The 57,671-nt window shown below is 51.0% G+C and carries 45 protein-coding genes (2 of these 45 running past the window's edge); 25 read left to right on the top strand and 20 right to left on the bottom strand.

Annotated features, from left to right (window positions below; translation table 11 throughout):
* Together ACX93W_RS11470 and ACX93W_RS11465 are read right to left on the bottom strand one after the other, a co-directional pair.
* A protein-coding gene (locus ACX93W_RS11470; protein ID WP_459392509.1) for a family 16 glycoside hydrolase crosses the window boundary here: on the bottom strand, positions 1 to 2,274 show its 5' portion. Its footprint begins 711 nt before the window's first position; 2,274 of the gene's 2,985 nt are visible here — the first part of the coding sequence; its start codon is at positions 2,272 to 2,274; the stop codon falls past the left edge of the window.
* A 510-nt stretch (positions 2,275 to 2,784) separates the two neighbouring features.
* A complete protein-coding gene (locus ACX93W_RS11465) occupies positions 2,785 to 3,597 on the bottom strand; it encodes a TrmH family RNA methyltransferase (protein ID WP_459392508.1) in 813 nt (270 codons plus the stop codon).
* Positions 3,598 to 3,736: 139 nt separating this feature from the next.
* Here ACX93W_RS11465 and sspI point away from each other — a divergent pair, with 139 nt between their 5' ends.
* Entirely contained in the window at positions 3,737 to 3,955 is a 219-nt protein-coding gene (sspI, locus tag ACX93W_RS11460; protein ID WP_459392507.1) for a small acid-soluble spore protein SspI, read from the top strand.
* Between the two features lie 88 nt (positions 3,956 to 4,043).
* Here sspI and ACX93W_RS11455 read toward each other — a convergent pair whose 3' ends face one another.
* Both ACX93W_RS11455 and ACX93W_RS11450 read right to left on the bottom strand, forming a co-directional pair.
* On the bottom strand, positions 4,044 to 4,571 hold the full coding sequence (locus ACX93W_RS11455) for an MgtC/SapB family protein (RefSeq protein WP_459392506.1): 528 nt from the start codon (positions 4,569 to 4,571) through the stop codon (positions 4,044 to 4,046).
* A gap of 36 nt (positions 4,572 to 4,607) precedes the next feature.
* Positions 4,608 to 5,822, bottom strand: coding sequence for an alpha-D-ribose 1-methylphosphonate 5-triphosphate diphosphatase (locus ACX93W_RS11450; RefSeq protein ID WP_459392505.1), 1,215 nt, complete (start codon positions 5,820 to 5,822; stop codon positions 4,608 to 4,610).
* A 360-nt stretch (positions 5,823 to 6,182) separates the two neighbouring features.
* Here ACX93W_RS11450 and ACX93W_RS11445 point away from each other — a divergent pair, with 360 nt between their 5' ends.
* The 11 genes from ACX93W_RS11445 to ACX93W_RS11395 all read left to right on the top strand — a co-directional run bounded on the left by ACX93W_RS11445 (position 6,183) and on the right by ACX93W_RS11395 (position 20,397).
* Positions 6,183 to 7,193 carry an ABC transporter ATP-binding protein gene (locus ACX93W_RS11445; protein WP_459392504.1) on the top strand — a complete coding sequence of 337 codons (1,011 nt, stop codon included), beginning with the start codon at positions 6,183 to 6,185 and terminating at the stop codon, positions 7,191 to 7,193.
* Complete coding sequence (locus tag ACX93W_RS11440; protein ID WP_459392503.1) at positions 7,180 to 8,121, top strand: ABC transporter ATP-binding protein; 942 nt, start codon at positions 7,180 to 7,182, stop codon at positions 8,119 to 8,121. Before ACX93W_RS11445 ends, ACX93W_RS11440 begins: the two co-directional genes overlap by 14 nt.
* The gene (opp4B, locus tag ACX93W_RS11435; protein WP_459392502.1) at positions 8,121 to 9,083 is read left to right on the top strand and encodes an oligopeptide ABC transporter permease; all 963 of its coding nucleotides are present in this window, start codon (positions 8,121 to 8,123) and stop codon (positions 9,081 to 9,083) included. Before ACX93W_RS11440 ends, opp4B begins: the two co-directional genes overlap by 1 nt.
* Positions 9,084 to 9,110: 27 nt before the next feature.
* Positions 9,111 to 10,028, top strand: coding sequence for an ABC transporter permease (locus ACX93W_RS11430; RefSeq protein WP_459392501.1), 918 nt, complete (start codon positions 9,111 to 9,113; stop codon positions 10,026 to 10,028).
* A 15-nt stretch (positions 10,029 to 10,043) separates the two neighbouring features.
* Positions 10,044 to 11,885: an oligopeptide ABC transporter substrate-binding protein gene (locus ACX93W_RS11425; protein ID WP_459392500.1), complete on the top strand. Its 1,842-nt coding sequence runs from the start codon at positions 10,044 to 10,046 to the stop codon at positions 11,883 to 11,885.
* A gap of 456 nt (positions 11,886 to 12,341) precedes the next feature.
* Entirely contained in the window at positions 12,342 to 13,436 is a 1,095-nt protein-coding gene (chvE, locus tag ACX93W_RS11420; RefSeq protein ID WP_459392499.1) for a multiple monosaccharide ABC transporter substrate-binding protein, read from the top strand.
* A 103-nt stretch (positions 13,437 to 13,539) separates the two neighbouring features.
* Positions 13,540 to 15,069: a multiple monosaccharide ABC transporter ATP-binding protein gene (mmsA, locus tag ACX93W_RS11415; protein WP_459392498.1), complete on the top strand. Its 1,530-nt coding sequence runs from the start codon at positions 13,540 to 13,542 to the stop codon at positions 15,067 to 15,069.
* A 3-nt stretch (positions 15,070 to 15,072) separates the two neighbouring features.
* Positions 15,073 to 16,236 (top strand): multiple monosaccharide ABC transporter permease, encoded by a 1,164-nt coding sequence (gene mmsB, locus ACX93W_RS11410; protein ID WP_459392497.1) that lies wholly within the window; start codon positions 15,073 to 15,075, stop codon positions 16,234 to 16,236.
* A 75-nt stretch (positions 16,237 to 16,311) separates the two neighbouring features.
* Complete coding sequence (locus ACX93W_RS11405) at positions 16,312 to 17,325, top strand: substrate-binding domain-containing protein (protein ID WP_459392496.1); 1,014 nt, start codon at positions 16,312 to 16,314, stop codon at positions 17,323 to 17,325.
* A 10-nt stretch (positions 17,326 to 17,335) separates the two neighbouring features.
* Positions 17,336 to 19,189, top strand: coding sequence for a cache domain-containing sensor histidine kinase (locus tag ACX93W_RS11400; RefSeq protein WP_459392495.1), 1,854 nt, complete (start codon positions 17,336 to 17,338; stop codon positions 19,187 to 19,189).
* A complete protein-coding gene (locus tag ACX93W_RS11395) occupies positions 19,186 to 20,397 on the top strand; it encodes a response regulator (protein ID WP_459392662.1) in 1,212 nt (403 codons plus the stop codon). The genes ACX93W_RS11400 and ACX93W_RS11395 overlap by 4 nt, the downstream gene beginning before the upstream one ends.
* Before the next feature lie 824 nt (positions 20,398 to 21,221).
* Here the strand turns inward: ACX93W_RS11395 and ACX93W_RS11390 are convergent.
* Entirely contained in the window at positions 21,222 to 21,785 is a 564-nt protein-coding gene (locus ACX93W_RS11390) for a GbsR/MarR family transcriptional regulator (protein ID WP_459392494.1), read from the bottom strand.
* Positions 21,786 to 22,041: 256 nt separating this feature from the next.
* On the opposite strand from ACX93W_RS11390, the gene ACX93W_RS11385 reads away from it, so the two are divergent.
* The 3 genes from ACX93W_RS11385 (at position 22,042) to ACX93W_RS11375 (ending at position 25,104) form a co-directional block, all read left to right on the top strand.
* Complete coding sequence (locus ACX93W_RS11385; RefSeq protein ID WP_459392493.1) at positions 22,042 to 23,265, top strand: quaternary amine ABC transporter ATP-binding protein; 1,224 nt, start codon at positions 22,042 to 22,044, stop codon at positions 23,263 to 23,265.
* A complete protein-coding gene (locus ACX93W_RS11380; RefSeq protein ID WP_459392492.1) occupies positions 23,252 to 24,091 on the top strand; it encodes an ABC transporter permease in 840 nt (279 codons plus the stop codon). The genes ACX93W_RS11385 and ACX93W_RS11380 overlap by 14 nt, the downstream gene beginning before the upstream one ends.
* A gap of 104 nt (positions 24,092 to 24,195) precedes the next feature.
* Positions 24,196 to 25,104, top strand: coding sequence for a glycine betaine ABC transporter substrate-binding protein (locus tag ACX93W_RS11375; protein WP_459392491.1), 909 nt, complete (start codon positions 24,196 to 24,198; stop codon positions 25,102 to 25,104).
* Between the two features lie 460 nt (positions 25,105 to 25,564).
* Here the strand turns inward: ACX93W_RS11375 and ACX93W_RS11370 are convergent, their stop codons facing one another.
* From ACX93W_RS11370 to ACX93W_RS11360, 3 genes are all read right to left on the bottom strand, one after another.
* A complete protein-coding gene (locus ACX93W_RS11370; RefSeq protein WP_459392490.1) occupies positions 25,565 to 26,437 on the bottom strand; it encodes an NAD(P)-dependent oxidoreductase in 873 nt (290 codons plus the stop codon).
* Positions 26,438 to 26,453: 16 nt separating this feature from the next.
* Entirely contained in the window at positions 26,454 to 28,475 is a 2,022-nt protein-coding gene (locus ACX93W_RS11365; RefSeq protein WP_459392489.1) for a beta-galactosidase, read from the bottom strand.
* 99 nt (positions 28,476 to 28,574) lie between these two features.
* On the bottom strand, positions 28,575 to 30,728 hold the full coding sequence (locus tag ACX93W_RS11360) for an alpha-amylase family protein (protein ID WP_459392488.1): 2,154 nt from the start codon (positions 30,726 to 30,728) through the stop codon (positions 28,575 to 28,577).
* A gap of 168 nt (positions 30,729 to 30,896) precedes the next feature.
* On the opposite strand from ACX93W_RS11360, the gene ACX93W_RS11355 reads away from it, so the two are divergent.
* Positions 30,897 to 31,412, top strand: a complete 516-nt coding sequence (locus tag ACX93W_RS11355; protein WP_459392487.1) for a GNAT family N-acetyltransferase — start codon at positions 30,897 to 30,899, stop codon at positions 31,410 to 31,412.
* 81 nt (positions 31,413 to 31,493) lie between these two features.
* On the opposite strand, the gene ACX93W_RS11350 is transcribed toward ACX93W_RS11355, so the two are convergent.
* The 5 genes from ACX93W_RS11350 to ACX93W_RS11330 form a co-directional block, all read right to left on the bottom strand.
* Positions 31,494 to 32,594 (bottom strand): Gfo/Idh/MocA family protein, encoded by a 1,101-nt coding sequence (locus ACX93W_RS11350; protein ID WP_459392486.1) that lies wholly within the window; start codon positions 32,592 to 32,594, stop codon positions 31,494 to 31,496.
* Between the two features lie 34 nt (positions 32,595 to 32,628).
* Positions 32,629 to 33,357, bottom strand: a complete 729-nt coding sequence (locus ACX93W_RS11345; protein ID WP_459392485.1) for a ThuA domain-containing protein — start codon at positions 33,355 to 33,357, stop codon at positions 32,629 to 32,631.
* A 205-nt stretch (positions 33,358 to 33,562) separates the two neighbouring features.
* Complete coding sequence (locus ACX93W_RS11340; protein ID WP_459392484.1) at positions 33,563 to 34,726, bottom strand: Gfo/Idh/MocA family protein; 1,164 nt, start codon at positions 34,724 to 34,726, stop codon at positions 33,563 to 33,565.
* A 101-nt stretch (positions 34,727 to 34,827) separates the two neighbouring features.
* Positions 34,828 to 35,880, bottom strand: coding sequence for a LacI family DNA-binding transcriptional regulator (locus ACX93W_RS11335; protein WP_459392483.1), 1,053 nt, complete (start codon positions 35,878 to 35,880; stop codon positions 34,828 to 34,830).
* A gap of 174 nt (positions 35,881 to 36,054) precedes the next feature.
* Positions 36,055 to 36,666 carry a TetR/AcrR family transcriptional regulator gene (locus tag ACX93W_RS11330; protein ID WP_459392482.1) on the bottom strand — a complete coding sequence of 204 codons (612 nt, stop codon included), beginning with the start codon at positions 36,664 to 36,666 and terminating at the stop codon, positions 36,055 to 36,057.
* Positions 36,667 to 36,877: 211 nt separating this feature from the next.
* Between ACX93W_RS11330 and ACX93W_RS11325 the strand changes: the two genes are divergently transcribed.
* Positions 36,878 to 37,450 (top strand): cysteine hydrolase family protein, encoded by a 573-nt coding sequence (locus tag ACX93W_RS11325; protein WP_459392481.1) that lies wholly within the window; start codon positions 36,878 to 36,880, stop codon positions 37,448 to 37,450.
* Positions 37,451 to 37,455: 5 nt separating this feature from the next.
* Here the strand turns inward: ACX93W_RS11325 and ACX93W_RS11320 are convergent, their stop codons facing one another.
* The 3 genes from ACX93W_RS11320 to ACX93W_RS11310 all read right to left on the bottom strand — a co-directional run bounded on the left by ACX93W_RS11320 (position 37,456) and on the right by ACX93W_RS11310 (position 43,064).
* On the bottom strand, positions 37,456 to 38,538 hold the full coding sequence (locus tag ACX93W_RS11320; protein ID WP_459392480.1) for an undecaprenyldiphospho-muramoylpentapeptide beta-N-acetylglucosaminyltransferase: 1,083 nt from the start codon (positions 38,536 to 38,538) through the stop codon (positions 37,456 to 37,458).
* Positions 38,539 to 38,696: 158 nt separating this feature from the next.
* Positions 38,697 to 41,315: a bifunctional acetaldehyde-CoA/alcohol dehydrogenase gene (gene adhE / locus ACX93W_RS11315; RefSeq protein WP_459392479.1), complete on the bottom strand. Its 2,619-nt coding sequence runs from the start codon at positions 41,313 to 41,315 to the stop codon at positions 38,697 to 38,699.
* A 1,080-nt stretch (positions 41,316 to 42,395) separates the two neighbouring features.
* Positions 42,396 to 43,064 carry a hypothetical protein gene (locus ACX93W_RS11310; protein ID WP_459392478.1) on the bottom strand — a complete coding sequence of 223 codons (669 nt, stop codon included), beginning with the start codon at positions 43,062 to 43,064 and terminating at the stop codon, positions 42,396 to 42,398.
* A gap of 394 nt (positions 43,065 to 43,458) precedes the next feature.
* Between ACX93W_RS11310 and cntA the strand changes: the two genes are divergently transcribed.
* The 6 genes from cntA to cntE all read left to right on the top strand — a co-directional run bounded on the left by cntA (position 43,459) and on the right by cntE (position 49,944).
* Complete coding sequence (gene cntA / locus ACX93W_RS11305; RefSeq protein ID WP_459392477.1) at positions 43,459 to 45,156, top strand: staphylopine-dependent metal ABC transporter substrate-binding lipoprotein; 1,698 nt, start codon at positions 43,459 to 43,461, stop codon at positions 45,154 to 45,156.
* Positions 45,157 to 45,170: 14 nt separating this feature from the next.
* The gene (gene opp1B / locus ACX93W_RS11300; protein ID WP_459392476.1) at positions 45,171 to 46,103 is read left to right on the top strand and encodes a nickel/cobalt ABC transporter permease; all 933 of its coding nucleotides are present in this window, start codon (positions 45,171 to 45,173) and stop codon (positions 46,101 to 46,103) included.
* Positions 46,104 to 46,997, top strand: a complete 894-nt coding sequence (gene cntC, locus ACX93W_RS11295) for a staphylopine uptake ABC transporter permease subunit CntC (protein ID WP_459392475.1) — start codon at positions 46,104 to 46,106, stop codon at positions 46,995 to 46,997. It begins immediately after the preceding gene.
* A 4-nt stretch (positions 46,998 to 47,001) separates the two neighbouring features.
* Entirely contained in the window at positions 47,002 to 47,823 is an 822-nt protein-coding gene (gene cntD, locus ACX93W_RS11290) for a staphylopine uptake ABC transporter ATP-binding protein CntD (protein ID WP_459392474.1), read from the top strand.
* On the top strand, positions 47,810 to 48,553 hold the full coding sequence (locus ACX93W_RS11285) for an ABC transporter ATP-binding protein (protein WP_459392473.1): 744 nt from the start codon (positions 47,810 to 47,812) through the stop codon (positions 48,551 to 48,553). The genes cntD and ACX93W_RS11285 overlap by 14 nt, the downstream gene beginning before the upstream one ends.
* A 113-nt stretch (positions 48,554 to 48,666) precedes the next feature.
* Positions 48,667 to 49,944 (top strand): staphylopine family metallophore export MFS transporter CntE, encoded by a 1,278-nt coding sequence (cntE, locus tag ACX93W_RS11280; RefSeq protein ID WP_459392472.1) that lies wholly within the window; start codon positions 48,667 to 48,669, stop codon positions 49,942 to 49,944.
* 95 nt (positions 49,945 to 50,039) lie between these two features.
* On the opposite strand, the gene ACX93W_RS11275 is transcribed toward cntE, so the two are convergent.
* The 4 genes from ACX93W_RS11275 to ACX93W_RS11260 all read right to left on the bottom strand — a co-directional run bounded on the left by ACX93W_RS11275 (position 50,040) and on the right by ACX93W_RS11260 (position 56,786).
* Entirely contained in the window at positions 50,040 to 51,962 is a 1,923-nt protein-coding gene (locus tag ACX93W_RS11275; RefSeq protein WP_459392471.1) for an FAD-dependent oxidoreductase, read from the bottom strand.
* 447 nt (positions 51,963 to 52,409) lie between these two features.
* Positions 52,410 to 53,996 carry a peptide chain release factor 3 gene (locus ACX93W_RS11270; protein ID WP_459392470.1) on the bottom strand — a complete coding sequence of 529 codons (1,587 nt, stop codon included), beginning with the start codon at positions 53,994 to 53,996 and terminating at the stop codon, positions 52,410 to 52,412.
* Between the two features lie 69 nt (positions 53,997 to 54,065).
* Positions 54,066 to 55,622, bottom strand: a complete 1,557-nt coding sequence (gene zwf / locus ACX93W_RS11265) for a glucose-6-phosphate dehydrogenase (protein WP_459392469.1) — start codon at positions 55,620 to 55,622, stop codon at positions 54,066 to 54,068.
* A 144-nt stretch (positions 55,623 to 55,766) separates the two neighbouring features.
* Positions 55,767 to 56,786 (bottom strand): hypothetical protein, encoded by a 1,020-nt coding sequence (locus ACX93W_RS11260; protein WP_459392468.1) that lies wholly within the window; start codon positions 56,784 to 56,786, stop codon positions 55,767 to 55,769.
* 90 nt (positions 56,787 to 56,876) lie between these two features.
* Between ACX93W_RS11260 and ACX93W_RS11255 the strand changes: the two genes are divergently transcribed.
* Both ACX93W_RS11255 and ACX93W_RS11250 read left to right on the top strand, forming a co-directional pair.
* Positions 56,877 to 57,329, top strand: coding sequence for a hypothetical protein (locus ACX93W_RS11255; RefSeq protein WP_459392467.1), 453 nt, complete (start codon positions 56,877 to 56,879; stop codon positions 57,327 to 57,329).
* A gap of 145 nt (positions 57,330 to 57,474) precedes the next feature.
* Positions 57,475 to 57,671, top strand: partial view of a hypothetical protein gene (locus ACX93W_RS11250; RefSeq protein ID WP_459392466.1) — the 5' portion only. Its footprint extends 478 nt past the window's final position; the window shows 197 of its 675 coding nt (coding positions 1–197); it begins with the start codon at positions 57,475 to 57,477; the stop codon falls past the right edge of the window.

The following is a 57,671-nucleotide window of genomic DNA, read 5'->3' as shown; positions in this document are numbered from 1 at the left end:
AGTTCCTGCTATCAGCTTGTAGGTAAAGGTTTCTCCCGCATCGGGGTCGGTGGTAGCGAAATGTCCCACCATGCCGCCAGCCGTTGTATTTTCAACTACGTTATTATTCGAAAGGCCAATATTGACAGGGTCATGATTAAGGAGAGAAACCGTGGCATCGTCAAAATGAACGCCAGCCGACGTGGTCCGGAATCCAATTCCGCCCGTAGTCAATTCCGATATGGGGTTACTCCATTGCGTTAACAATTGTCCATCCACATAACCCTTAATCGTGTTTCCTTCTACAACCACCTTAACCTTATACCGCTGCTTCTCCAGTGCCGGGAACGAATTGCTGGCCAGAAGCGTCATGACTCCATTAACCGATTTATACAACTCGAGCTGCTGATTCGAAGCATTGATTCGATACATGTAATAATTTGTTCCGTCTTGAGCCCGGAAAACTAAACCCGCATTGGCATTGGTGTAGGGCATTCTCATTTGAGCTTCGTACGCATAATCCGTCCATGCGTTGCCGGCATTGGCGGTTATTAAAGAGGTGTTGGTCTGACTGCCGCTGGACAACACGTTATTCGTGCCGACCGTCGGAACCGTCCAGTTGCCTGTTACGGATGTCCACCCCGCCGTATTGCCGTTTTCAAAATTTTCGCTGAACAACGGCGGCTTGGAGTTAGCGAAGTGAATGCCGTTTACATTGCTATTGGCGACCGTGATTTTCATGTCGCTTAAACTTGTCGCAAGCTGGCCCTTCACATACACATCCGAAAACATGACATCATTGACTTTGCCGCCTCTGGTCACATTTCCGGAAATTCTGGAGTTCTGCGATCCCAATTCGCGTATATTGATGTTTTTTAAGATTACGTTGCTTACGTCGCCGGATGTGCTGGTCGAAATCCCAAGCCAATAGTTCCCGAATTGATTAATGCCTACGCGCTCGATATCGATATTCTCGAACGTAATATCTTGAGCAAAGCCTTCCTTCGGAAGAGTGTTCAGCGTGTAGCCATGATCAATCAGCAATGCTCGGGCACTCTGATACACATATGAATTACGGACGGTAACCCCGATTTGACCCTGGGCCACTCCTTGGCCAATCTTGAACGCCACGCATCGCGTCCATGCAAAAGCATCATCGAATACGACATTCTCCAATTGCTCAAGCGCGCCCGGCCATCCGCTGGACATTCCCGTCTGCAGCCAGGTTTTGGTCGAGTACGTGTCATCATCCGAAATGGCGATCGAATGCTGGACGAGCACGTTTTGACTCTCGTTTATATCGATCACGTCGTTTTCGATTTTGTATAAGTCCTGAAAGCCCTTGAGGTTTTTAATGGTCACATTGTCGGAACGAACGACCATAAACGCCCAGAAGCCGGCATCCCGCAACGTTAAGCCGTCGAACGTAAAATTGGAGGTTGCGATCGGAACCAGCAGATTGTTGAGGAATCCTTCGTTTTTATTCGGCGCCGGCATCCTCCGCTCCCGCATCTCTATGCCCTTACCGTCAATGGTTCCCCTGCCGCGAATCGTAATATTGTTGGAATTGACGGCAGTCCGAATAAAATAGGTTCCATCGGCATTTCGAGAAGTTTTGCGAAAATCATTGGTGTAGTCCTCGCCTCTGCCCGTGCCAACAATAACGGCTCCTCCGGCAAGGTAGAAGGTTACGTTGCTTTTTAGCGTCAAATTCCCGCTTTTGTAGACGCCAGCCGGAACAAATACAACGCCGCCGCCAGCTTGATTGGCGGCATCGATAGCCGCCTGAATCGCGCCCGATGCCATTGTTGCCCCTGTACGATCGGCGTTGTATGGCGCATGGGTCACATTATAAATACCGGCGCCCGAGGATGGGGGAATATTGGTCTCTAAAGGATCCGCCGCGATGACTAGCCGCTTCCGCAAGCCATTGATTTCCACAATGACGTAGGTCGAGGAAGCCAGCGAAAAGGTGAGCTTGTTTCCGTTAACCGTACCCTCGATGCTTTTGGCCAATGGACTGATGGAATAGGCTGTAATCGGCGCATTGAAGGTCACTTCGATGCTTACCTTGCCGTCGAAAGAAAATTGCGCATAATCATAGTCGGGCAGATAGCTTACGACGGGCACCGATTGATTGTCCGCTTTTAATGAATATACGCTTGATGCGGTATAGATGGATGGCATCGGGTAATTTTGAATCGTGGCACTCCCGTTGGCATCAGCGGATAGCGGCAAGGCTCCTACAATCATGAAAACAAACATAACGAACAAACCGATCGCTTTTTTTGTCATGATAAGTTCCTCCTTTGATTTGTCTCTGCCCACCGATGGTTAGAAACGAGGAGCCGTTCTCAGGCAACATCCTTGCACATCAAAAAAAACTTGAAAGCGCTATCATATTTTCAAAGCAAACATTCTCTTAGCCTATAAATACTCCCCCTCATTCTACCTGTTTTCCTTTCAAAAAAATTATAGTCTCTGAGCAAAAAAAATAGAGTGAGGTAAGCTCACTCTAAAGGGATAAATTTTTACTGTCCTACTTCCCACATCCATAAAGCTCTCTATTTGGAATTACGTTTTGACCGTTCGTTTTCGTTAAAATAATTTCTGTGGCATCCCGGTACAAACAAATATGAGGCTCATTTGCATCCAAATACTGAACAGCTCTAAACCCCATTTTTTGTTCATAAAATTGGGCGGTTTTCACTATGTCCAAACTTGGGAATACACTATGGGATTCTATTAGCAGGTTCTTCATTTTGTTTTTTCTCGTTAACCTGGATTTCTACTTACTGAAATTTATTATTTGTTAAAACTCCGCTGACGCAAAGCTTCGTACAGCATGATGGTGCTGGCCATCGCTACGTTCAGCGATTCCGCCTGGCCCGGCATGGGGATAATTACCGCTTCGTCGAGAGCGGCTTCGATTTGCGGCGACAGACCTCGGGATTCGTTGCCCATCAGCAGCCACACCGGACGGCGCCAATCACAGTCGTATACGCCCTTTGCCGCTTGCAGGCTGGTGCCCGCCATTACGATCCCGCGCTCCTTGCCTTGAGGGATGAGCTCAGCCAGATCGCCTTCAATAATCGGCAGGTGGAACAACGACCCCATGCTGGAACGCACCGTTTTGGGATTGTATAAATCCACCGTGCCTTTGCCCAAAATAACAGCATCGGCACCAACGGCATCCGCGCTGCGAATGATCGTTCCAACATTGCCGGGATCGCTTAACCCGTCAAGCCCGATAACCAGACAATGCGGCCGAAACAGAGCAGAAAGTGCCGGTTTCGGCTTGCGTACAACCGCAAATATCGGCGGCGGGGTATCCGTATCGCTGCATTTGCTCATCACAACACGCGACGCCGATATCCATTCCTGCGTAGCTGCGGCCGATGCGTATGGCTCCGACTGAAGCTCGCGGGGAATGCCCCTGTCGACATCGTAAACAATAACGGCAATATCCGCTTTGCACACGATAGCCTCCATCACCAGGTGTACGCCTTCGATTAAAAATTCTCCCCGCTGATCGCGTTGTTTCTTCTCCAGCAGCGCTGCCCAGCCTTTAACCCGATCGTTGCTTTGGGAAGCAATATGCAGATGATTAGTTGTCATTTATGTCCATAACCCTTTCCCGGCCTATCGCCATCAAATCCAATAAATCCATTATAGCACAGCCGTCTAACACCGAATAATTTCAGTTCGGAAGGGCATCCTATTGGAGCAAGTCTGAACACAACAGGAGGTCATCCGGTTGGAAAACATCGATCTTCGCCAAGCCATTTTAAATCGCGTACAAGATAATTCCCGCGAGCAATTAAACGAAGTCATTGAAGGATCGGTTGGACATGACGAAAGGGCCCTTCCGGGGCTTGGCGTCTTGTTTGAAATGATCTGGAAGCAAACCGGCGAGTCCGACCACAATCACATGGTCGACACGCTGTACCAGCACCTCCACAAGAAGCAGTCCTAGCACAGCACACAAAGGAAACGGGCAAAGCTTAACTCTACACAAGAGTTAGCTTTGCCCGTTTTGCTAGAACTACCAGCCACTTGCCGGCCTAGTCCGACTCGACGCTGACTTCGCCGTCGTCATCTCGTTTGCTTTTTTCCTTCCCGCCTCTTTTTTCTTCCCGCTTCTCAATCCATTCGCCAATTTTGACAAAGATGGAAGTGACGATAAGGGCAAACACAACCAGAGTATAAAAACCAGCGCCAATGCCGATGCCAATGCCCCCGGAGAAAAAAATCATGGCAGCCGAGGTTAAACCAACGACCTTTACTCCGTTTTTGAGAATGACGCCAGCCCCGATAAAGCCCAGACCGGTAACGATTTGCGCCGCAAGACGCATCGGGTCCATCATCGTATGTTCTCTCATGCCCGCATACAATGTAACGCTTTGAATGGAAACGATCGTAATAAGTGCCGAAGCCGCCGTTACATACATATACGTTTTTACGCCTGCCGGCTTATGCTTGTGCGTCCGGTTGAGGCCGATCATAAAGCCTAGAAAAGAAGCCACCAATATCCGCAGCAGCCAATCGTATTCGCCGAGCAGGGATGAAAGAAATTGATCCGTGACTAACATAAAAAGCCTCCTGTTATCTTTCTCTGGTTGTAATACCTATCTTGTTCGGGAGCTGTAGACGCATTGGCCGTCTACGATCGTGCGGCTTACCCAGGGCATTCCGCGGTAAAAATGGACCACGATCATATCCGCCGCTTTGCCGGCTTTCAGCGACCCGAAGTCGTCATCCGTGCCCATCACTTTGGCGGGATTCAGGGTGGCCATTTTCACCGCTGCCGGCAAGTCTGAGTAATCCGCGCCAGCCAGCCTGAAAACAGAGGCTAGCAGCGACGACGGATGATAGTCCGAGCACAACAGGTCCGCAGTCCCGGCCTTCACGGCTTCTTCGGCGCTAAGATTATTATCATGGGAGCCGCCGCGCACCACATTGGGAGCGCCGACGCATACCGAAATCCCCTTCTCTGCCGCATAACGGGCTGTTTCCATATTGATCGGAAATTCGCTGACGCTCATGCCGCAAGCTTTCATCGCTCTCACCCGGCTAGGAGAATCGTCGTCATGAGAAGCAACGGGAATGCCTTTCGACACAGCCGCATTGCCCAGCCTGGCAAGCTTTCCCCAGTCGATCTGCGCCCTTCGCTCCATCAATTCTTCCACGATGGGCTCTACCTCATCCAAGGTAACGCCTTGATTTTTCATGACATAACGCTGGAACGAACCCGGCGCATAATATTGGCCTTGGCCCGGGGAATGGTCCATAAATGACAAATAATGAATCCTTCCGTCTTCCACATATTGCTCCACTATAGGCAAGCCTTCATGATGCGATACCTCAAAACGCAAATGAATCCGATTGCGAATCATAGCCCGTTCATTATTGTACTGATGAATGAGGTCCACCATGCCGGTCAATAAATGATTGCCGCGCAGACTAAGCCCGACCCCAAGCGATAAGGAGTGGTACATCGTCGTTATGCCATGCAATGGCAGCTTGCGCTCAAATTCCAGCAATGCCAGCTCTAGCGGAAACAGCGTTCCCGGCCTTGGCTGCACTTCCTTCTCAATGGCATCGCAGTGAATGTCGATCAAACCGGGCAAAATAAAGCCGCCGCCCGCATCCACAACCGCTGATTCCGGATGGGATGCCTTCCACATCCACTCATCCTCTTCCCTGTCCAGAACGGCGGAAATCCGGCTTCCTTGTACAACGACAGCCCCTCTAATAACGGCATTCTCCAACACGACCAGCCCGTTATTAATCAGATATGAATGCGATGAACGATCATCTCGTTCCACGATCAACGCCCCCATTTAAGACTCCTGTAATGACACTACCCCTCATTTACACTATCTTAACACAATTACCCAAAAGCAGCTTGAAGTAAATCAATTGTCACAGGGGTTTTTAGACCTCATTAACTATTTTTTCAAAATTTTTACGAAAACCATTTCTTTCCCATCTTTTGTATGTTAAACTACTTAACAAATTCATCCCACAGAATAAAACCTCTATCTACACTCACATTGCATCCACATACACCATGTATATTCTGATTATTCTGAAATTTTAGAATATTAATTTAATAACGCTTTACAGCACTGCAGTCCCCATGAATGTTCCAATACATCATCCATCATTTTTGCTCTGCCCATACTCAAGGAGGGATTTTATTGCAAAATGAGCTTTTGACCATTACCCATCTTACGACATCCTTCAAAATCGGAGATGACTACTATGCTGCGGTAGACGATGTTTCGCTTAGCGTAAAGCCGAATGAAGTCGTCGCCATTGTTGGCGAATCCGGCTCTGGCAAAAGCGCGCTGGCGTTTTCGATCATGGGACTGCACGCTCGGGCAAAAAGCGAAGGCAACATTGCTTTTGACGGCTACAATCTGAACAAGCTGGCTCCAAACGATTTAAACAAGCTGCGCGGACGGGACATCGGCATGATTTTTCAAGATCCGCTGTCTGCGCTTAACCCGCTTATGACGGTTGGGCAGCAAATCGAAGAAGCTCTTATTCTTCATCAAACCCGCCTGACGAATAATCAGCGAAAAAAAAGGGTGATTGAGCTGCTCACCGATGTCGGCATTTTGCAGCCCGACGTTATCGCGCTCAGCTATCCCCATGAGCTATCCGGCGGCATGAGACAAAGAATCGTAATTTCCATCGCAATTGCCAATAAACCAAAGCTCTTAATCGCAGACGAGCCAACAACGGCATTGGATGCAACGATACAGCTTCAAATTCTGGATTTGATCAAAAAGCTGAAGGACGATATTGGAGCCGGCATTATCCTCATTACGCACGACATTGGCGTCGTTGCAGAAATGGCAGACCGCGTAGCGGTCATGTATGCGGGCCAAATCGTTGAAATTGCCGATATACATACGTTATTGTCAGACCCCAGACACCCTTACACCCGCTCACTGCTTCGTTCCATACCATCGGCAGATACACCAAAATCCAAGCTGTATTCCATACAAGGCGTCGTTCCGTCCCTAAGCAACCTGCCGCGGCAGGGCTGCCGCTTCCGTTTCCGCATTCCGTGGATCGGCGAGACGGCTCATGAAGAAAACCCGGAGATGCATGAGCTGTCCCCCGGCCATTTTGTCAGATGCACGTGCCATCGGCATTTCTGGTTTCCCGGAGAGGAGGATATCCGGCATGGCGCTTCTTGATGTAGAGAATCTCAAGGTTCATTTTCACGGGCGCTCCGGCTTGTTTTCCCGCAAAACAAAGCCGTTCAAAGCCGTCGACGGCATCAGCTTCAGCATTGAAGAGGGCCAAACGTACGGTCTTGTCGGCGAATCCGGCTCCGGCAAAACAACGACGGGAAGAGCGATTATCGGCCTTAACCCTCTCACCTCGGGCAACATCACGTTTAACGGGCGGAATCTGGGGGCCGCGCGTCGTAAAGGACGGATCGTCTTTAACCGGGATATTCAAATGATTTTTCAGGACCCCTACTCTTCCCTTAATCCCAAAAAAAGAGTGCTGGACATTGTGGCGGAACCGCTTCGCAATTTTGAGCGGCTGTCTCCCAAGGAAGAGCTGTCAGCCGTTCAGCAGCTGCTTGCGCAGGTCGGCATCAGCGCCGACAGCATTTACAAATATCCGCATGAATTTTCCGGCGGCCAGCGCCAGCGGATCGGCATCGCCAGAGCCATCGCGTTGAAGCCAAAGCTTATCATTGCCGATGAGCCCGTTTCAGCTCTGGATTTGTCCGTCCAGGCTCAGGTCCTTAATTTTATGAAGGACATTCAAAAAGAATTAAACCTGTCCTATTTATTCATTAGCCATGATCTCGGCATTATCAAACATATGTGCGACAAAATCGGCATTATGTACCGGGGCAGATACGTCGAACAAGGCTCCACCGAGGAGCTGTTCAGCAATCCCCAGCATATTTACACCAAACGTCTGTTGGCCGCCATTCCTGTGAAGGAGCCATCCGAACGCGCGGAGCGAACCCTTGAACGGGAGGCGATTGCGGAGGAATTCCAAACGTCCTACCATCGCTATTTCGATAAAGACGGATTGGCCTATCCCCTGCAGCATATTGCCGGAACGCATTATGCGGCCGCGCAAGGAACGGGGGGCCGCTGATGGGGAAAACAATTACCAGACGATTCGGCATTATGATTCCGCAAGTGATTTTGCTGAGCATCCTTGTTTTTTTGCTGGCCAAGCAAATGCCGGGAGATGCGTTGACGGGCCTTCTGGACCCCAGCGTTGACCCCGCCGTCATCGAAGCGCAGCGCGAGAAGCTTGGACTGAACAACCCCTGGCATATTCAATACTGGGATTGGATCACCAAAGCGCTGCAGGGCGATTTTGGCCAGTCCTTCCGGTTCAAAATGCCGGTATTGGATCTAATCGGTGAACGAATCGCCAATACGGTTTGGCTGTCGCTGGCCACCTTGATCATTACTTATCTGATCGCTATTCCTCTAGGCATTACCAGCGGCCGCTATAACGATACGCTAGGCGACAGGCTGATTACAGGTTACACCTATTTGGGCTTCGCCGCGCCTTTGTTTATTTTTGCCCTGCTTATGTTATGGCTGTTTGGCTTCAAAATAGGATGGTTTCCGACAAGCGGGAGCGTAACGCCTGGTCTTGTGCCAGGTTCATTGGAATACGTCATCAGCAAATTTTATCATTTGCTCTTGCCCGCAACCTCCATGGCGCTGATTACGACCGTTACGACCGTCCAACTGCTTCGCAGCGAAATCATTGATATCAAGCACAGGGACTTTATTCATACGGCCCGCGCCAAAGGCGCTTCTGAATCGCGTATTTATAACCGCCATATTTTGCGGAATGCCTTACTGCCGATTGCCGCTTTTTTCGGGTACGAGCTTACGGGGCTAATTGGCGGAACGATTTTTATTGAAAGTATTTTCAGCTACCCCGGCATGGGCGAGCTATTTTTCAGCTCGATTCTTTTGCGGGACTTCAGCGTGATGATCACGATTATTTTGCTCTATGGCATCGCTTCTATATTGGGGGCGCTGATATCCGATTTGATTCTTGGTTTGGTCGATCCGCGTATTCGGATTAAATAACGCATCCAGGAAAGGAGGTTCTGTCTTTTGACTAATCCCACCCCCAACGAACTCCCGATCTCACAGGGTGAAGCTTTTGCGGTTAGAAGTCCCTCGGGACTTCGCATTTTGTGGCGCGAAATTGTACGAGACAAAATTGCGCTTATTTCGCTGATTTTTATTGTTATCGTAACCTCTTTTGTCTATATCACCTCCCTTGTGCTGGACCAGGAGCAAATCGTAAAGGTTGATTTGTTTGCGCTGAACAAAGCGCCATCTTCCGAGCATTGGCTCGGAACTGATTATGGCGGAAGGGATATTTTTGGCCAATTGATTATCGGCACTCGCAATTCGCTGACAATCGCTATATTGGTTACGGCACTAACCGGTATTATCGGTATCTCTGTCGGCGTGATTTCGGGCTATTTTGGCGGCATGATTGACAATTTATTTATGAGAATGGTCGATTTCTTCCTCATCCTGCCGTTTCTAATGATTGTTATTGCCTTCATCGCCGTTGTTCCCAAATACAGCATTTATTCCTTCACCCTCATCATGACGGCCTTTCTCTGGATGGGTATTGCCAGGCTCGTACGCTCCAAAGCGCTTCAGGAGCGGGAGCTGGACTATGTCAAAGCATCGCGGACGGTAGGCACCTCACATGCCGGCATTATTTTCAAACATGTCCTGCCAAACCTCAGCTCCATCATTATCGTATCGATGACGCTGAATCTGGCAGCTAATATCGGGCTTGAATCCGGGCTGAGCTTTCTTGGCTTTGGTTTTCCGGAGGATACGCCAAGCCTGGGAACGCTCGTCAGCTATGCCCGCAATGCGCAAACGCTTGAAAACAGACCTTGGATCTGGTTACCTGCATCCACACTGATTCTGGTGCTGATGTTGAGTATAAATAATGTGGGCCAAGCGCTGAAACGCGCTGCCGACGCAAGACAAAGAAGAGGATAAAGGAGGAAACGATTCATGCTCAAAACCAGCTTTTCAAAAGTAATGCTTCCTGTCATGCTTACCGTTGTTCTTGTCCTTGCAGCTTGCTCCAACAGCGGAGGAAGCGAACCGTCCGCTTCTCCATCCGGCACGGCGTCATCATCGCCTTCGCCATCAGCTTCAGCAGCTCCGGAGGTTAATGAGGACGGCCTATTCAGCGTCACCGATTTTAACAACATCAAATCCAATCAGGGGGATGCCATTACCGGCGGCACGCTTAATTTCGGCCTCGTATCGGATACGCCGTTCGCCGGGACGCTCAACTTTAACTTCTACAGCGGCCAGCCGGACGTAGAGGTGCTTGGCTGGTTCGACGAGGCCATGCTGACCTGGGACGCCAGCTATGTATACACAAATGACGGCGCCGCTACCTACGAGGTTTCGGAGGATGGACGCACCTTCACGTTTACGATTCGCGACAATGTAAACTGGCACGACGGCACGCCTCTTACTGCCGAGGATTGGGAGTTCGCGCATGAGGTCATCGGCCATCCCGATTACGACGGCCCCCGCTATGACGCCAGCCTGATCAATGTTCAAGGCATGGCGGAATACCACGACGGCAAAGCGGATAAAATCTCGGGGATCGAAGTTTTGAGCGACAAGCAGCTGCGGATTACATACATCGAATCCAACCCTTCCCTGATCACCGGCGGCATCTGGAACTACCCGCTTGCCAAGCATATTTTCAAAGACATTCCCGTTAAGGACATGTCGGCGTCGGCAGCCGTTCGCCAGAATCCTGTAGGTATCGGTCCCTTCAAGGTGGAGAGCATCGTGCCGGGCGAATCCGTTGTTTATGTCAAAAACCCGGATTACTGGCGCGGCGAGCCAAAGCTCGACAAAGTTGTTCTTCGCGTCATCAATCCCTCCAACGTCGTTCAGGAAATCAAGACGGGCGGCATCGACTTGGTCGGCTCCTTCCCTGTTGATCAGTTCCCGGACAATGCGGGATTGTCCAATGTTGAATGGCTGGGCATCGTTGACCGCGCCTATACGTATATCGGCTTTAAGCTGGGCACATGGGATGCTGCGGCCAATTCGGTCAAACCTAACCCCGACGCCAAGATGGGCGATGTGAATCTGCGCAAAGCAATGTGGATGGCTGTAGACAACGACACAGTTGGCAAGCAGTTTTATAGCGGCTTGCGCTGGAACGCAACAACGCTTATTCCTCCTTCCCATCCGGAATATCATGATTCCTCCAACCCGGGCGTAACCTTTGATCCCGAAGCTGCCAGAAAGCTGCTGGACGATGCCGGATACAAGCTGAATGGAGATTTCCGGACCAATCCGGACGGAAGCGAGCTGGTGATCAACTTTATTTCCATGACAGGTTCGGAGATCGCCGAGCCGCTGTCCCGCTACTATGTACAGTCATGGAAGGACATTGGACTGAATGTTCAGCTCGAAATGATTGAATTCAACGCCTTCTACGACCGCGTCGGCAACACGGGCGAGGATGATCCATCCGTTGACGTGTACCAAGCCGCATGGGGAGTCGGCATCGACGTTGACCCTGCCGGCCTGTACGGCCGCGACGCGATCTATAACTTCTCCCGCTATGCTAACGACGAGAACGACCGCTTACTCAAAGAAGGTCTCTCCGAAAAGGCCTTTGAGAAGGATTACCGGATTCAAGTTTATAAGGAGTGGCAAGACCTCATGATTCAGGAAGTACCTGTCTTCCCGACGCTTTACAGAGCAAAGGTTGTTCCAGTAAACAACCGCGTTCATAATTATTTCATCGGCGACGGTACTAACATGTACATCCACGACATCGCAGTCAGCGCGGATAAAGCAATCGTTGCGAATTAACAGAGCGTATCTAAATACAGACTAACCAATAAAGCCTGAAGCACTTATATTTTGGAATTTCAAGCAAGGAGCTTGCGGATCCTGTCCGCAGGCTCCTTTTTTGTTGTGTCCATCTCCCCATAGCTCAATCTAAAAACAATGCTTAACCGAAAACTGAGCTTAGCGGAGGGGCAAAGGGATTCTGGAGAAACGTTAGTGCTCGCCTTTAAAGACCGATTCCCGCCACTGCCTCGAAATAATAAAAGAAATCGGACTTTAACAGCGATCGGAAGAACCCTTTGTCACGTAGCGATCCCTCTCGGTTGAAGCCAAGCACTGCTTTTAGGTTGAGCGTCACATAGTTAAAAATTTATAAAAACAGGTCAATCCATTGGAAATACAGCTCCCCCCTCCTCCCGCTACAATAAAGGTGAAAATCCAATTGCTGTAAATTCATGGAGAAGAGGGGTTTCGAAAATGAAAAAAACGATGTGGTGCAGTTTGCTGACGATTTTGCTGATTTTTGCACTGGCCGCTTGCTCGAGCAATGGCGGGAGCGGCGGTTCGGGAGGTTCCGGGGGCGAAAAAGGCAGCATCGGCATCGCGATGCCAACCAAATCCTCCGAGCGTTGGGTCAACGACGGCGCCAATATGAAGAAGGTTTTTGAGGAGCTGGGGTATTCAGTTGATTTGCAATATGCGGAGGACGTTATCGAAAACCAGGTTTCCCAGATCGAAAACATGATTACAAAAGGCGCAAGCGTGCTCGTAATCGCGGCAATCGACGGCGAATCGCTGACGGACGTGCTGCAAAAAGCAGCCGACGAAAATATCTCCGTCATCGCTTACGACCGGCTGATCCGCAACTCCGAGCATGTCAGCTATTACGCTACCTTCGACAATTTCAAGGTTGGCGTGCTGCAAGCTTCCTATCTGGTCGATAAGCTTGGACTGAACGACGGCAAAGGCCCGTTCAACATCGAACTGTTCGCCGGCTCGCCCGATGACAACAACGCGTACTTCTTTTTCAACGGCGCCATGAGCGTCATTCAGCCTCATATCGACAGCGGCAAGCTTGTCGTCAAAAGCGGTCAAACGTCGATGGAACAGGTAGCGACGCTGCGTTGGGATGGAGCAACTGCCCAAGCACGGATGGATAACCTGCTGAGCGCCAATTACACGACCGAGGATGTACACGCGGTATTGTCGCCGTACGACGGCATCAGCATCGGTATTATTTCTTCATTAAAAGGCGTGGGCTACGGCTCATCCGATAAGCCAATGCCGGTAATCAGCGGACAAGACGCGGAGCTGGCCTCTGTCAAATCCATTATCGCCGGCGAGCAGACATCCACGATTTTCAAGGATACGCGCGAATTGGCCAAAGTGGCCGCCAGCATGGCGGAAGCCGTTCTTGAGAACAAGGAACCGCAAATCAACGATACGGAAACCTACGATAACGGAGTTAAGGTCGTCCCGTCCTTCCTGCTGGAGCCCGTTTCAGTCGACATCAGCAACTACAAAGAGATTTTGGTGGATTCCGGCTACTACCAGGAAGGCGATTTGAAGTAAGATTCGTTGCAAATCAATGAGGGAATCAACAAATGGTTTGGCGCCGCAAAGCGCCGAATCATTTGTTTATCCCCGCAAAGCGCTATTAAGGAGCGGGTAGAGCATGGCATCAAACCTTTTGGAAATGCTGGCGATCACCAAAACATTCCCCGGCGTTAAAGCGCTGGAAAACGTAAATCTGCAAGTTAAGGAAGGCGAAATCCATGCCCTTATGGGCGAAAACGGAGCGGGAAAATCAACCTTGATGAAGGTATTGTCCGGCGTATACGAGCACGGCACCTATGAAGGCGATATTTTGTTCAGGGGCGAGACCTGCCGATTCCGCGCCATTACCGACAGCGAAAAAAAAGGAATCGTCATCATCCATCAGGAATTGGCTCTGATTCCCCAACTGTCCGTCGCCGAAAATATCTTTTTGGGCAATGAGAGATCCCGGGGAGGCATCATCGACTGGTACAAAACAGAGCTGGAAACCAGAGAGCTGCTGAAAACGGTAGGCCTTGATGAAAAACCTTCCGTTAAGGCCGGTTCGCTCGGCGTCGGCAAGCAGCAGCTTGTGGAAATCGCCAAGGCGTTGTCGAAGGAAGTAAAGCTGCTTATTTTGGACGAACCAACCGCGGCATTAAACGAAGAGGACAGCGAAAATTTGCTGCGCCTTCTGCTGTCGTTTAAGCAGCAAGGCATCACCTCCATCATTATTTCGCACAAGCTGAACGAAATTATGAAGGTCGCGGATTCAATCACTATTTTGCGGGATGGAAAAACCATAGAAACCTTGGACGTCCATGAAGAAACGATTACGGAGGAACGAATCATTCAAGGCATGGTCGGACGGGATTTAACGCATCGTTATCCTCCCCGCGAGCCCTCAATCGGTGACGTATGGTTTGAAATCAAGGATTGGAGCGTTTACCACCCCATCCAAAGCGAACGCATGATGGTGGACAGGGCCAGCTTGAACGTCCGCAAAGGCGAAATCGTCGGCATTGCGGGTTTGATGGGCGCGGGCAGAACGGAATTGGCCATGAGTCTTTTTGGCAGGAGCTACGGCCAGAAAATAAGCGGAACGATCCTGAAAAACGGCAGTCCCATCAAGGTTCCCACCATCTCCGCCGCGATCGAAGCCGGCATCGCTTACGTAACCGAAGACCGCAAGGAATACGGCTTAATTCTGATGCAGGACATCAAAAGCAATATTTCGCTCGCCAATTTGTCCAGCATTTCGCGCCGTTATCTGGTGAACGATCATCAGGAACTGATCGAGGCGGAACGTTTCCGGGAAAAAATGGCGATCAAAACGCCAAGCGTTCATCAAAAAACGGGCAATTTAAGCGGCGGCAACCAGCAAAAGGTCGTGCTTAGCAAATGGATTTTTACCGAGCCGGAGCTGCTGATTCTGGACGAACCGACGCGCGGCATTGACGTTGGCGCCAAGTTTGAAATCTATTCCATCATCCATGATGCGGCTTCCCAAGGCAAAAGCGTGCTTATGATTTCATCGGAGCTTCCCGAGCTTCTCGGCATGTGCGACCGGATCTACGTCATGAACGAAGGACGCATAACCGGCGAGGTCGCCAGAGAAGAAGCCACGCAAGAGCTTCTGATGAAATACATGACGAGAGGACGGGATTAGCCGATGCTGAATTATGTTAAGGGACTATTTCGAAGCAACATCAGACAATACGGCATGTTTATCGCGCTTGCGCTTATTATGCTGTTTTTTGAAATTATTACGGACGGCACATTGTTAAGACCGCTAAACATTACAAACCTTGTTTTGCAAAACAGCTACATTCTCATTCTGGCGATCGGCATGCTGCTTGTCATCATTACCGGCCACATCGACCTTTCCGTTGGGTCCGTTGCCGCTTTTGTAGGCGCCGTGTCGGCCATTATGATGGTTAATCTCAATATTCATTTCAGTCTGGCCATCATTTTGTCCTTGCTCATCGGCGCGGCTGTCGGAGCATGGCACGGCTTCTGGATCGCCTACGTGCGAATCCCCTCCTTTATTGTGACGTTAGCGGGGATGCTGCTGTTTCGCGGTTTGACGATGCTTGTATTGGACGGTAAATCGGTGGCCCCGTTCCCCGACGGGTTCCGTGCGATCAGCACCGGGTTTCTGCCCACCTTTGGCGGCGGCAGCCTGCATTTTGTAACGATTATAATCGGCATTGGCCTTTCGCTGCTGCTGATCGTTCTGGATTGGCGCAAGCGTCTGCTCGACCAGCGGTATAAGCTCGAGGTGCTGCCTCCTGTTTTCCTGATCGTCAAGCTTGCGGTCCTGGTTGCGATTCTTAATTACTTTGCCTTTTTGCTGGCTTCGTACAAAGGTCTGCCCAATATTTTTGTGCTATTGTTTGCGCTGATCGTCTTCTATACGTTCATCATGCGCCGCACCATTATGGGCCGCCATATTTATGCGCTTGGCGGTAACGAAAAGGCCGCCCGCCTGTCGGGCATCAAAACGAAAAAAATGACCTTTTGGGTTTTCGTCAACATGGGCGTCATGGCCGCGTTGGCAGGTCTCGTATTTGCGGCAAGACTGAACGCCGCCACGCCAAAGGCCGGCGTAAACTTCGAGCTCGACGCCATTGCCGCGGCGTTTATCGGCGGCGCATCCGCCACGGGCGGCGTAGGCACAGTCATCGGCGCAATCGTTGGCGGCCTCGTCATGGGCGTCATGAACAACGGCATGTCCCTGGTTGGCCTCGGCATTGATTATCAGCAAGGCATCAAAGGCCTTGTGCTCCTGCTGGCCGTTGCTTTCGATATTTACAACAAAAACAAATCCTCCTAAATGTGTGTGCTATAATATTTTTGAATTCCTTGATTTCCAACTATTTCAACCCAACACATGGCCGGAGGACCGCTCATGAAAAAGCTTCTTCTCCTGTATCTCATTCTTATTTTGACGCTGCTTGCCTATTTGTACGTCGCTCATTTTCGAGGCAACGATACGGCATATAACGAGCAGGAGGCCGGCTTGCGCGGCGGTCTGGACGAGAAATACGTCATGGTTAATTTCCTGAGCGGCATCGACTATTGGAAAAACGTGCTGAAAGGTTTTGAGGATGCGGCCGAGACGTTGAACGTTTCCGTGGAATATCGGGGAGCGACGCAATATGACGCCCAAGAAGAAGTGATCGTGCTGGAGCAGGTCATTGCCCGGAAGCCTTCCGGAATTGCAATTAGCGCCATCGACTCCGAGGTGCTGAACGATGCCATCCAAAAGGCGGTCGAAGCCGGCATTCCCGTTGTAATGTTCGATGCGGACGCGCCGGACAGCAAGGCGTATTCCTTTATCGGCACCAACAATTACGAAGCCGGCGTAACCGCTGCGCGGCAAATGGCGGCGATGGCGGGCGGCAAAGGCCAAATCGGTATTATTACACATCCCAATCAGTTGAACCACCAGCAGCGGACAACGGGCTTCAAGGAAACGATTGAACGAGAATTCCCCGGTATGGAGGTTGTCGCCATCGAGGACGGCAAAGGGGACCAGCTTGTGTCGGAGCAAAAAACGTTGGATTTAATTGACAACTATACCGATCTTAGCGGCATTTTTGTTACAGAAGCCAGCGGCGGCGTTGGCGTGGGCAACGCCGTTTTTGCCGCCGGTCTGCAAGGCAAACTGACCGTCATTTGCTTCGACACCGATAAAGGCACACTCGACATGATCAAAAGCGGAATCGTTTCGGCAACGATTGCCCAAGGCACCTGGAGCATGGGCTATTGGTCGCTCATGCAGCTGTTTCACTTGAATCATCAATTGGTCGAGCCAATGCCCGACTGGAAGGGCGCCAATGTATCGCCCGTTCCGAATTACGTCGATACGGGCGTAACGGTAGTGACCGTCGAAAACGTCGATCATTTCTATGCCAAATGAGGGAACGTCCATGATGCCGAAAATGACCCCGATACTGCGAGAGACGCTGCAGCTTAACAACTGGCCGATTCGCAACAAGCTGATTGTCCATTTTTTGCTGATCAGTATTTTGCCCTCGTTGTGCATTACCTTTTTATTTTCCCTGACCGTGGGCAACATGCTGGAAAAGCAGGCCAATCATCAAACGCTTCAGCTAATCGGCAATGTGAACAAATCGCTGGATGCCCATACGGCCAATATTCAGAACGTGTCTTATTTTGTAGCGATGAACCCCGAAGTTCAGACTTTTTTGAGCGAAGGCCATCTGTCCATCAACAGGGATGAAGACCGCTATCGCGTCTTCAAGTTTCTGCAGGGATTTACGACGTTATATTCCGAAATCGCCGGCATTATGGTTGTCAGCTCCGACGGCCATTATTTAAGCAACGAAATGTATGCCAGAGGCGACAGCAATCTGACGGAGGAATATTGGTACCGCGAAGCCGTAGCAGCCAGAGGCATTTTCAAAATGATCGGCAGGCCGGTCGACCGCAATGTCATAACTCATGCCAACTATAAGGAAAACGAGCTGGTCTCCGTCGTCCGGGCTATTCAGGACCCCGAAACCGGCGCCAACAAAGGGGTCGTGATCATCGACCTGAAGCTTCGGGCCATTGCGGAAACCATACGCGACGTCAAGCTTGGCAAACGCGGGTATTTGGTCGTTATCGACGAAAACGGCGATGCCATCTATGCGCCGGGAAATGCTGTAACCATAGGCAAAGAGTTGTTTGAGGCCATGTCCGCAAACGCTTCCAATATGCTTGCCCACGAGGTAAGCGGCGAAAAGCTTCAATTTATTTTTCAGAAATCGGGCTTTACCAACTGGACGACCGTAGGCGTCTTCCCTCTGCAGGATATGCTTCAGGAGATTAAAGATATCAACTTATATCTGGTTTTGTTTGTTTTTGTCGTTTGCATGCTGGGCATTACGGCATCCTATTTCTTGTCCAATTCGATTTCCCGCCCCATCACCCAGCTTGCCTCCGTAGTCCGCAAGGTCGAAGAAGGCAATATGAGTCTGCGCATGAGCGGCGAGCGTTCTGATGAAATCGGGCTTTTGGGGCGCAGCTTTAACAAAATGCTGATTCAAATCAACCGCCTTCTTAGCCAGGTAGAGCTGGAGCAGCGCAAAAAACGGGAGGCCGAGCTAAGAAGCCTGCAAGCCCATATTCAGCCCCATTTCCTATACAATACGCTGGATACGATCCAATGGCTTGCCCGGAAGGATGGCGCTAAAGAAGCGACGGAAATGGTCGAAGCTTTGTCCAAGCTGTTCCGTCTCGGTTTAAGCAAAGGACAAGAGCTGATTCCGTTGGAGGATGAGCTGGATCATATCGGCAACTATTTGAAAATCCAGAAAACAAGATATAAGGACAAGCTGAATTACAGCATTGATATACATGAAAATTGCAGAAATCTTACTGTTTTAAAGCTGATCCTGCAGCCGGTTGTCGAAAACGCCATCTATCATGGCATCAAGGAACGGCGCGGTCCCGGATTGATCAGTATTCGGGTCGCTCTGCAGCGAGGTTATCTGATGCTTGTTATACAAGACGATGGCGCGGGCATGCAGGAGGAGAAGCTGCGGCTTCTGAGACAAGCGCTGGTTCTGCCGCTGGATGACCGGGAGGATGCCATCGGAAGCGCGGAGCTTACGTTAAACGGCAGCAGGATTGGTTATGGACTCCGCAATGTGCAGGAAAGAATGCAGCTTGGCTTCGGGATGGCTTACGGTATTTCGGTGGACAGCGCCGCTGGCAGCGGAACGACAGTCACCCTCCGCCATCCCGTCTTGAAAGCCCAGAGGAGGGATGGCACATAGACGGCAAATGGAAAGTCGTTATTGCGGACGACGAGGTCATTATTCGGGAAGGAATCCGTTCTGTCATTCAATGGGAAGAATTAAATCTGGCTCCGGCGGGCGAAGCCGAAGACGGCGAAGAAGCGCTTGAGCTGGCTTTGGCGCAAGCTGCGGATATCGTGCTGGTCGATCTCAGCATGCCAATCATGAACGGCTTGACGTTAATTCGCCATATACGGGAGGAACTGCCGGCTTGCAAGATGATCATCATTACGGGACATGACGAGTTTGCCTACGCCCAGGAGGCAATCAAATTCGAGGTTGCGGGTTATATTCTCAAGCCGATTAATCCGGAGCATTTGAATCAGGTTTTGGCCTCCGTCATTGCCAAGCTGGATAACGATTATACGCAAAAAAAACTGCTGCAATCCGCATCTCGCCAAATTGAAAAACATCTCGATTTGCTGCGGGACCGCTTTTGCCTGGAATGGATGAGCGGCGAGCTTAGTCTGGACGAAATTCGCGAACAGCTGCTGTTTCTTGATTTGCCCCAAAGCGGTCTGTCCGCGATATGCGTGCTCCTGTGGCCTGAACTCGCCAGCGGCGAAATCCTTTATTCCCAGCGGGACCGCCAATTGCTTCTTTTCGCCATCGAAAATATAACCTTGGAATGTTTCGCGCAAGAACATGGCGCCGAAGAAACCTGCGTTCATTTCCGGGATTACGACGGATATCTTGTTTTTTTGCTGCGGCATGTCCCTTCCAGCAAGCTGCTGGCGCACATCAGAGAGTCGGTGCAGAGTTACTTGAACATTCGCATCCACTCCGGTCTTGCGCTTAACGGCCAGGACATGGATGGCATCCATCTCGGCTATCAGCAGGCCAAAGCATCCATTCAGCAGGAGCTAAAGCTTTCGCCGCTTATCAAACAAGCCAAGGAATGGATTGCCGCCAATCACAAGGACCAGGGGCTTTCGCTGGAGCAGGCGGCGCGCGCGTTGAACGTCACCCCCGTTTATCTCAGCCGGTTATTCAAACAGGAGACGGGACGATCATTCATCGGCCATCTGACCTATACCCGCATGAAAACCGCCATCGAGCTATTGCAGGGCAGCGACATGACCATTCAGGAAATTTCGCAGCAGGCTGGCTACGAAACCCAACATTATTTTAGCACCGCCTTCAAAAAAACAACCGGCATGTCCCCCAATCAATACCGCAAACGGTAGCTGCCTCCTTGTGGAGTGATGCACTGTGAATATAGCGTGTCGAAGTTTGCTGCAATCGTGGAGTAAAAAATGCAGTATAGCGTGACGCAATCTACTAAATCTGCGGAGTAATACTATACGATCTAGCAAGTCGTTTTGTAACGCAAAAAGCGCCCGCATTTCGGGCGCTTTTTTCATAGGGACCAGCAGCATGCCGGCCCCTCCCTTCTATCCCTATTTTGCTGTGATTTTGCTGTGATTTGGCTGTGATTTGGCTGTGAGTTACTCTGATTGTACTGTACTGCAGGCTGTTCGACTTATGTCTTGTTCAGACTGCCCTGTACACGCTAATTTATTGGGCCCCACATACGTAACGACTGGCAAGGACAAGTATGTCTAATGGACGTTTTTGTCCGTTAGCGGGCATTTTCAGCAAAATTAGAAAGGGGCTGTCCAAAAAGTCAAACGCTCTAACGGACACGGAAGTCCGTTAGACGCGTAAAACGCAGATTTTGAAATTCTAACGGACATCCTTGTCCGTTAGAGCCCCAAAATGGGTAATTATTGGATAATTTTCACTGTAACGGACATCAATGTCCGTTACAAACGCAAAAAGTTAAAAAATATGCGCTAACGGACACGGATGTCCATTAGCGTTTTTAATTGAATCAGATACGCGGATCGGCTTTTTGGACAGCCCCTTGGTTTTGAGGTGCATATTCTGCTTTTTTCGAGCTTTAATGGACGTTTTTGACCGTTAGAAATATCGATTTTACGTTTTTCAACGTTTAACGGACAAATCTGACCGTTAGCCACATTCAGTTCGCCACTAAAATTCGGCAGCGTCAGTTCGGGTCTTCTTTTGGTATAAAGTTGTAGATTTCTCCGGATTCAAAGGTGTCGATGAGCCTGTCCAGCCATTTGTAATAAGCAAGTGCGTCATTGACCTTCTCTTGATCGCTGAGCAGCAGCTTGACCATCGCCTGATCGCCGTCGTAACGTTCCAGCAATACTCCGATTTCTTTCATGCTCCGGTTTAATACGCTCATGTTTTGCTCGACGGCTTTGCGCCACTTAATAGAGAAAAAATCGGTAAAGTTCTGATGCCAATCCGATTCAACCTCGTACAAATCCTTCCGCGAACCTTTCCCCCACACTTTATTGATCATTTTCAAATCGTACAGGGTACGCATGCCGGTGCTCATGGACGTTTTGCTCATGCCCATCGTTTCGCTCATTTCATCAAGCGTTACCGGCTCGCGGTTAAAATACATATTTCCGTATAAATGGCCAATGGATAACGTAATCCCGTATAAATCCATGTTTTTGCCGATTGATTCCACCACGCGTCTACGCATTTGCAGCAGCAGGGTGCGCTGTTCGTCGCTTAATTCCTTCAGTTCATTCATGTCATCCCTCCTGAGGAGTGGCCGCCGCCTTTCAAAAGATACTATCGCTATTGTAAGCAAACGCCAATCTTATGTAAAGAACGCAATCCGGGCGAAAAAGGGAGTTATCCAGAGAATACGGTACATAAAGTTTGTAAAGTTAAAACTGTACAGACTATATGGGTGCTCACGCTCTTTGACCATTACAAAGTTATCCAACTACACTTAGGGGGTGGCTTTTCACGAGAGCAAGAGAGGTACGGAAGGGGGCAACACCATGGCGATGATAGAAGCTAAAGGGCTGACAAAACTATTTGGTCATGACGCCAAGCGGGGTATGCCGCTTTTGGCTCAAGGCTGGACAAAGGAAAAGCTTCTCGCCGAAGCAAAATTGACCGTTGGCGTAAATCAAGCTGATTTCACCATAGAAGAAGGTCAAATATTCGTTATTATGGGCTTGTCCGGCAGCGGCAAATCGACGCTGGTTCGGCTGCTCAACCGATTGATCGAACCAACCGGAGGAACGCTGCTCTTCCAAGGGCAGGACGTTACGAAAATGTCACCGGAGAAGCTCCGGCAGTTCCGACGCAAAAACATCGGAATGGTTTTTCAGAAATTCGCGTTATTTCCGCATCGCACCGTCGTTCAAAACGTGGAATATGGCCTGGAGGTTCAGGGCATTGCCAAAAAAGAACGTCGCGAAATGGCGATGAAATCGTTGGAATTGGTTGGTTTGAAGGGCTGGGAAAACAGCTATCCCGATCAATTAAGCGGCGGCATGCAGCAAAGGGTAGGTCTGGCACGAGGTTTAGCCAGCGATCCCGACATACTGCTAATGGACGAGGCGTTCAGCGCGCTTGACCCGCTTATTCGCAAGGATATGCAGGATGAGCTGCTGGAGCTTCAGACTAAAATGAAAAAAACGATCGTTTTTATTACCCATGATCTGGATGAAGCGCTGCGCATCGGCGACGTTATCGCCTTAATGAAGGATGGCAGCATTGTGCAAATCGGGACGCCGGAAGAAATTTTGATGCAGCCGGCCAACCGTTACGTCGAACGATTCGTCGAAGACGTCGATTTGTCCAAAGTGCTTACGGCTTCCCATGCCATGGACAAGGCCGAAACCGTCACGCCGGACCGCGGACCGCGCGTTGCGCTGCAATTCATGCGTGATCGGGGCGTTTCCAGTCTGTACGTGGTTGACAAATCCATGCACCTGCTTGGTCTTGTCAGCGCGGAGGATGCATCGCGCGCCGTCAAGGAAAACCTCAAGCTGGACGATGTGCTGCAAAGAGATGTGCCGACAACGCATCCGGACACCCTGCTTAATGAATTGTTTGAATTAATGGGCAATTCCCGTTTGCCTGTAGCTGTCATTGGCGACAATGGCCGTCTTAAAGGAGTCGTCATCAAAGGCGCCGTTCTTGCGGCATTGGCCGGCGGCGGCAACGGAGATAACGGCGCTCAGAATGGAGGTGGCGCTCATGGGACTGCCTAAACTGCCTTTGGCCGATTGGGTTGAATGGCTCCAGGATTGGATGGGCGACAACCTTTGGCCGCTGTTTTCCTTTATTTCGATGGTAATCGGAGGAATCGTCAAAGGACTGAACACCGCTTTGGTTTGGCTGCCTCCGCTGGCCGTTATTATTTTGTTTACCGCGATTGCCTGGTATATCGGCAAATGGCGCATGGGCGTGTTCACCATCGTTGGACTGCTGCTGATCGACAACCTCGGGTTGTGGAATCAAACGATGCAGACGCTTGCGCTGGTTTTAACCGCAGCCTTTATTTCCATTTTAATCGGAATTCCGCTGGGCATTTTGTGCGCAAGATCTAACAAGATGCAAAAAATCGTGACGCCCGTGCTGGACTTTATGCAAACCATGCCGGCATTTGTTTATTTGCTTCCGGCGATCACGTTCTTTAACCTAGGCGTCGTTCCGGGGGTTATCTCCTCCATTATCTTCGCCATCCCGCCAACAATCAGATTGACAAATCTGGGCATTCGTCAGGTACCCGCGGAGCTTGTCGAAGCGGCTGACGCTTTTGGTTCAACACCGGGGCAAAAGCTCGTAAAGCTTCAGCTTCCTATCGCCTTGCCGACCATTATGGCAGGCGTCAACCAGACGATCATGCTGTCGTTATCCATGGTCGTTATCGCATCCATGGTCGGCGCGCAAGGCGTTGGCGCAACCGTCTACCGGGCGGTGACTCAAGTGAAGACGGGCGTTGGCTTTGAGGCCGGGATTGCCATTGTTATTTTGGCCATCATTCTCGACCGTCTGACGCAGCAAGTCATCAAAAAATCCAAATCGCATGGATAAGTTTTCTTGAGCTTTCTTGAGTTTTCTTGAGTTTTCTTGAGTTTTCTTGAGCGCTCTCCCTGCATGGAGCAGCTTCAAAATAATATACAGGAGTGATGTATGGAATGAAATTCAACAAAATGAGTGTGATGTTGGCGGCGTTGATGGTATTGATCCTGGTTGCGGGCTGCGCTTCCGGAAACGGTAACGGCGGCGGCAATACGGCTAATGGCGGAAGCAAACCGGATGGCAAAAAGGAAATTACGCTTGCTTACGTGGCTTGGGACTCCGAAATTGCCAGTACCAACGTCGTAAAGGAAGTGCTGGAATCCAAGCTGGGCTATACTGTGGAAATGCTGCAAGTTGACGCTGGCCCAATGTGGGTAGGCATTGCGCAAGGCAGCGCCGATGCTATGGTTGCCGCTTGGCTGCCGACAACGCATGAATCCTATATGAAGGACAATGAAGGCAAGCTGGAAGACCTCGGTCCTAACCTGGACGGAACAAAGCTTGGCCTGGTCGTTCCCTCCTACATGAATATTAACAGCATCGAAGACTTGAACGATGAAGTCGGCGGCACGCTGAACTATACAATTACCGGCATCGAGCCAGGCGCTGGACTTATGATGAAAACCGAAAGCGTGCTGGAGGAATACGGGCTGAAGGACAAATGGACGCTGCTTGAAAGCTCCTCCGCCGCCATGGCTCAATCACTTGAAAGAGCCTATAACAACGAAGAGCCTATTATCGTGACAGGCTGGACTCCGCACTGGAAATTTGCCAAGATGGACCTCAAATATTTGGAGGATCCAAAAGGCGTTTACGGTCAAGACGAGCAAATTCATACAGTGGTCCGCACAGGTCTGAAGGATGACCAGCCGGAGGCTTACGCCTTCCTGGACGCGTTTAACTGGACACCTGACGATATGGCGGAAGTAATGATCGCAATCGTCGAAGGCGCATCCCCTGAAGATGCCGCCAAGGCATGGGTCGAAGCCAACGCCGACAAAGTGGATGCTTGGATTGGTCAATAACCAAAACCGTTCCAAAGGCTGACGGAGCTTGAGCGCCGAGTCGTTGAACTCAGAGCATTTGAACTTAAAGCTTTTGAACTTAAAGCTTTTGAACTTAAAGCTTTTGAACTCATAGCCAATGAAAAAACGGGGCTGTCCGAAAAGCCGATCCGCGTATCTGATTCAATTAAAAACGCTAATGGACATCCGTGTCCGTTAGCGCTTATTTTTTAGCTTTTTGCGTTTGTAACGGACATTGATGTCCGTTACAGCGAAAATTATCCAATAATTACCCATTTTGGGGCTCTAACGGACAAGGATGTCCGTTAGCATTTCAAAATCTGCGTTTTACGCGTCTAACGGACTTCCGTGTCCGTTAGAGCGTTTGACTTTTTGGACAGCCCCGTTTTTCATATTTCAACGGGACGCCGCCGGAACGGGGCATTGAAGTTATTGCCCGTAAACTGTGGCAGCAGCTATATTATTGCCAATATTGATAAAGAGCGTGTGTGCCTTTATCGCCAAGGCCGGCTTCCGCAATTGTATCGTACAGCTTTCTGGCCAGGGTTAAGCCCGGAAGGTCGATGCCCATTTCCTTAGCTGAATCAAGAGCGATCCCCATGTCCTTAATAAAATGCTTCACAAAAAAGCCCGGCTCAAAATTGTCAGCCACGATGCGTGGCGCCAAATTGCTGAGCGACCAGCTGCCTGCCGCGCCTGTTTCGATGCTGCGAAGCACGTTTTCAAGATTTAGGCCGGCATTGCGCGCATAAACCAATGCCTCGCACACGCCAATCATATTGGAGGCGATCGCGATTTGATTCACCATTTTGGTATGCTGGCCCGCTCCCGGTCCGCCTTGCAGCAGCACATTTTTGCCCATGAGCAGCAGCAATGGCTTAACCGCTTCAAAGGCAGGTTCGTCGCCGCCTACCATGATCGACAATGCGGCGTTTCGCGCGCCGATATCTCCGCCCGATACGGGAGCGTCGAGCGCAAACAACCCTTTTGCCGTTGCCGCTTCGTGAATGCGAATAGCAAGCGAAGGCGATGAAGTTGTCATATCAATCAGATATGCCCCCTGCTTGGCCGAAGCTACCAATCCTTGTTCGCCCAAATAAATATGTTCCACATCGCTTGGATATCCTACAATCGTAATGACCGCATCGCATACGGCCGCCAGTTCGCCCGGCGTGTCATGCCATATCATGCCCATATCCAAAAGCGGCTGCGCCTTTGCTTTCGTGCGTGTATACAGATGAAGCTCGTGTCCGCCGGCCTGCAAATGTTTTGCCATGCTGCTTCCCATTACGCCCGTTCCGATAAACCCGACCTTTTTGATTGTCGATTGCATCTTGCTTCCACTCTCCTTAGCTGATTTTGACGGCTTCCCATATGTCGATTCTGGGTATAGTGAATCTTAGTTCATTTTCCGATGCCTGAAACGGCAATTCCCCGTTCTCCAACAGCCCTTTGACTGAAACCGCCCCTGGCAAAAGCGACAACGGCAGCGCCACCTCTATCCCATGAAGCGGAATGGCATCCGTAAGCGGCCTTCGGCCTGTCCCGTTGACAAAATGCAGCAGCAAACCGTTGTCTTTTGAAAAAATAGTGACTTGAAGTCCCGTAACGTTGGTTACCTTAAGCAGCCTTTGTCCGCTGACGGCGGCGCCGATCAGGTTGTCCATCAGACGGTAGTGCTCGCCCAGCTTGAATTCATCCAGCAGCCAACTAAACGAAAAGGGCAGATAAAATAGTCCGCCGGCGCCGATGACATGGCGCAGCGCCAAGGGAATATCCGTGCGCTCCACGGACAGGGATGCCCGCTCCGGCGGAGCTCCGACGCTTTCCAGCGGGGAAAACGGCGGCACGAGCGTAGCCAGCACCTCCGTCCCGGGCTTAGGCTTACAGTATACCACCCGCCCCCGATGCGGGATAAGCTCGGTTTCCTCCATCCCGGCCTGAAGCGGATTGCCGTCAGGCAAATCACCGAAACGAAGATAACTTGCCGCCAGCTGCTCGCTCAGCGTCGTGCGCGCTTCAATGCCAAGCAGCTCCGACAGCGCTCCCTTATCGTCGGCATCCAGGCTGCCTTCAGTAATCATAACGCCCCCCTGCTCGGCGTAAGCCCGCCAAACTGCAAGCGACTCCGAGGACACTCCGGTATGCTCCGGCACAATGACGGCCCGATAGCGCTTCAGGCAAGCAAGATCGGCCTGCTCGACCGGCACCAGATCAAAAGGCACCTGGCGGTTGATCAAACCGTCCGCCCAGCCCTCCGCCGATTTGACGCCTCCCCATAGCAAAGCCACATCCGCCAGCGACTTTGCCTGGTGCATTTCGGCGGCAAGTTTGCTTTCGCGGCGGTTATGCTCCGTCACGACGCGCAATATGCGCTTGTCGGTTATCGTATCCGGCACGCCAGTCAGGGAATGCCAGATTTGTCCGCCGTAAGCGGGCACCTGCGCCAGCCAAAAGGCATATTCCGCAGGAGGCAATCCCGTATGCCGCCAATCCATGCCGGGGCAGGAATGCACGATGCCAAGCGGTGCGGCATCTCCTCCGGAACGGCCCAGCTTGATGCTCATCGCTGGTTTCCAAAACTCCGGGATGTGGCGGTGACCCAGCGACAACACGTCCTGCGGCTCCGTGCAGAGCAGATCCGCTCCCGCTTTGCGGTCTCCCAGCCGTTCCCGGAACAGGTTATAGTAGCCCAGAACCGGAATGTCGCCCCTTACTTCCTTAGCAGCATCCTTCAGCCGCTCCATGTTGCCCCTCATGCACAAAGAGCCCCATGTCCGATCCCGCTCCGCCTTGTCCTCAGGCATCGGCACGCCGTACAACGCCTCATATTTGTCCCGGCAAATGCCGCACCAACAAGGTATGGCATTCGGGTTATTGAAAAATATGCCGTCAATATCGTAGCGCCGCAGCGATTCCTGTAACACCGGAATGGCCAATTCCTCATGACGGTAACCGGAATTGATGCAGGTGGACATCAGAAGCGACCAATTCCCAGGCCTGCCCGCGCCGATAATTTGCGGATCGCCATTGGCATCCCTGACAAACCATTCCGGGCGCCGCTGGTAGACGGCATCGTCCGCTTTGCTGAAATCATAACGGGCAACAAACCGGATTCCCTGTTTATGAAACTCCGTAATCATCTCTTGCAGCAAATCGCCGTTTTGAGGCAAATATTCGTTAACATGATGATAAGGCACATCCGACTTATACCAAGCATAAATGCCGCCCACATTAAAAACAACCGTATTGGCGTGCATGTCCTTTATTTGCTTGCCCAGCCGCTTCGGATCAATCTTCGCCGTATCCTTGACCTGCATATTCGGCTGAATGATCGCAAGCGGTTTCCTCCACCAGCTGTCATGAACCATCGAACAACCCTCCATAACGTTGCGTGATTAATGAAAACCTTCTCGATTCCCTTGCACTCGATCGCCGTTTTCCGTATTTGGCCCAAAAGAAACCCAGGCTCAGGCTTTTAAATGAAATGCGGCATATGAGGTCAATTTTGGCACAACCAGCACTGTCGCTCCGTCTTCTGTTCGCCATGTTGCCTTGGTTACTGACTCGCTGCCTGATGATGGAACAGAAGAAGCGGTACGGTCACCTGCGTAACTGTCTCCAGAAATCAAATCGCCGCTGGTTAGGCTTCCATTAGCGGTTGATGTAGTAGAAGTGGTTCGGATGTCTCCAGCAGTTAGGGAAATCGGGCGTGAAGGCTTCTCGCCGTTCCCGCTGGGGGGCCATCCCTGCACTCGCACCTCAATATCGCCAAAAGGAATCGGCTCCTCGTAAGTCATGCCGTTAAAGCCGGACAAGTTCAGCAGCTGCAGTAACCGGGAACCATCCGACAGACGATGCAGAGCGATTTCCACGCTGGGATGTGCATTGGTTGACAATGTCCTTTGTTCCTCGGGAACAAGACGATTTAACGCGCCAAGCAGAATCCAGCGGTAATCCGAAAAGCCATGCCGGTAATACAACTCTCCGACATTCCAGCATACATACGCGCTGCCTCCCGGATTGCCATCCGATCCCGGCGGCTTGATGCCCAAGGCGTAAAGCTCCGACGATTCGACATGCCCGTACGCCCGCTCGGGAGGACCAAAGCTGGCTTGAGCGATATAAGGCAAACTCTTCGCCACGCCATCACTAAATGTAACCGCGTTAAACGCACCGTCCACAACAACCCAGTCCCGCTGGGCCAATTGCGGGAACATCCCTTTATCATCGATCCGTACATAGGATGCTGTCGTTTCGTGGATCACTTGGTCCGCCGTAGCATGAAACAGCTCTTGCAGCGCCTTCGGCTGAAAGGCTAACGAACCGCCCGTCGCCAAAATATGCAACCCGCGCATTCGCCACTCCGCAAGCTTCTTCAGCTGTTCCTCGTCCAGCCGCTCAACGCCTGGCAAAATAACGATTTTAGCCGGACTTGCCGCAAGCCGTTCCAGCCTATCCTGCTTGATGACGTCGAATTGAATATGGCTTTCTTTGAGCATTTTGAATACGCCCAAATATTCCTTGGACGAATCCCGCACCGAAGAAGGAGACGGCTTGACCAAAACAACATCCGCCAAGCTTTGGAATTGTCCAAACCATTTCTCGTGCTGCTTGTGATAACGGAATATGGAAGACACCGTCTCCAGATTTTCGCGATCCGGATACCCCTCGAATGCGCCTATGATACAGAAATCAAGGCCCGACCCGCTGAGCAGGCTTTCATACAGTCGGATTTCACTTTCCTGACGGGACACTCCCGTAAAACGATACGTCAAATCGATAGCGTTGATCGAGCAGTTGCTGACCAGCTTGTCCTCGTAGCTGCCCATAATCGGCATTATATTTTCCGCCGCGGAGTAAAGCCATTTGGGCAGCGGCCGGTTCAGCGCCGTATTGGATTCATGACGAACAATGTCTACTTTGTGGTGGTGATAGGTGCTGATGGCAATATCGGGGCGCAGCTTCTTGATGTGAGCAGATATCTTTTCCAGAATATCCATGGAGGTTTTTTCTTGAAATTCGCGGTATTTGCGGAAGGTTTCGTTGCCCCGGTCTTCTTCCGCAGGCAGCTCCAAGCCATACATTTCTCTGAACCGGGCTCGGCAATTATCGCAATGGCAGGTGCCGTAGTAGTTACCGCTGTAGTCCCAGTTCTGGTAGCCAAACATATTGAAAAACACGCCGTCCACATCATACGCAGAAAGCGCCTCCTCCAAAATAGCCAGGCTGTTCTCCTGTTGATAGCCCCCGTTCAGGCATGTATGGACGATGCCAAAATAATTAACCTCCCTGCCTTCCGACGTGCGATAAAACCATTCCGGACGCTGCCGAAAAATGGATTCATGCGCTTTGCTAAAATCAAAACGGGCAATAAACCGAATTCCGTTTTTGTGCGCCTTTTGAATACTTTCCCCCAGCAAATCCTTCTTGAGATATGGCGTGACGTATTGATACGGAAGCTGAGAGGGGTAAAAGGCGAACATGCCTCCCGCGTTCATCATCAACACATTGGCGTCCATCGACTTCAATTGGCTGATCAGCTTGTCGACGTCCAGATCCGCGTCTACTTCTCTCAAATTATTTTGCACCAGTCTTAGCGTATTGCCGGCCCACCAGTTCATGATCCAATTCAATCCCCTTCCCGTTTAGGACTTGTGCGGCTTTGATATTTCACATAGCCTGCCCTCTCAAGATGGTGTACACTTTACTGTTGAATAATGGTAGAAAATGAAGCTGCGACACTTAAATGCAAGCGGTTCCAATCTGCAAAATAAAGGAGCAAAATTAATATGAATGATAACTCTATGATTATCGATAATCTTGAAAGTGTCAAGTTCCGGGCAGCGCAAGCAGAGGATTTGGCTTTTATCGCCTCGTTGGAGAGCGCTCCCGAAAATGCCGTCTTTATTCAGCCGTGGACGCTTGAAAAGCATGAGAATTCGCTGAACAATCCTGACATTCGTTACTTCTTTATCGAAACTGCTCAGGACGGCAGTCCCGTCGGTTATCTTATTTTGGCGGGATTGTGCAGTCCTCACGACAGCCTGGAATTAACCCGCATTGTCATTTCCCGCAAAGGCGGAGGTTATGGGACGGCAGCGTTTCGCCTCCTGAAAAAATGGGCGTTTGAAAGCTTAGCCGTTCATCGTCTCTGGCTGGACGTCAAAGTAAATAACGAACGGGCCATTCGCTTGTACAAAAAAATGGGATTTACGCTGGAAGGAACGCTGAGGGACTGCATCAAATCGGGGGAAACCTACGAATCGCTTCATGTCATGTCACTGTTGCGAAGCGAATATCGTTAACCATCCGCCCTGCGCAAATCTTCTGGCCGTGCGGCTAAGGGACTGCCGATAAACGGCAGTCCCTCTCCTGCAACAGTTTTTTTAGTCCAAAATATACGGCTGCATGCCTAGCGGGAATGGCGCAGGTCGGGTACAGGTGCTTTGCATCCGGTAATGTGCGCCTTGCTCGGATGCGTCATGGAAACCGTGCATGGCTTCCAGCACATGATAAGCCAATTCTCCGCTTGCGCGATGCGGCCTGCCGCTCACGATTGCTTTTGCCATATCGGCGGCACCGACGCCGCGCGCGTTTTCGCTATAGCCGAACGCAAGCGGAATGGACGACCATTCTTTCGCTCCCGCGCGCCAAATTTTGATTTCACCGCCAAAATTGTTGGGGTCCGGCACCAGCATCGTGCCGCCGCTTCCGTAAACCTCGATACGCGGCAGCGTAGTCGCCCCTTTGGCGTCAAAGCTGGTGAGAATGGTGCCGATTGGACCGGATGCAAAATCCATGATGCCCGCAATATGCGTCGGCACTTCCACCTGAACCTTTTGCCCGAATTTAGGCTGGCTCGTAATGGTGCGCTCCGGATAGGAGATGCGTGCCGAACCCGTTACTCTCGTGATTGGCCCCAGCATGGCTACCAGCGCCGTCAAATAATATGGCCCCATGTCAAACATCGGTCCGCCGCCAGTCTGGTAATAAAACTCCGGGGACGGATGCCAGGTTTCATGGCCGCCTCCCACCATAAATGCCGTTGCGCCGATCGGCGTTCCGATCCAGCCGTCCTGCAGCAGCTTGATGCAGGTTTGAATGCCGCCTCCCAGGAACGTGTCCGGCGCGCTGCCCACAGACAGCCCTTTGGCCTCCGCCAGCCTAAGCACCTCGCCCGCTTCCTCACGAGTAACCGCAAAAGGCTTTTCCACGTAAACGTGTTTCCCGGCCTCCAACGCCCGCAAATTAACGGAAGCATGCGCTTTCGGAATGGTCAAATTAATAATCAGTTCGATTTCGGGATCAGCCAATAGATCTTCCACGGAGCCGCCCCGTATGCCGTATTGCTCGCCTTTGGCTTGCGCAAGCTCGACGTTCAAATCGCCGCAGGCGACAACCTCAAGGCTGTCAAAGCGGTTGCCGTTTTCCAAATAGATGCCGCTGATATTTCCCGTACCGATAATGCCCGTTTTCAGCTTTCTCATGATTCCGCATCCCTCGTTCGTCCATAATGAAATTCTAAAGCTGGTTGTCCGCCATGCCGCTGTATACGCCTTGTCCTTTAGCCGCGCCTGTTTCTTCCGCTACGCGTTTGCCTTCCGCGCACCACAGAAAGCCCCGGCGCATCAGCTCTTTCACAACCGGTATTTCCATAATGTTCGCCTGATGTCCAAGCGAGTTGTAATAAACGCGCCCCAGTCCCCAGCGCTTGGTCCATGCCACCGGCATATCCACCGCTTTGTTATAGCTGTGCGGGCCTTGAACGATAGGAAAACGAGTCGTCGCCAACACTTCAACTGCCGGGTCGACATGCAGGTAATACTGCTCGGAGCTGACTTCGAAATCTTCAATGCCAGCCGTCAGCGGGCTGGATGTGTTGCTTATGTTCACCGTGTACGCAACCCCGTCGTTGCCGGGATGGGCTACCCATTGGCCGCCCGTCATGAACTGCCAATCCACATTTTCGCGGAAAGCGTCGCACATGCCGCCATGGCAGCCCGCAAGACCTACGCCGCTTTGTACGGCGGCGGAAACGTTGTCCACCAGCTTTTGCTCGATTCGTCCCATCGTCCATAGCGGCACGATCAAATCCAATCCCTTCAGCTTTTCGCCGTCCGCAAATGCTTCGAGCGTATCGCTGACTTCTACCTCGAAACCTTCGCCCTCCAGCTGAGCGCGGAAAATTTCGGAAACCTCCTTGGGCTGATGGCCGTCCCATCCGCCCCAAACAATCAATGCTTTTTTCATCGTTTTCTCCTCCGGCATACCGCATTTTGCATTACATCGCTCTACCTTACAACGCTTTACGTCGCAACGATTACTTAGACTATGTTCCTTGGGTTATATTCCTTAGGTTGCATTCCTTAGACTACACTCCTAGGCTACACTCCTTAGACTACACTCCATAGGCTGCGCTCCTTAGGCCACATTCCTTACGCTGCACCGTTTTGCCTTACATCTCGTTCAGCTTGACCCATCTACGCTCCGCGATAGACAGATCCACCGCTTCCAGAATCTCCTGGCATTTGACGCCGTCCACAAAGTTTGGCACCGGCTGGCGTCCTTCGCTCAGCGCATTCATCAGCTCCAGCACCTCGTGCGTAAACGTATGCTCGTATCCGATCGTATGACCCGCCGGCCACCAGGCATCCATATAAGCGTGCGCGGGATCAGTGGCAAGAACGCGTCTAAAGCCTTGTACGTCATCGGCGTCATCGGTGAAATAGACTTGAAGCTCGTTCACCCGTTCAAAGTCGAACTTGATGCTGCCTTTGCTGCCGTTGATCTCAAACGCGTTGGTACAACGATGCCCCGCTGCAAAACGGGTTGCTTCGATGCTGCCCATCGCGCCGCCTTCAAAACGCGCCATAAACACGGTGGCGTCATCCACGGTTACGTCGGCAAGCTCGCCACCCGCTTCGCCTTTGGCGCTTAAGCCCGTCATCGCCGAAGCAACCGGACGTTGCTTGACGAACGTTTCACTCATTCCGATTACCTCGTGAAATTCGCCAACGAGATACCGGGCCATATCAATGACATGAGCTCCCAAGTCGCCATGCGAGCCGGAGCCGGCAATTTCTTTTTGCAGCCGCCAGACGAGAGGGAAATTGGGATCAACGATCCAGTCCTGCAGAAAGACGCCGCGAAAATGATAGATTTTCCCGATCCGTCCTTCGCTGATCAGCTTTTTGGCCAATTGCACGGCGGGGGCGAAGCGATAATTGAAGCCCACCATATGCGTGACTCCGGCACGCTCCGCAGCCTCCAGCATTTCACGGGAATCCTTGAGCGACAGCGCAAGCGGCTTTTCGCAAAAAATATGTTTGCCGTTAGCCGCAGCGGCCAATGCAATTTCCTTATGGGCGTCGCTTGGCGCATTGATGTCAATCAAATCCACATCGTCGCGCGCCACAAGTTCGCGCCAATCCGTAACCGACTGCTCCCAGCCAAATTGCGACCTAGCCTGTTCCAACTGAACGGGATCGCGTCCGCAGATTACCTTCATGACCGGCTTTGAAGCCGCGTCGGGGAAAAACATCGGCAGCGCCCGATAGGCGTTGCTGTGCGCTTTTCCCATAAATTTATATCCAACCATGCCTACTCTTACATTTGCCATCCTGATCTACCGCCTCTCCGGAATTTGGATTGCGTAACGAGGTTGTTCAAAAAGTCCGCTTTTGATTGCGAAATTGGTTTCATTTAGGTGCTTTTCTGTTTTTACGAGGATTCTCTGGGCTCAAATGCTACGGGGAGACGAATCAAGCCATTGCCCTCCGCCTGATTTCCGAATTCATCTTTCTTCTCCGTCGACAGCAGTCTTTCCGCCGCCAGCTTGCCCATCTCATAAAAGGGGACGCTAATCGTTGAAAGCTTGGGACTGATCAGCCTTGAGCTGTCGGAATCATCACATCCCACCAAGGCGTAGTCCTCACGCGGCTTCAGGCCGCGCTCCGCCAATCCCTGCATCAGCCCGATAGCCATACGGTCGTTGGCTGCGAATACGGCGTCGATCGCTCCTGCCGCTATGCCGTCCCCGATTGGGCCAGCCAGCTCATAACCGCTCGTCCGGCTGTAGTTGCCTACAAACATCAGCTCTTGCTTGACCGGATGTCCCGCTTCCCGCATTTCCTCCCGGTAGGCCCTTAATCGGTCTCCGCTATTGGAGTATTGCGGCGGGCCGTTCAAAAATGCGATTTTTTGTCTGCCGCTCTCCAGCAAATGGCGTATAGCCAGCCTGCTTCCGCGCACATGATCCGCATCCACCGCCGGGAAGTCCTCGCCGCCAAAATGCTGGTTCACCAGACAAAACGGATGGCCCTCCGCTTGCAGCTCCTTCAGCGCTCTCCGTTCCTCAGGCACGTCGCGCGATCCAAGCATGATGCATGCATCCACTTTTTGAGCCCGAAACAGCTTGGCATAATCGTGCGACTCATCGGGGTTTTTGAAGATCAGCAACAGATCGTAACCAAAGCGCTGCGCCGCTTCGCCAATTCCGCTCAATATTTCCGAAAAATAATAAGTGGAAAACAATTTGACCTTGGGCATAAAAGGCAGCACTACCCCGATATTGCCGCTTCTTCTCCGCGCGAATTGCTGAGCCAGCACGCTGGGCACATACCCGACTTGACTGGCTGCTTCCAGCACGCGGCGGCGCGTCTCTTCCTTGATCGGGCCCACATTGTTCAATACCCGCGACACCGTGGCTTCCGAAACGCCGGCCAGCTCGGCTACTTCTTTTCTGCTGATAAAGGCATCCTCCTTCGACGACATATCTTGGGACTATTGCTTGTCAATAAAAAGACATAATGTACACGCGTACATTATGTCATGAAACCGCTTTTAAGTCAACGCGATAAATGTATGGATTTTCGGCTTTTTGGACGATCCCTTACTTGTCCTATTCTTTCAAGGACTTTTTGAATGCCCGCTTACTTGTCTATTCTTTTATTTACGAAGACCGTCGCATAAAATGGACACCACGCGTTCCGGGAAAGTCCCGCCATCTCCGGTTGCCTGCAAGACGCCGGCAAGCAGAACTTGGATATCCTCAATGCGAGCATCGGCCCGTACGGAGCCGCTTTGCTGGGCGCGGTCTAGCAAATTATGAATTCCGCGCCAAAAATCGCTTGCAACCTCGGAACGCCCCGCTTCACCATTAAGCCTGCTGACAAGGGCATCCGTTATCGCCTTGTTTGCAATTCCTTCCCTTATGATCTTTGCAAAATAGTGAAAGAACGCCTCGCCCGGATCGGCATGGTCAAGCAACTGATTGGCTTCTTCGATAAGACGCACCTTGTGGGTGACAATGACGGCGCCAAACAAATCCTCCTTGGTCGGGAAATGTCGATAGACAGTGCCCACTCCTACATCGGCTCGCCTGGCGATTTCATCCATTGAAACGGAGATGCCTTCAGTCATAAATGCGCTATGGGCGATTTGAAGCAGCTTATCCCGATTTTTTTGGGCATCTGCACGCAATCTTTTATCGGGAGGTTTAGCAACTATGGAATCTGTCGTGGCACCGACTCCAGTTGAATTATTATTATTAAGCATCATGGGATAACACCTCTGCATAAATCATACATCACGAGCGTTTTGTTGACAAACGGAGAATCCTCTCCGTATAATCATCCATAAGCGGAGAATAACCTCCGTTTAAGAGAGCGATTTTAAAGAAGGAGGTTTTTAAGACAGTACTTTTTAAAACAGTACTTTTAAGACGGTAATTTGGTTCTCGATTCATTTCGATAAAAAGGAGATTTGAAAAATGCAAAATTCACAAGGCAAGAGCGCGTTATTAGTTATGGACATGCAAAACAGCGTCGTTTCACGATACGTAGACAGTGAAAAGACGCTGCTTCCATTTCAAAAGGCTATAGAGGCCGCTCGCAATCATGGGATTCCCGTTATTTACGTTCTGGTTGCGTTTCGTCCGGGTTATCCGGAGATTAGTTCCCGAAATAAAATGTTCGGGGGTATTCCCGGTCGGGCCGGAGCAGCCGTTCCAGAAGCGGCCTTGCAAATTCATAGTTCCATTCAGCCACGGCCGGACGAACCGATTGTAACCAAGCTTCGCGTGAGCGCATTTACCGGAAGCGACCTTGAGGTGATTCTTCGGTCTTACGAGGTTGATAAGCTCATTCTCAGCGGAATCGCTACAAGCGGGGTCGTGCTATCCACTTTACGGGAAGCAGCAGATAAAGACTTTGCCCTCACGCTGTTATCCGATGCCTGCATCGACGCCGACCCCGAGGTTCATCGCGTTCTAATCGAAAAGGTCTTCCCCCTGCAAGCCGAGGTGTTGACTGTGGATGCATGGGACGCATCCTTATCTAACTAGCTGCTTTATCTGGACGGCTTTCGCTTGATCTCCAGCAGCCACTTGTAAAGCTCGGTCAAGCTATCGCTGCCGTCGTGCCGTTCCATATTCGCCTTGTAGCTATCGCGGTTGTCGTATACCTCGCCTAGCCGCTTCACCAACTCGCCCGCAGTCAACTCCTCTTCCGGCAATACATCGCTGTATCCGGCTTTGCGGAAGGATTCGGCATTGAGCAGCTGATCGCCCCTGCTCTGTCCCTTCGGCAGAGGGATGAGCAGCATCGGAATGCGGACGGCGTGAAACTCGAAGATGGAATTGGAGCCTGCGCGGGACACGGCTACATCCGTCATCGCCAGCAGATCAGGAAGCTCTTCTCCCACGAACGGAAACTGCTTGTAGCCAGGAAGGGAGATGCTTTCATCCAACCCATTTTTGCCGCACAAATGGACAACCTGATATTGCTGAAGCAGCTCCGGCAACGCCTCGCGCACAGCCTCATTAATTCGTCTAGCGCCTAAGCTGCCCCCCATCACCATCAATACCGGCTTGCCGCTGCGAAACCCGCACAAATCCCGGCCGCGCTTAGGATTGCCCGCAAACAGCTCCTTGCGGACAATTGCTCCGATATGCCGGCTTTTGCCCGAAGGCAAGGCATCGCCCGTCTCCGGAAAAGTCGTGCATACCCCCGTTGCAAAAGGAATCGCGATTTTGTTCGCAAGTCCCGGCGTCAGATCGGATTCATGAATGAGTACGGGCACCCGGTTCATCCAGGCGGCTAACACAACGGGCACCGACACAAAACCGCCTTTGGAAAATACGACGTTGGGCTTTTGCTTTTGGATAATGCGATAGGCTTGCCATAACCCTTTGACCACTTTAAAAGGGTCCTTTACATTTTGCCAGTCCAGGTAACGGCGCAGCTTGCCGGTTGCGATGGGCCAATAGGCCACGTCGTTCACTTCGCGCAGCAAGTCCCTTTCGATTCCGGTTTCCGAGCCTATGTAATCGACGCTCCAGCCTTCTCCTTGAAGGAGCGGTATTAATGCTAAATTGACGGTAACGTGACCTGCTGATCCTCCGCCGGTCAATACGATCTTGTTCAATGCCATCCATCCTTTTTCTGTTCGGTATTACCATTATACGTTTCCCGTCGCAAATTAACATTCCCTCTCGACAATTTCTCGTCAAGTATCATTACGCAGCCAAAAAAGCTCCGGGGGCGGAAAGCCCTCGAAGCTTTTTGACTCTGACGTAGTTGCTGCATTAATTAGAATCTGCCGTAGAACGCGTTTCTGTACACATCCGCCAGCTCGGTAACAAGCGGCAGCTTCGGATTGGCGGTTGTACATTGATCCTCGAAAGCGCGGTCGGCCAAATAATCGACGCGTTGCTCAAAATCCTTCGGATCGATTTTCAGATCCTCGAATTTCTCTTGGATATCGAGCTCTTTGTTCAGCTTGCGGATCGCTTCGATCAAGCTGTTTACGCCTTCCTCCGTCGTACGTGCCGGCAAGCCCAGAATACGAGCGATTTTGGCATAACGTTGATCGGCTACAAAATGCGTGTATTTCGGGAACGCCACGAATTTCGACGGTTTCGACGCGTTGTATTTAATAACGTGCGGCAGCAGGATTGCGTTGGTGCGGCCGTGAGCCGTATGGTATTGCCCGCCCCATTTGTGCGCCAAGCTGTGGTTGATGCCAAGGAACGCGTTGGCAAACGCCATGCCCGCAATCGCCGAAGCGTTATGCATTTTTTCGCGGGAGAACGCATCTCCGTTATTGTACGAATTGGCCAGGTTTTCAAATACCAGCTGGATCGCATGAAGCGCCAAGCCGTCGGTAAAGTCATTAGCCATGTTGGATACATACGCCTCGATCGCATGCGTCAAAACGTCCATGCCAGTGTCGGCCACTGCGTTTTTCGGCAGGCTAAGCACGTAATCGGGATCGATGATCGCAACGTCCGGCGTCAGCTCGTAATCGGCCAGCGGATATTTGGTGTTGCCGTTTTCCTTGTCGGTAATAACCGCAAACGAGGTCACCTCTGCGCCGGTGCCAGACGTTGTCGGAATCGCCACGAATTTGGCTTTGTCGCCCAGATGCGGGTATTTGTATACGCGTTTGCGGATATCCAGGAACTTCTGTTTAACCGACTGGAAATCGGTGTCGGGATGCTCGTAGAACAGCCACATGCCTTTGGCCGCGTCCATTGGCGAACCGCCGCCCAGCGCGATAATGCAATCCGGCTTAAACGCCTCCATCATCGCAACGCCGCGTCTGACCGTTTCGATCGAAGGATCAGGTTCTACTTCCGAAAATACTTCGACAATAACCGGCGTTTGGCGTTTGCGCAGGTAATATTCAACCCGCTCCACATAGCCAAGTTTCACCATAACGGGGTCCGTAACGATCATGATGCGGCTAATTCCTTGCATTTTAGCCAAATATTGCGTTGCGCCTCTTTCGAAAAAGATTTTTGGCGGAATTTTAAACCATTGCATATTCACGGCTCTTAGTGCCACCCGCTTCACGTTTATTAGATTATCGACAGTTACGTTGGACGTTGTCGAGTTTTTGCCGTACGATCCGCAGCCCAGCGTAAGCGAAGGCGTATTGGAGTTGTAGATGTCGCCGATGCCGCCATGCGTCGAAGGCGAGTTGACCAGAACGCGGCCTGTTTGCAGGCGATCCGCAAATGCACGGATTACGGCGTCATCATTGGAGTGAACCGCCGACGAGTGGCCCATGCCGCCAAATTCAACAACCTTCATGGCTGTTTCGATGCCTTGCTCGACATTTTTGACTTTGAGGCAAGCAAGCACAGGGCTGAGCTTTTCTGCCGACAGCGGATAATCGGGCCCAACGCCGCCGATTTCGGCCACCAGCATTTTTGTGCCGGCCGGCACTTTTACGCCAGCGACTTCGGCAATGTAGGTTGCAGGTTTGCCTACGATCGCGCCGTTGACTGCGCATTTATCCTTCACGATAACGAGATCGGAAACCTTTGCCGTTTCTTCTTTGTTCAAGAAATAACAGCCTTGATCCGCCATCAGCTTTTTCACTTTTTCATAGACGGGTTCTTCGATAATCACCGCTTGCTCGGATGCGCAAATCATGCCGTTGTCAAACGTTTTCGAGAGGATGATATCGTTGACCGCTTGCTCCAGGTCCGCCGTTTTTTCGATAAAGGCCGGCACGTTGCCCGAACCTACGCCAAGCGCCGGTTTGCCTGTGCTGTAAGCCGATTTGACCATGCCGGGACCGCCTGTGGCCAGCACGAGCGCAACGTCTGGATGGTTCATCAGCGTTTGCGTCGCTTCAACGGACGGCAATTCGATCCATTGAATCATATGCTCGGGAGCTCCGTTTTTCACGGCTGCGTCCAGCAGCGTTTTGGCAGCTTCAGCGCTGCACTTTTGAGCGGATGGATGGAAACCGAATACGATCGGGTTTCTTGTTTTCGCCGCAATCAGCGCTTTGAACATCGTTGTCGAGGTAGGATTGGTTACCGGAGTAACCCCGGCAAGCACGCCAAGCGGCTCTGCTACCTTCATATAGTTTTCGTATCTGTTTTCCTCGATGACGCCAACGGTTTTTTTATGCTTGATGTCGTGGTAGATGTATTCCGTTGCAAAGATGTTTTTGGTGATCTTGTCTTCGTACACCCCTCTGCCCGTTTCCACTACAGCCATTTTCGCCAGTTCCATATGGCGGTCCAGACCGGCCAAGGCCATTGCCTGCACGATAGTGTCCACTTGATCCTGGTTCAGCTTCATAAACTGCTCCAGCGCTTTCTTCGCATTCGCCACCAACTGATTCACGTGTTCGCCCGCCGTCATTTCAGCAGCCGGCTGATCTTTTACTTTGCTCTCTTTAACAGCCATTTGTTTTCCCTCCTGTAAGGTAGTCTTTGTTTATCTCTTCTTGAATCCAATATACCTCTGGAGAAAGTCAGATTCTGTGAATTATTTCACATATTATCGGTTTTTGTGAAAATTTTCACCTGATTTTTGTCCGGAAAAAGAGAGCAATCTCACAATCCGGCATTTTTGCCCCTTTTGATCGATTTTTAACGCGATTGGGATGGGTTCAGGCGGACGTAACGGTCATCCATGTCCGGTAGAAGGCAAATTCGCCGATTTTTCATCTGTAACGGACATCGCTGACCGTTAGAGTAGTTTTGACCGCGTAAATTGGGCCATTTGGAGCTCTAATGGACAAAAATGACCGTTAATTGTTCAGATTTGCTGGTTTTGAGCCTGTAATGGACATCCGCGTCCGTTACAGAAGGACAATCTCCAGCATACACCTTCGACAAACTCCAGTTATCCAAGTATCCAAGGTATCATGCAATGGTACGATGCTGAGGTACAATGCCTGGCTGGTGCCCAGGTTACCACGCAAAGGCACGATGCCTAGGTGTTGCCAAGGTACGATGCTGAGGTACAATGCCTGGCTAATGCCCAACCTACGATGCTGAGGTACAATGCCTGGCTGGTGCCCAACCTACGATGCTGGGGTACAATGCCTGGCTGATGCCCAACCTACGATGCTGAGGTACAATGCCTGGCTGGTGCCCAGGTTACCACGCAAAGGCACGATGCCTGGCTGGTACCCAGGTTACCACGCAAAGGCACGATGCCTAGATGTTGCCAAGGTACCACGCAAAGGTGCGATCCCCCAACGTATTTCGCCTCATCTCGCACGTCGTTCTGTCGACGCTCAATCCGCGGCCGGGACACGCTGGCTAATAATGCAGCCGCGTTAACTCAGTTTTCACCAAGCTGTCGCAGCCGCATATTCAAACCAATATTTTTAATGGGATCCTTCGGCACACTGATTCCAATGCGGAGTAGTCGGTTGTTGCCTTTACATCCCTGCCACTTGCCTCATATAATCTGACACCATGCGAGTTCTTTGTTATTCAGCATCGGGACCCACCAGCTTTTGCTTCTTGCCTTTATCTAAGGGCTATCGCGTTCTGTAACCTGGGCTTTTATCAACAGCACAACCGAATGCTCCCGAGTAAAGGCCATTACGTCTTCTTCATCCAAAAAGTCTGCCGAACGAAGCGATTCCCCCACCTTCATCTGCCAATAGGTGCCGATGATGCGGCTTTCGTCAGGTTGTAATCTGATGACGTTATCTTCTGTCGCCGCGTAAGCAAGATTGGCATTGTTTATCGCAACGCTATATTCGTCCGGCAACCGATTTGGCAAAAGCTTTCCGCTTGGCCCATATCCGTATACAAGCACAGAGTCTTCAAAAGGAATAAATCCAACCCCTAACGGACCGTTTTCATTAGCAAATGGACTGTTTCCAAAAGACATCTCCCAAATAGGGTCCTCCTGAACACGTTTGCCGTCCACATACCCTTCCAGCCATACCCGAAGCCAGCTTTCGTTGGCCCGAGGCAATTGAATTTGATAGTCCAGCAAATGCCCCAGTCCGGCAACTTTGATGCTTTCAGCATGGGGAAGGTCCTTATTAGGTGAGAGGATTGCTATGGCGTTATCGTCATTCTCCGTTTTCGCGCATGAGGCCAACAACAGGACCGCAATGATGCCTACAATTGTGAGACTGAATAGACGGTTAAACTTTCTTTGGTCGTGGACTGAGATTTGATGCTTCAATATGCTGATTCTCCTTCACTGCGTTAATTATCGCATCAGAGGCGGTTTGCCAAAGACGGCGCCAGCGTTTTGATTAGATGCTTCTTCGCTATCAACTTGGCTTATCGACTTATATCAATACGAATAACTGGAAATAAAGTTCCAAATTAACCCTATCCACTCCAAATAAAATACGATAACCGCTGCCGATCAAGACATTTCTTTCGACACTCTATATAAGTTCAACTAAATAGTGGCGGCAGAGGAGTCCGCCGCTTCTTTAGTCGAACTTATATCGTTCCTAACTGCGACAAAAATGGCTATTGACGAAAACCTGGGTCTTCGCTAATATTTACCTATTACTATTCGTAATGATTACTATTATCGAATAAAATAGAACCCAGGAGGATTTAACATGACCAGAAAGATGATTTATTTGCTTACCTTAGCAGCGCTTGCGGCACTGCTGCTGGCTGCTTGCAGCACAAACACAACAAAAAGCGGCGCGGGTCATTCAAATGCAAATTCAGCAAATGCTGATTTCACAAACAACGATATCACAGACAACGATTCCGCAAACAACGGTACCGCCAACACTTCGCAATCCACCCCAAAAGAGATTATTTACGCTACGGCTAAAGATATCAACGATATCAACCCGCATCTATATGCCGGCTCCATCCCTGCAACAGGCATGGTTTTTGAGTCGCTGGTCGAAAACACGGAGAATGGCATTCAACCGCTGTTGGCGGAATCCTGGGATATTTCTCCCGACGGCAAAACTTATACGTTTCATCTGAGAAAAGGCGTGACCTTCCACGACGGAGCCCCATTTAATTCGGAAGCGGTCATTAAAAATATCGAAGCCGTACAGGCCAACGCCGCCAAACATGCCTGGATCAAGCTGGCGGCCAAAATCGCCGCTGTCCATGCCGTTAACGATCATACCGTTCAATTGGATCTGACAGAGGCCTACTACCCCACTCTACTGGAACTGGCCATGACTCGACCTTACGCCTTCACATCGCCAAATGATTTTAAAGCTGGCGGGACAAAAGACGGCGTGGCGGGCTACAACGGAACGGGCCCTTACAAGCTCGCAGAGCATAAAACCGATCAATATGCGCTTTTTGAAGCCAATGAAAACTATTGGGGAGAAGCTCCGCAAGTGTCCAAAATAACAGCAAAAGTGCTTCCCGCCGGGGAAACCACCCTTTTGGCCCTGCAAAAAGGAGAGGTCAACTTTATTTTCACCGATGACCGCGGCGCGGACAGCATCGATGTGCAGGCGATGAGCCAATTAGCGGAGGACCGCGATTATCAAATCATCTCAAGCAAGGCCATGAATACCAAAATGATTGTGGCGAACAGCGGCAAAAGCGATAGCCCCGTCGCTGAAAAAGCCGTCAGGGAAGCCCTCTGGCAAAGTATCGACCGGGAAACCATCAGCAAGGAGATTTTTAACGGTACGGAATCACCCGCCGAGTCGCTTTTTTCCTCCAACGTCAACTATGCCGATATCGGCCTGGGCAAACGGGACTATAACCCGGAGGCCGCCATCAAGCTTCTGGAGGAAGCAGGCTGGAAAGCGGAGAACGGCAGCGACATCCGTTCCAAAAACGGCCGCAGTCTAAGCATCAAACTATATTATGACGCCGCTTCTCCTTCCCAAAAGACACAAGCCGAGTTTATTCAGAGCACGGCCAAAAAAGCCGGCATTGAGCTAAAGCTTGTTGGCGAAGAATCTTCTTCAGTAGCGAAGCGGAGAGCGACGGGCGATTACGAGCTGCTGTTTAATCAGACTTGGGGGCTGGCCTATGACCCGCAAAGCACCATTTCCGCTTTTACCGCAGAATCGTCCTATCTGCATACGACAAAGGGAATACCTCAGGCAGATGAGCTGTACGACAAAATCAACGAAGTTATGGTTTCGTCGGATGAGCAAAGCCGGCAGGCGCTGTACAGAGATATTTTGACCATTGTTCATGACGAAGCCGTGTTTATCCCGCTTACCAATGGAATCGTTACAATCGTAGCGCCAAGGGATCTACAGCACATTTCCTTTAAGCAAACCCAATACGAGCTGCCGTTTGAAAAAATGGGCTTTCAATAAACGGGGCACTGCCAATGAGCAGATATGTACTGGACAAGGTTGCCCTTGCTTTTCCGTTGCTGATCGTTATTTCGTTTTTGGCTTTTGGACTGAATCATCTATCCCCCGTTGAACCAGCCGAGGCCGTCCTGCACGCGCAGGGCGTGCCCCAAATAACGGAAGCGCTAATTGCCGAAACCAAAGAAAAGCTCGGATTGAACGCGCCTTTTCTGATCCGGTATGGCAACTGGCTGCTTGCTAGCCTGCAGTTTGATTTCGGTAGCTCCTATGTGACCGGCTTGCCGGTCTGGTCCCAGCTTGGACCGGCTTTTCTCAATACGTTGAAGCTGACTTTGGTTTCAATGGCCGCCATCGTTGTTTTGTCCGTTGCGCTTGGCGTTGGCTCAGCCTTAAGGGAAGGCCGGATGCTGGATAAAAGCATTCGAGGGACTGCCTTTTTATTGACCTCCATGCCGCCTTATTGGCTGGCAACGCTTATGGTCTGGTATTTTTCCGTAAAACTGGATTTGCTGCCGACCAGCGGCATGGACTCCTGGCAAAGCTACGTCCTGCCGGTAGCCGTCATTACAATCAGCTTTGCCGGCGTTTATTTCCGCGTGATCAGGAGCTCTATGTTGAGCAATATGAATGAAGACTATGTGCTGTATGCAAGAGCAAACGGCTTGCCGGAGTCGAGAGTCACCAAACACATTCTTCGCAACTCGCTGCAAGTCGCCGTATCCGTGTTCGGCATGGCGATTCCTATCATTTTGGGCAGCACGGTTGTTGTGGAAAATCTGTTTGCCTGGCCGGGACTGGGTTCGCTTAGCGTCAGAGCCATTCTGAGCCGCGATTATCCCGTCATTCAGGCCTACGTGCTGATTCTCGCCGTCACCTTTGTTATTTTTAATACGCTGTCGGACCTCGTAAATGCCGCAATGAATCCCAAATTAAGGATGGATCGCTGAATGAAGCTTCTACATATACTGGGCCGCGATAAATGGGCTGCCGCCTGCTGCGCCTTTTTAGCGTCTGTCATTGCGGCCGGCATTTTTGCTCCCTGGGTTGCGCCGCATCATCCTGCCGAGGTTCATATGGAGCTTCGTTTTGCAGGACCTTCCTGGACCTACTGGCTGGGCAATGATCACTTGGGACGCTGCGTCTTGTCCCGATTGATATACGGCATTCGCCCCAGCGTGCTTTGGGTGCTGGCCGCATTGGCCGCATCGGTTGGCATCGGCGCGATAGCAGGTTTTGCCGCCGGATATTTTAGGGGAAAAACCGATATGCTGCTGATGCGCTTATGCGATGTCATGCTTTCTTTTCCAGGCTATGTCATGACCTTGGCGGTCATCGGCATTATGGGGGCCGGGCTGGAAAATATATTAGTTGCGTTTGTGCTGATGAAATGGGCCTGGTTTGCGCGCATCATCCGAACATCCGTTATGCAATATTGCGATTGTGACTATGTCCGTTTTTCCAAAATGCTTGGCGTTCCCGGAACCGCCATTATGACCAAACATATCTTGCCCGTTTCGCTGCCGGATATCGCCGTTGTGGCCAGCAGCTCTTTTGGCTCCATGATTCTGCAAATATCGGGTTTTTCTTTTCTGGGACTCGGCATTCAAGCTCCCAACGCGGAATGGGGCATGATGCTGAACGAAGCGAGAAGCGTCATGTTCTCCAAGCCGGAGCTGATGCTGGCGCCAGGTATCGCCATCGTCCTTGTTGTGTCCGCCGTCAACTTTCTATCGGATGGTCTTCAGCGTATGCTGGACCCCAAGCTAATGAGCTCCCGCCCCCTTGGACAAAAACGGGGTACCACCATTCCGGCACGGTTAAAAGAACGGGAGGTGGCGTAGCGGCATGAAAGATTTGGTCGTATCGAAGCTGCGAATTTCGGACAGCCGTTCCGGCGCCACTTTGGTTTCCAATAGCTCTTTTACGATTCCGGAAGGCAAATGTCTTGCCATCGCGGGAGAAAGCGGCAGCGGCAAATCGTTGACTTGCCGGGCGATTATGCGTCTGAACAAGGCCGGGCTGCGCCAATCCGGCGACATTTTGCTGGGCGATGTCAATCTGACCGCCCTTACGGAAAAGGAGATGCGCCGGCGACGAGGCTCGCAGCTTTGCATGATCTTACAAAACGGCATGCGTGCTTTTGACCCCTCCTTCAGGATTGGCGACTTTTTGCGGGAAACGCTGAGTTGGCATTATGGCTGGGGCCGGAGCGACATGATGAGTAAAATGGCAAAAGCAATGGCGGCCGTCAAGCTGAATGACCCCCTCCGCATCATGAACAGCTACCCTCATCAGCTATCGGGCGGAATGCTGCAGCGGACAATGATCGCCCTCGCAATCGTGCTGGAGCCGGATGTTGTCATTGCCGATGAACCAACGACGGCGCTCGACACGCTTTCACAATATGAGGTTTTGCAGCAATTTGCCCTGCTCCGGGAAAGGATCGGCTGTGCCATGCTTTTTGTTTCCCATGATTTGGGCTGCGTCAAAAAACTCGCGGACGAAGTCATCATTATGAGGAACGGCGTCATTGTTGAAAAAGGTGCCTCTGGCGACATTTTTAATGCCCCGCGCCATGAGTATACCCGCTATCTCGTAACGTCCAAAGATTCGGTGAACCAGCATTTCCGGGATTTAATGGGAGGCGATAGCTTTGTTCACCATTGACAGCGTGTATAAATCGTATCGCAGCGGCGGCTTCTTTTCGGGAAAACGCCACTCCGTTCTTTCGGACATCAGCTTTCAGTGGGCGCCGGGCGAATGCCTTGGCATTATCGGAGAAAGCGGCAGCGGCAAATCCACGTTGGGAAGACTTCTGCTGGGTATTCAAAAGCCGGATGCGGGGAGCATTTTGTGGAACGGCAAAGCCATTACCGACCGTAAAAATCGCAGTGGCGTCATCAGCGCCGTATTTCAGGACTACACGTCCTCCATCAACCCTTTTTATACCGTGGAAAAAGCGCTGCTGGAGCCTCTTCTCCATACCGGAAAAAGCGGCAAACCTCCCTACCCCATATTGGATACTCTGCTGGAGCAGGTTGGACTAGAGAGTTCCTACCGGAGCAAATACCCACATGAGCTTTCCGGAGGGGAGGCGCAGCGGGTATGCATCGCACGAGCACTGTCCACGGAACCGCAATGCATTCTGTTTGATGAAGCCATCAGCTCGCTGGACGGTTCGGTGCAAATGCAAATCCTGGAGCTGCTAAAAGGACTCGCCTCAAAGCGCCGGATGGGCTTTATTTTTATTACGCACGATATCGGCGCCGCCGCCTATCTGTGCAGCCGGCTGATGATTATGCAAAGCGGCGAAATTAAGGAAATCGTAGACACCGATCAATTGCGGTCGGTCAAGACAGCTTATGCCAAAAAGCTGCTGAACGGCGTTATTTTGTAATGCTCTGCGAGTCGGCATCCTTAAGCCATTCCTAAGCTGAACCTGCGTCCAAACAGACAAAGTCGCTAGCAGAAATTCAGCAATATCCAATTTTAATAGAAGGAGTTTTAGAATTGAAAGGAGCTTTAGCGTGGCCGTTTTTGCGGCTGTATGTATTAACGTTGTTTTATTTTGGTGCCAACTCCATTCTGAATGTCCTGCTGCCGCTTAAAGGCGCGGCTCTTGGAGCCAGCAATACGACGATTGGACTTGTAATGGGCGCTTACCTGTTTACCACGATGCTCATTCGCCCTTGGGCCGGGATGATTATTCAAGCCCATGGCTCCGTTAAGGTGCTGCGAATTATTCTGCTTCTGAATGGCGCGGCGCTGCTCATTTATACGTTCAGCGGTTTGGAGGGTTATTTTGCGGCGCGTATGCTCCAAGGGGTATGTACGGCGTTTTTTTCGATGGCCCTGCAGCTTGGCATTATAGACGCTTTGCCGGAGAAGGATCGTTCGCAAGGCATCTCCCTTTATTCGCTCTGCGCCTATTTGCCGGGCGTGATTGGCCCCCTGTTTGCAATCGGCATCTGGCAGGGCAACAGCGGGTATTCTTTTACAGCAGCTATGGTGGTTATTGCCGTTCTGACTGCCAGTACAGGAATTAGCGTAAAATTGGAACAGAGAACCACGCCGCCTCCCAATCGCGATAAGACAGGTGAATCCGAGGACGGCAAAGCCGAAAAGCTGAATCATGCCAGCAATCCGGTCAATTCTGCCAGTACCCGAGATCCCGCCGGTACCGGCAAGCCGGTTACAGCCATTTTACAATCCTATGCCTTGATGGTTAGTAATCGTCATTTATTCAAATGCAGCGTGCTGATGTTGACGGCTTCTGTTGTATTCGGCGCCGCCACAACCTTTGTTCCGCTTTATGCCGGAGAGGTGCCCGGCGGCGGCAGCGCTATTTTCCTTATGCTTCAGGCAAGCGCCATCGTTGCATCCCGTTTTTTTCTGCGCAAGCATATCCCTTCCGACGGCAAGTGGCACTCCAAATTTGTTATGACGATTATGCTTATGCTGACCGCGGCTGCGCTGGCCGTCAGCTATGCTTCCACAGGCGGCATTATGTTTTTCTACAGCGGCGCCGTGTTAATGGGGACCGCGCAGGCTCTTTTGTACCCCGCTTTAACAAGTTATCTGACCTTCGTGCTGCCGGGGGAGAGCCGCAATGTTTTGCTGGGCCTGTTTATTGCAACCGCGGATTTAGGAGCTTCGCTCGGGGGCATCGTGATGGGGCCGGTTTCGGATCTTTCCTCCTATTCTGTCATGTACGGCGTTTGTGCGGTTTTAGCGGGAGCCATGATTGTGTTTGGTTATTCCCGCCGTCCTCAAGTTCAAGCTTCCTGAGAAAAAAGGGTTGTCCGCTAGCAGCTTTTGCGCTGTAGACGGACAACCCATTTTAATGAGGATACGGTTTTTTGGTGGCTTGCGCCGATCCTTGCTTAATTGTAGCTGATGCCATGTGCTGCCAGAACATCCTTCAGCATCATGTATACATCGCCGTTGGTCAAGCTTTCTTGATTTTTGATTGCAGCGATGGTTTCGTCTTTCACCCAGCCGCCTGTCTTCAGGAATTCAAGCGCCGTTTCAGGCGTTGCTTCCGTATTCATCGACAGCGCCAGAGTATAAGCTGCTTGCTGCAAGGTTAGCGGTGTTTTGGCAGCTTCATCGTCAGTCATGTTTTCCGTTGCTTTGGTGACGGGATTAGGAAATACCGTCTTGTGAGCTTTGGCGGATCCGTTTATATTGTATTGCATTCTTCTTGGATTGGACTCCGCGTCCAATTGAAAGTCATTTGTGTATCCGCTTTGCGCAATCCCCATACTGGCGGCAGCCTTCAAGCCTTCATAAGCGGGGTGGCTCATAAAATCATACATAGGCACCGCAGGAGGATTCAGATCCATACCTTGATCAGTCAGACGTTTCTGCAGCTCTGTGATCAGAGTTTCGGAAGCCGACAGTTCACGCAGTGTAATGCCTTCTTCCTGGGCCAGCTTGACGGCTGCTCCAGCCGCTTGCGCCGTTGCCATGCCTAACGGCACAACGCGCGCGCTTCCGTGAGGAAGCGTATCGAAGCTTGCCGCGCGCCCAACGACCAGCAGGCCGTCCAACGTTTGCGGCACCAGCGTGCCAAAAGGCACTCCATATTGATGCGGCGCCATGACGACGGCTCCCCGATCCGTTTTGGCGGAGGAAGTGCTTTGAATATCAACCGGGTACGAGCCAAAAGCAATATCGTCCCAATGGCGGCGCTGCTCCAGCAGATCAACCATGGATAGACGGTATTCACCGATCAAGTGGCGTGTTTCGCGCACATAAAGCTCTGGCGCAAGCTCGCCTAATTCAACCGGTTCAAGCTCCGGGTACAGAGATTTCATGTGCTCCACCATCAGAGGAATTTCCTTGCGCGCAATTTCGTAAGCTTCGTCGATCGAAGCTTGGTCGAACGGATCGACTCCAAAAATTTGCACCGCATTGATCAAAATGGATTCATCATTTTGGCGTCCAAGATTCAGGCCGCGCGTACGGATGCGCTCTGGATTGGTAGGTTCATAATCCCACATTTCCTTATAGCCCCAGCCGCTTTCGTCATTGGCGCCGGTACCGGGATCATCATCGCCGTTCAGCGTCTTTTTGATGCCGTCCCAAACCTTCTGCGTTACGCCTGTCAGCTTGTACACAGGGGTAACTGCCATGAGCAGCTTATCGTCACCGATATCCTCGCGGCCAAACGTAAATTCCGCCCCTGCTTCCGCAGCGATATCGGCATCTTGAGTCGCGTCAATCAGAGACGGCGCTCCAATCGAAAGCTCCGTGCCGTCAGCGGCAATGGCCTTAATGCCTTTTACCGTGAGGGCTCCGTTTATCGTTTCGACTACGGGTTTAATTTCCTTCATGCCCAGCTTAACATCGATATTTTCTTCGTTTTCCACCAATTCATGGAATGCATTGGCAGCCGTTGTAATGTCAAAGGAATCACCTTCGATTTTGTCGAACCATTCCTTGAATATGCCTTTATTGTAATAGTCCTTGCCATCCGGCATCCGGTTCATGTCAAGACTGTTCAGCCAGCCTTGCGTAAACAAGCCGCCAAGCACTTCACGGCCTTTGCCGTCAATCAACAGCGTTTTCAAACCGTTGCGCGACGCCGATACGGCTGCCGCAACGCCTTCAGGATCTGTTCCCACAACGATTACATCATAAGACTCGCTCAACACCTCGGTTTGGGGCAGTTCTTTCACTTCTGTTGCGGGTTCTTTTATTTCTTTCCCCTTGTCCTTTCCTAACCCCACATAAAACAAACCGGCAATCACAATCAGCAAAAGTCCAAACGACAATCCAATAGCAAGCTTCCTGTCCTTCATTGTTTTCGCATACACTCCTTTTCCAGTTTGCATCCCAACTATTATAGACTAGTATTGGATACAGCTCAACTTTTGATAGATTCGCCAAGTTATAGTATAGCGTCATTCCCATGCCTATATCGAAAAAAAGACTTAACTTTTTCTGAAAATATACATTCTAATCCTAAGGAGACAGTACAAACGAATAACAGAGTTTCACCCCGGTTGAAATCAAGCACTGATTATTAGGTCTAACCAAAAAAACCTTCTGAAGGCATTTTTAGGATGCCTTCAGAAGGTTTGGCTAAACCATGATTAAGACTGGTAAAATTAATCAACTATGAAGCTGCAACATGACGAGCGGTTTTTGCGACGCTAAGGCTCTTTGTATACTAAATTGCCTCTTGCGCGCTGGACAGCCACTTGTGTGCTAAACTGCCCCTTGCACGCTGCATGGCCGGTACATAATTAAGGCGCCGTTTCCAGAAACTTCGCGGTAGGGTTTTTATCGATAGCTGTGCGCATCGCGTATTCGTTTTCGAACAAAACAACATAGTTGTCTTTTTTGTCCTTCACGAGCGTTGAGTTGATGCGGAACTTGGATGGATCGAGCTTATCGTCGATAATCCACCTGGCAAACTGGAACGTCATGCGATGGAGTTGAATATCAACGCCGTATTCCGCCTTCATCCGATGCTCGAACACCTCAAATTGCAGATGGCCGACAACGCCAAGAATCGTTTCGTCAAAATTGCCAGTGGAATAGAACACCTGAATTGTGCCCTCCTCAGTCAACTGGTCCAAGCCCTTTTGATATTGCTTGTGCTTCAGGGCGTTTTTCACCGTTACCTTGGCGAAAATTTCAGGCGAAAACGTTGGCAGCTCGTCAAAAACGATTTCGCTGCCTTGCGATAAGGAATCTCCGATCCGGAAAATGCCTGGATCAAACAAGCCGATTATATCGCCCGGATATGCCGTTTCAACGATATCGCGGTCTTGAGCTAGAAACTGCTGAGGCTGCGAAAGCTTAATGTCTTTTTTGCCCCGAATATGACGAACGCTCATGCCGCGTTCAAAACGTCCCGAGCAAATGCGCAGAAACGCGATGCGGTCGCGATGCGCCGGATTCATGTTCGCCTGGATTTTGAAGACGTAGCCGCTGAACTTTTCGCCGGTAGGATCAATTGGTCCGCTCAGGCTGTTGCGCGGCGTTGGCTTTGGCGCCAGCTGCAGGAAGTTTTCCAGAAACGTTTGTACGCCGAAGTTATTGACGGCACTGCCGAAAAAGATCGGTGTCAGTTCGCCGGCTTGCACCTTTTCATAATCAAAAGGATCGCCTGCCACGTCAAGCAGCTCCAAATCGGAGATCAGCTGATCCGTCAAATAATCACCGGCCATCTCACGAATGATGGGATCGTTATAATCCCCTACTTTGCGCACTTCGATTGTGGAGTGGTCATTCCCTTGGAACAACTCCACCTGTGATTTCATGCGATCGTAAACGCCGCTAAGCTCGCGGCCCATGCCGATAGGCCAGTTCATTGGAACGGAGCGAATGCCCAGTACCTGCTCCAGCTCTTCCATCAGATCAAACGGGCTTTTGCCCTCGCGGTCCAGCTTGTTGATAAACGTAAAAATCGGTATGCCGCGTTTGCGGCAAACCTGAAACAGCTTGATCGTTTGCGCTTCCACGCCTTTTGCAACGTCGATCAACATAACCGCGCTGTCCGCGGCCGTCAAGGTACGGAAGGTATCCTCGGAGAAGTCCTGGTGACCAGGCGTATCCAGAATGTTGACGCGATGGCCCAGGTAGTCGAATTGCATCACCGATGATGTGACGGAGATGCCCCGCTGCTTCTCGATTTCCATCCAGTCGGACGTTGCGTGGCGGCTTGCTTTCCGCGCTTTAACGGAGCCGGCAAGCCGAATGGCCCCTCCAAATAGGAGGAGCTTTTCGGTCAGGGTTGTTTTCCCTGCGTCAGGGTGGGAAATGATCGCAAAGGTGCGTCTTTTGTCCACTTCCTGTTTTATTTCTTCATTTAATGATTGATTCATCCTTGACTTCCCTTCACAAAAACCGGACATTTTAAACCTTTATTCATTAGCTTACATTCATTTAACCGATTATCTGCGGCTGTTGGTGATCCAGATAACGTTGTCTTCCTCTTGGCCGTTTACGGGCCACCAATGGAAGCCGTCTTCGCTCAGCAGATTTTCTGCCTTTTGAGGTCCCCACGAGCCGGCCGGGTAATATTGCAGATCGCCTTTTTCTTCACGCCATGCTTGGGCGATGCGATCAACAAATTCCCATGCGTGGGAAACTTCATCCCAACGGGTAAAGTATGTGGAATCGCCGCGCGCCGCATCATGAATCAATCGCTCATAAGCTTCCGGCGTATTAATGCCGATCTGGCAACTTTGGCAAAACTCCATGTTTACCGGTTGGACAGAATTGTCGGAGCCAGGTTTTTTGGCGTTTATTTTAATATATATGCCTTCCATCGGGTTAACGCGAATAACAAGCAGGTTTGGCGACAAATCATGCTTTTGCGCAAACAGTACGTTTTCCGGCATCGATTTGAATTCTACCACAACCTCCGTCGATTTGACAGGGAGACGTTTGCCCGTGCGGATATAAAACGGAACGCCAGCCCAGCGGAAATTGTCCACAAATACTTTTGCCGCAAAATAAGTTTCCGTTGTGGATTCGGAATCGACGGACTCCTCCTCACGGTAGCCAGGCAGTTGTTTTTCTCCGGAGGAGCCGGCTGTGTATTGTCCACGAACAACATGCTCGCGCACTTCGTCGCTGGATTGATAGCCGCGCAACGAACGAAGCACCTTAACCTTCTCGTCGCGGATATCTTCGCCATGCAGACGGCTAGGCGGCTCCATTGAAATCATCGTGAGCATCTGCAGCATGTGGTTTTGCACCATATCGCGCAGGGCGCCGGACTTGTCGTAATAGCCGCCGCGCTCTTCTACGCCTACCGTCTCGGAGAGCGTAATCTGAACGTTGGCGATATGTTTATTATTCCAAAGCGGCTCGAAAAAGGCGTTCGCAAATCGGATTACCTGAATGTTTTGCACCATTTCCTTGCCCAGATAGTGGTCGATGCGGAAAATTTCTTCTTCCTTAAAGACCTGGTTAAGCTGCTCGTTCAGCTTTTGCGCCGAAGGCAGGTCGTAGCCAAACGGCTTTTCGATAACGAGCCGATTCCAGCCCGCGGACTCCAGAAGCCCGCCGTCGCGCAAGTTAAAGGAAACGGGACCAAACAGCGATGGAGCCAGCGCCAGATAGAACAGGCGATTGCCGGGAATATTGAATTTCCGGTCAAGCTCCGAAGACAACGAATTCAGTTCACGGAAGCCGTCAACGTTATTGATGTCCAGCGACATATAGACGAAGTGCTCCTGGAACTTGTTCCAAAGCTCTGCGTCGTCCGCGCGATAGCGGCAAAACTCATTGATGGATTCGTACAGGTCGGAGCGGAACTGCTCGTTCGTGCGCGGACGGCGCGCCAAACCGACAACGGCAAAATTTTCAGACAGTTTGCCTTCTTTATATAAACTGAACAAAGCCGGGAACAGTTTGCGCCGCGCCAGATCGCCTGTTGCTCCGAAGAGATAATAAACAGCGCCTTCCGGTGAAATGGAATCGGGAATAGTATTGTAAGTCATATACTCCTCATTCTTTCTATATATAGTTTAGGCATTGCATTGTCATGTTATGTAGTGTATCATATTCAATTCCAATTCGCCATTAATCGACCCATAAAAAATACTGATAAGCAATACAAGTTCTACTGATTGGAAAAGTGGCGTTTAGTCACCATTTTGTGCGGTTTTTGCGGCATCGGTTCCACTGAAGTCTCCCGAAATAAGGGGGACGCCAATCGTCAGCTCGACCGAGTCGCTCTCCGTATAATTATGCTCCGATACTTGGAGATTGGCGCTGCGCCGCCCGCCCAGCCCCGCAGCATGTCGCAATTTGCCCGAAAACATCGTTGCGCTGAATGTTCCTTCTTCGTTGTAAACTTCCAGGTTTTCCGCCAAAGCCAGTCTCTGCAGGCTTTGCGCCGCTCCCTCTGTCCGCGTGAATCCGTGAACCTTGAAGCTTGTTCCGACAATGGCGACTCTGCTCTCTATTTTCTCCGCAAGCCTTGAGGCCGCAGTCAAAAGCGAATCCGGCGTTGCTTCCCCTCCGGCCTGTCCCGAATGCTCCAGCAGCAAAACAAGCCTGATTTTCCCGTCTTCGAAGCCCGCATCATGAATCGTAATGGCAACATCGCTGAACTCCGGAGAGGTAACTGTTGCGGAACGCCCTTCATTCCGGACAACCGTAGCCCCCATCCCGCTAGCGCCGCCAGCAAACCATTCCGAAGCCAGCCGCCTGGCAATTCCCGTCGTTTCGCCAAAAGCTAAACCGGAATCACCCGTTCCTTGTTTTGCGGTTTCATAATCAGTACCCGACATCTCCGCATCAACCCGGATGCTCCAGTCAGCGTTTGCGGCTCCGCCCTCCAATAAGCCGTCGCTCCAGTCCCAGAGCAGCCTCATATCATGCTCGACCGCTTTTATGGGGGACACAGGTGCAGCAACATCCCTGTTCATGAAAAAGCCTAGAACCAGCAATCCAGCCAAAAGAAGGCCAGCAACCCCCGCTCCGCGCAAAGCTTTGTTCCGTCGATCCATGTTTGCGACAGACCGGGGCGAAGCCGCGCCGCGATACAAGCCAGCGATAGAACCCATCTCCGGATTTCCCGGCCTGGAAGGTGCTGTTTTCCTTTTTTTGCTCTTGCCCTTTGGTTCCGGTTTCAAAAAAAATCGCGGTGGTATATACATAATAAACCCCTCCCGTGTCTGCTTTCGTACACATTCGCCCGCAGATGAATACAATGGGTGCATGCAGCATAAGAAAGGTGGCAGGCAGGAATGGAACAAATTTATCCTTTAAATGAAGATATCATCGCCCGTTATTGCGGGTTGCCCGTTTGCGCCGTTATGAAAAGCGGCATCCGTTACGTTGGCACGCTGGCGACAAGCCGCGCAAGCGCCATTCAACTGGATATCGGGTTTGGTTCGCCTTACAATCCAGGCAATTCCCGGCTGAATCATTATCCCGGGCACTTTGGCAATGCCGACATCAGCACAGACGGACAAAATCAGGAACATGATGCCAATACCAACGAACACCAAAGAACAACTGAATCCAGCGCTCCAATCACGCAAAAGAAGAAAAAAAGAGTAAAGGCGTCCACAAAATCCTCTACTACTAAGTACGCGAAAAAAGTCTCCAATCCTGCTGCGCGGGAAAAAAACGAGGAAAATAGCGGCCTTATTACGTTGAATCTGGATGAGATTTTATTTCTTGTCCGAATTGTCTAATGTGGAGCAGCGCAGTGAAACACTGCGCTGCATCTCCTTCCAACTTTACATACAGAAGCATTCGACAACATGTTTCGACAACATAATCGTTCGTTATAACGTATAATCACTAATGAAACCTAACCACTCAATCAGGAGGTGCCTTATGTCCTCTTATATTCGATCTATTAGAAGCATTGAAAGAAGCCCGCATTATTCACCGATTCAGCCCGTGAACCGGTATGCCCAGTTTAACGCCGTGCGCGAAGCCGCCGATGGCGGTAGAATTGCACCAACTGAAGGATGGGACAAGGGGTATGCGGAAGCTGCCGGCGGCGCGGCGGAATGGCTGGCGCTCAGCAA

The sequence above is a fragment of the Paenibacillus sp. CAU 1782 genome (assembly GCF_054551715.1).
Note: the sequence above shows the minus strand (reverse complement) of the source record. Positions and strands in the feature narration are given on the sequence as shown.

Coding starts and splice junctions, on each gene's coding strand:
- ACX93W_RS11465 (WP_459392508.1), bottom strand. CDS start 3,597: ATGACAACTAATCATCTGCATATTGCTTCCCAAAGCAACGATCGGGTT.
- ACX93W_RS11455 (WP_459392506.1), bottom strand. CDS start 4,571: ATGTTAGTCACGGATCAATTTCTTTCATCCCTGCTCGGCGAATACGAT.
- ACX93W_RS11450 (WP_459392505.1), bottom strand. CDS start 5,822: ATGGGGGCGTTGATCGTGGAACGAGATGATCGTTCATCGCATTCATAT.
- ACX93W_RS11440 (WP_459392503.1), top strand. CDS start 7,180: ATGGCGCTTCTTGATGTAGAGAATCTCAAGGTTCATTTTCACGGGCGC.
- opp4B (WP_459392502.1), top strand. CDS start 8,121: ATGGGGAAAACAATTACCAGACGATTCGGCATTATGATTCCGCAAGTG.
- ACX93W_RS11425 (WP_459392500.1), top strand. CDS start 10,044: ATGCTCAAAACCAGCTTTTCAAAAGTAATGCTTCCTGTCATGCTTACC.
- chvE (WP_459392499.1), top strand. CDS start 12,342: ATGAAAAAAACGATGTGGTGCAGTTTGCTGACGATTTTGCTGATTTTT.
- mmsA (WP_459392498.1), top strand. CDS start 13,540: ATGGCATCAAACCTTTTGGAAATGCTGGCGATCACCAAAACATTCCCC.
- mmsB (WP_459392497.1), top strand. CDS start 15,073: ATGCTGAATTATGTTAAGGGACTATTTCGAAGCAACATCAGACAATAC.
- ACX93W_RS11405 (WP_459392496.1), top strand. CDS start 16,312: ATGAAAAAGCTTCTTCTCCTGTATCTCATTCTTATTTTGACGCTGCTT.
- ACX93W_RS11400 (WP_459392495.1), top strand. CDS start 17,336: ATGATGCCGAAAATGACCCCGATACTGCGAGAGACGCTGCAGCTTAAC.
- ACX93W_RS11390 (WP_459392494.1), bottom strand. CDS start 21,785: ATGAATGAACTGAAGGAATTAAGCGACGAACAGCGCACCCTGCTGCTG.
- ACX93W_RS11385 (WP_459392493.1), top strand. CDS start 22,042: ATGGCGATGATAGAAGCTAAAGGGCTGACAAAACTATTTGGTCATGAC.
- ACX93W_RS11380 (WP_459392492.1), top strand. CDS start 23,252: ATGGGACTGCCTAAACTGCCTTTGGCCGATTGGGTTGAATGGCTCCAG.
- ACX93W_RS11375 (WP_459392491.1), top strand. CDS start 24,196: ATGAAATTCAACAAAATGAGTGTGATGTTGGCGGCGTTGATGGTATTG.
- ACX93W_RS11370 (WP_459392490.1), bottom strand. CDS start 26,437: ATGCAATCGACAATCAAAAAGGTCGGGTTTATCGGAACGGGCGTAATG.
- ACX93W_RS11365 (WP_459392489.1), bottom strand. CDS start 28,475: ATGGTTCATGACAGCTGGTGGAGGAAACCGCTTGCGATCATTCAGCCG.
- ACX93W_RS11360 (WP_459392488.1), bottom strand. CDS start 30,728: ATGAACTGGTGGGCCGGCAATACGCTAAGACTGGTGCAAAATAATTTG.
- ACX93W_RS11355 (WP_459392487.1), top strand. CDS start 30,897: ATGAATGATAACTCTATGATTATCGATAATCTTGAAAGTGTCAAGTTC.
- ACX93W_RS11350 (WP_459392486.1), bottom strand. CDS start 32,594: ATGAGAAAGCTGAAAACGGGCATTATCGGTACGGGAAATATCAGCGGC.
- ACX93W_RS11345 (WP_459392485.1), bottom strand. CDS start 33,357: ATGAAAAAAGCATTGATTGTTTGGGGCGGATGGGACGGCCATCAGCCC.
- ACX93W_RS11340 (WP_459392484.1), bottom strand. CDS start 34,726: ATGGCAAATGTAAGAGTAGGCATGGTTGGATATAAATTTATGGGAAAA.
- ACX93W_RS11335 (WP_459392483.1), bottom strand. CDS start 35,880: ATGTCGTCGAAGGAGGATGCCTTTATCAGCAGAAAAGAAGTAGCCGAG.
- ACX93W_RS11330 (WP_459392482.1), bottom strand. CDS start 36,666: ATGATGCTTAATAATAATAATTCAACTGGAGTCGGTGCCACGACAGAT.
- ACX93W_RS11325 (WP_459392481.1), top strand. CDS start 36,878: ATGCAAAATTCACAAGGCAAGAGCGCGTTATTAGTTATGGACATGCAA.
- ACX93W_RS11320 (WP_459392480.1), bottom strand. CDS start 38,538: ATGGCATTGAACAAGATCGTATTGACCGGCGGAGGATCAGCAGGTCAC.
- adhE (WP_459392479.1), bottom strand. CDS start 41,315: ATGGCTGTTAAAGAGAGCAAAGTAAAAGATCAGCCGGCTGCTGAAATG.
- cntA (WP_459392477.1), top strand. CDS start 43,459: ATGACCAGAAAGATGATTTATTTGCTTACCTTAGCAGCGCTTGCGGCA.
- opp1B (WP_459392476.1), top strand. CDS start 45,171: ATGAGCAGATATGTACTGGACAAGGTTGCCCTTGCTTTTCCGTTGCTG.
- cntC (WP_459392475.1), top strand. CDS start 46,104: ATGAAGCTTCTACATATACTGGGCCGCGATAAATGGGCTGCCGCCTGC.
- cntD (WP_459392474.1), top strand. CDS start 47,002: ATGAAAGATTTGGTCGTATCGAAGCTGCGAATTTCGGACAGCCGTTCC.
- ACX93W_RS11275 (WP_459392471.1), bottom strand. CDS start 51,962: ATGAAGGACAGGAAGCTTGCTATTGGATTGTCGTTTGGACTTTTGCTG.
- ACX93W_RS11270 (WP_459392470.1), bottom strand. CDS start 53,996: ATGAATCAATCATTAAATGAAGAAATAAAACAGGAAGTGGACAAAAGA.
- zwf (WP_459392469.1), bottom strand. CDS start 55,622: ATGACTTACAATACTATTCCCGATTCCATTTCACCGGAAGGCGCTGTT.
- ACX93W_RS11260 (WP_459392468.1), bottom strand. CDS start 56,786: ATGTATATACCACCGCGATTTTTTTTGAAACCGGAACCAAAGGGCAAG.
- ACX93W_RS11255 (WP_459392467.1), top strand. CDS start 56,877: ATGGAACAAATTTATCCTTTAAATGAAGATATCATCGCCCGTTATTGC.